At 37.1% G+C, this 57,671-nt stretch carries 56 protein-coding genes, 14 tRNA genes and 3 rRNA genes (2 of these 73 cut by a window edge); 59 read left to right on the top strand and 14 right to left on the bottom strand.

The features are described from left to right. Together ACVWM0_RS03125 and ACVWM0_RS03130 are read right to left on the bottom strand one after the other, a co-directional pair. Positions 1–685, bottom strand: the 5' portion of a protein-coding gene (locus tag ACVWM0_RS03125; RefSeq protein WP_476473189.1) for a type 1 glutamine amidotransferase. It extends 2 nt beyond the left edge of the window; only the first 685 of its 687 coding nucleotides appear in the window; its start codon is at positions 683–685; its stop codon straddles the left edge of the window (only 1 of its three bases is visible, at position 1). A gap of 1 nt (position 686) precedes the next feature. Further along, positions 687–2,030 (bottom strand): MurT ligase domain-containing protein, encoded by a 1,344-nt coding sequence (locus tag ACVWM0_RS03130; RefSeq protein ID WP_476473190.1) that lies wholly within the window; start codon positions 2,028–2,030, stop codon positions 687–689. Positions 2,031–2,305: 275 nt separating this feature from the next. On the opposite strand from ACVWM0_RS03130, the gene ACVWM0_RS03135 reads away from it, so the two are divergent. From ACVWM0_RS03135 to ACVWM0_RS03160, 6 genes are all read left to right on the top strand, one after another. Continuing rightward, positions 2,306–3,868 (top strand): ABC transporter substrate-binding protein, encoded by a 1,563-nt coding sequence (locus ACVWM0_RS03135; RefSeq protein WP_476473191.1) that lies wholly within the window; start codon positions 2,306–2,308, stop codon positions 3,866–3,868. Between the two features lie 85 nt (positions 3,869–3,953). Beyond that, entirely contained in the window at positions 3,954–4,910 is a 957-nt protein-coding gene (locus ACVWM0_RS03140; RefSeq protein WP_476473192.1) for an ABC transporter permease, read from the top strand. Then, on the top strand, positions 4,910–5,740 hold the full coding sequence (locus ACVWM0_RS03145) for an ABC transporter permease (RefSeq protein ID WP_476473193.1): 831 nt from the start codon (positions 4,910–4,912) through the stop codon (positions 5,738–5,740). Before ACVWM0_RS03140 ends, ACVWM0_RS03145 begins: the two co-directional genes overlap by 1 nt. 4 nt (positions 5,741–5,744) lie before the next feature. After that, positions 5,745–6,647: an ABC transporter ATP-binding protein gene (locus tag ACVWM0_RS03150; RefSeq protein ID WP_476473194.1), complete on the top strand. Its 903-nt coding sequence runs from the start codon at positions 5,745–5,747 to the stop codon at positions 6,645–6,647. After that, complete coding sequence (locus tag ACVWM0_RS03155; protein ID WP_476473195.1) at positions 6,640–7,542, top strand: ABC transporter ATP-binding protein; 903 nt, start codon at positions 6,640–6,642, stop codon at positions 7,540–7,542. Before ACVWM0_RS03150 ends, ACVWM0_RS03155 begins: the two co-directional genes overlap by 8 nt. A 4-nt stretch (positions 7,543–7,546) precedes the next feature. Then, a complete protein-coding gene (locus tag ACVWM0_RS03160) occupies positions 7,547–7,939 on the top strand; it encodes an OsmC family protein (RefSeq protein WP_476473196.1) in 393 nt (130 codons plus the stop codon). A gap of 44 nt (positions 7,940–7,983) precedes the next feature. On the opposite strand, the gene ACVWM0_RS03165 is transcribed toward ACVWM0_RS03160, so the two are convergent. Beyond that, a complete protein-coding gene (locus ACVWM0_RS03165) occupies positions 7,984–9,384 on the bottom strand; it encodes a TrkH family potassium uptake protein (RefSeq protein WP_476473197.1) in 1,401 nt (466 codons plus the stop codon). 97 nt (positions 9,385–9,481) lie between these two features. Further along, positions 9,482–9,913: a ribonuclease HI family protein gene (locus tag ACVWM0_RS03170; protein WP_476473198.1), complete on the bottom strand. Its 432-nt coding sequence runs from the start codon at positions 9,911–9,913 to the stop codon at positions 9,482–9,484. Between the two features lie 76 nt (positions 9,914–9,989). Here ACVWM0_RS03170 and ACVWM0_RS03175 point away from each other — a divergent pair, with 76 nt between their 5' ends. Next, positions 9,990–10,424 carry an EbsA family protein gene (locus tag ACVWM0_RS03175; RefSeq protein ID WP_476473199.1) on the top strand — a complete coding sequence of 145 codons (435 nt, stop codon included), beginning with the start codon at positions 9,990–9,992 and terminating at the stop codon, positions 10,422–10,424. A 3-nt stretch (positions 10,425–10,427) separates the two neighbouring features. Here ACVWM0_RS03175 and ACVWM0_RS03180 read toward each other — a convergent pair whose 3' ends face one another. Further along, the gene (locus ACVWM0_RS03180; protein ID WP_476473200.1) at positions 10,428–10,646 is read right to left on the bottom strand and encodes a cold-shock protein; all 219 of its coding nucleotides are present in this window, start codon (positions 10,644–10,646) and stop codon (positions 10,428–10,430) included. 235 nt (positions 10,647–10,881) lie between these two features. Here ACVWM0_RS03180 and lspA point away from each other — a divergent pair, with 235 nt between their 5' ends. The 28 genes from lspA to ACVWM0_RS03320 all read left to right on the top strand — a co-directional run bounded on the left by lspA (position 10,882) and on the right by ACVWM0_RS03320 (position 27,485). Further along, positions 10,882–11,328: a signal peptidase II gene (lspA, locus tag ACVWM0_RS03185; RefSeq protein ID WP_476473201.1), complete on the top strand. Its 447-nt coding sequence runs from the start codon at positions 10,882–10,884 to the stop codon at positions 11,326–11,328. A 98-nt stretch (positions 11,329–11,426) separates the two neighbouring features. Further along, positions 11,427–11,861, top strand: a complete 435-nt coding sequence (locus ACVWM0_RS03190) for a Fur family transcriptional regulator (RefSeq protein WP_476473202.1) — start codon at positions 11,427–11,429, stop codon at positions 11,859–11,861. Positions 11,862–12,316: 455 nt separating this feature from the next. Beyond that, positions 12,317–13,874 (top strand): 16S ribosomal RNA (locus ACVWM0_RS03195). An 81-nt stretch (positions 13,875–13,955) separates the two neighbouring features. After that, positions 13,956–14,028: transfer RNA gene (locus ACVWM0_RS03200), tRNA-Ala, on the top strand. A 197-nt stretch (positions 14,029–14,225) separates the two neighbouring features. Further along, positions 14,226–17,138 (top strand): 23S ribosomal RNA (locus ACVWM0_RS03205). Positions 17,139–17,218: 80 nt separating this feature from the next. After that, a 5S ribosomal RNA gene (gene rrf, locus ACVWM0_RS03210) occupies positions 17,219–17,334 on the top strand. The 16S, 23S and 5S rRNA genes sit together here with 13 tRNA genes alongside, the layout of an rRNA operon. A 14-nt stretch (positions 17,335–17,348) precedes the next feature. Further along, a tRNA-Asn gene (locus ACVWM0_RS03215) sits at positions 17,349–17,422 on the top strand. Positions 17,423–17,452: 30 nt separating this feature from the next. Next, positions 17,453–17,542, top strand: a tRNA-Ser gene (locus tag ACVWM0_RS03220). A gap of 20 nt (positions 17,543–17,562) precedes the next feature. After that, positions 17,563–17,634: transfer RNA gene (locus ACVWM0_RS03225), tRNA-Glu, on the top strand. Positions 17,635–17,656: 22 nt separating this feature from the next. After that, a tRNA-Val gene (locus ACVWM0_RS03230) sits at positions 17,657–17,729 on the top strand. 23 nt (positions 17,730–17,752) lie between these two features. Continuing rightward, positions 17,753–17,825: transfer RNA gene (locus ACVWM0_RS03235), tRNA-Asp, on the top strand. Positions 17,826–17,830: 5 nt separating this feature from the next. After that, a tRNA-Phe gene (locus tag ACVWM0_RS03240) sits at positions 17,831–17,903 on the top strand. 3 nt (positions 17,904–17,906) lie between these two features. Beyond that, a tRNA-Tyr gene (locus tag ACVWM0_RS03245) sits at positions 17,907–17,987 on the top strand. Between the two features lie 9 nt (positions 17,988–17,996). Further along, positions 17,997–18,067 (top strand) — tRNA-Trp (locus ACVWM0_RS03250). Between the two features lie 21 nt (positions 18,068–18,088). Continuing rightward, positions 18,089–18,161: transfer RNA gene (locus ACVWM0_RS03255), tRNA-His, on the top strand. 17 nt (positions 18,162–18,178) lie between these two features. Further along, a tRNA-Gln gene (locus tag ACVWM0_RS03260) sits at positions 18,179–18,250 on the top strand. 8 nt (positions 18,251–18,258) lie between these two features. Further along, positions 18,259–18,329 (top strand) — tRNA-Cys (locus tag ACVWM0_RS03265). A gap of 11 nt (positions 18,330–18,340) precedes the next feature. Continuing rightward, a tRNA-Leu gene (locus ACVWM0_RS03270) sits at positions 18,341–18,424 on the top strand. Positions 18,425–18,649: 225 nt separating this feature from the next. Continuing rightward, the gene (locus ACVWM0_RS03275; protein WP_476473203.1) at positions 18,650–19,384 is read left to right on the top strand and encodes an energy-coupling factor transporter transmembrane component T family protein; all 735 of its coding nucleotides are present in this window, start codon (positions 18,650–18,652) and stop codon (positions 19,382–19,384) included. Then, positions 19,375–21,051, top strand: a complete 1,677-nt coding sequence (locus ACVWM0_RS03280; protein ID WP_476473204.1) for an ABC transporter ATP-binding protein — start codon at positions 19,375–19,377, stop codon at positions 21,049–21,051. Before ACVWM0_RS03275 ends, ACVWM0_RS03280 begins: the two co-directional genes overlap by 10 nt. Further along, complete coding sequence (locus ACVWM0_RS03285) at positions 21,032–21,706, top strand: ECF transporter S component (RefSeq protein ID WP_476473205.1); 675 nt, start codon at positions 21,032–21,034, stop codon at positions 21,704–21,706. Before ACVWM0_RS03280 ends, ACVWM0_RS03285 begins: the two co-directional genes overlap by 20 nt. Before the next feature lie 14 nt (positions 21,707–21,720). Further along, positions 21,721–22,146: a DUF4430 domain-containing protein gene (locus ACVWM0_RS03290; protein ID WP_476473206.1), complete on the top strand. Its 426-nt coding sequence runs from the start codon at positions 21,721–21,723 to the stop codon at positions 22,144–22,146. Between the two features lie 203 nt (positions 22,147–22,349). After that, complete coding sequence (locus tag ACVWM0_RS03295) at positions 22,350–22,505, top strand: teichoic acid D-Ala incorporation-associated protein DltX (protein ID WP_476473207.1); 156 nt, start codon at positions 22,350–22,352, stop codon at positions 22,503–22,505. Positions 22,506–22,517: 12 nt separating this feature from the next. After that, positions 22,518–24,017, top strand: coding sequence for a D-alanine--poly(phosphoribitol) ligase subunit DltA (gene dltA / locus ACVWM0_RS03300; protein WP_476473208.1), 1,500 nt, complete (start codon positions 22,518–22,520; stop codon positions 24,015–24,017). Next, a complete protein-coding gene (gene dltB / locus ACVWM0_RS03305) occupies positions 24,017–25,240 on the top strand; it encodes a D-alanyl-lipoteichoic acid biosynthesis protein DltB (RefSeq protein WP_476473209.1) in 1,224 nt (407 codons plus the stop codon). Before dltA ends, dltB begins: the two co-directional genes overlap by 1 nt. Positions 25,241–25,252: 12 nt before the next feature. Beyond that, positions 25,253–25,486 (top strand): D-alanine--poly(phosphoribitol) ligase subunit DltC, encoded by a 234-nt coding sequence (gene dltC, locus ACVWM0_RS03310; RefSeq protein ID WP_476473210.1) that lies wholly within the window; start codon positions 25,253–25,255, stop codon positions 25,484–25,486. Beyond that, positions 25,486–26,742 carry a D-alanyl-lipoteichoic acid biosynthesis protein DltD gene (gene dltD / locus ACVWM0_RS03315; protein WP_476473211.1) on the top strand — a complete coding sequence of 419 codons (1,257 nt, stop codon included), beginning with the start codon at positions 25,486–25,488 and terminating at the stop codon, positions 26,740–26,742. The genes dltC and dltD overlap by 1 nt, the downstream gene beginning before the upstream one ends. A gap of 125 nt (positions 26,743–26,867) precedes the next feature. Beyond that, on the top strand, positions 26,868–27,485 hold the full coding sequence (locus tag ACVWM0_RS03320; RefSeq protein ID WP_476473212.1) for a lysozyme family protein: 618 nt from the start codon (positions 26,868–26,870) through the stop codon (positions 27,483–27,485). A gap of 37 nt (positions 27,486–27,522) precedes the next feature. On the opposite strand, the gene ACVWM0_RS03325 is transcribed toward ACVWM0_RS03320, so the two are convergent. Further along, the gene (locus tag ACVWM0_RS03325) at positions 27,523–28,404 is read right to left on the bottom strand and encodes a polysaccharide deacetylase family protein (RefSeq protein WP_476473213.1); all 882 of its coding nucleotides are present in this window, start codon (positions 28,402–28,404) and stop codon (positions 27,523–27,525) included. 156 nt (positions 28,405–28,560) lie between these two features. Here ACVWM0_RS03325 and recJ point away from each other — a divergent pair, with 156 nt between their 5' ends. Both recJ and ACVWM0_RS03335 read left to right on the top strand, forming a co-directional pair. Further along, the gene (gene recJ, locus ACVWM0_RS03330) at positions 28,561–30,885 is read left to right on the top strand and encodes a single-stranded-DNA-specific exonuclease RecJ (protein ID WP_476473214.1); all 2,325 of its coding nucleotides are present in this window, start codon (positions 28,561–28,563) and stop codon (positions 30,883–30,885) included. Next, positions 30,882–31,394 (top strand): adenine phosphoribosyltransferase, encoded by a 513-nt coding sequence (locus ACVWM0_RS03335; RefSeq protein WP_476473215.1) that lies wholly within the window; start codon positions 30,882–30,884, stop codon positions 31,392–31,394. The genes recJ and ACVWM0_RS03335 overlap by 4 nt, the downstream gene beginning before the upstream one ends. Before the next feature lie 32 nt (positions 31,395–31,426). Here ACVWM0_RS03335 and ACVWM0_RS03340 read toward each other — a convergent pair whose 3' ends face one another. Further along, the gene (locus ACVWM0_RS03340) at positions 31,427–31,963 is read right to left on the bottom strand and encodes a P-loop NTPase family protein (protein WP_476473216.1); all 537 of its coding nucleotides are present in this window, start codon (positions 31,961–31,963) and stop codon (positions 31,427–31,429) included. A 72-nt stretch (positions 31,964–32,035) separates the two neighbouring features. Then, positions 32,036–32,554, bottom strand: a complete 519-nt coding sequence (locus tag ACVWM0_RS03345; RefSeq protein WP_476473217.1) for a TetR/AcrR family transcriptional regulator — start codon at positions 32,552–32,554, stop codon at positions 32,036–32,038. Positions 32,555–32,727: 173 nt separating this feature from the next. Between ACVWM0_RS03345 and ACVWM0_RS03350 the strand changes: the two genes are divergently transcribed. Next, a tRNA-Thr gene (locus ACVWM0_RS03350) sits at positions 32,728–32,800 on the top strand. A gap of 85 nt (positions 32,801–32,885) precedes the next feature. Here the strand turns inward: ACVWM0_RS03350 and ACVWM0_RS03355 are convergent. Continuing rightward, the gene (locus ACVWM0_RS03355; RefSeq protein WP_476473218.1) at positions 32,886–33,224 is read right to left on the bottom strand and encodes a zinc ribbon domain-containing protein YjdM; all 339 of its coding nucleotides are present in this window, start codon (positions 33,222–33,224) and stop codon (positions 32,886–32,888) included. A 197-nt stretch (positions 33,225–33,421) separates the two neighbouring features. Between ACVWM0_RS03355 and mltG the strand changes: the two genes are divergently transcribed. From mltG to ACVWM0_RS03390, 7 genes are all read left to right on the top strand, one after another. Next, positions 33,422–34,654 (top strand): endolytic transglycosylase MltG, encoded by a 1,233-nt coding sequence (mltG, locus tag ACVWM0_RS03360; RefSeq protein WP_476473219.1) that lies wholly within the window; start codon positions 33,422–33,424, stop codon positions 34,652–34,654. Positions 34,655–34,830: 176 nt separating this feature from the next. Continuing rightward, a complete protein-coding gene (gene greA, locus ACVWM0_RS03365; RefSeq protein WP_476473220.1) occupies positions 34,831–35,301 on the top strand; it encodes a transcription elongation factor GreA in 471 nt (156 codons plus the stop codon). A gap of 142 nt (positions 35,302–35,443) precedes the next feature. Further along, positions 35,444–36,175 carry a cell wall-active antibiotics response protein LiaF gene (liaF, locus tag ACVWM0_RS03370; RefSeq protein ID WP_476473221.1) on the top strand — a complete coding sequence of 244 codons (732 nt, stop codon included), beginning with the start codon at positions 35,444–35,446 and terminating at the stop codon, positions 36,173–36,175. Next, the gene (locus tag ACVWM0_RS03375; protein WP_476473222.1) at positions 36,172–37,248 is read left to right on the top strand and encodes a sensor histidine kinase; all 1,077 of its coding nucleotides are present in this window, start codon (positions 36,172–36,174) and stop codon (positions 37,246–37,248) included. Before liaF ends, ACVWM0_RS03375 begins: the two co-directional genes overlap by 4 nt. Further along, a complete protein-coding gene (locus ACVWM0_RS03380) occupies positions 37,245–37,877 on the top strand; it encodes a response regulator (protein ID WP_476473223.1) in 633 nt (210 codons plus the stop codon). The genes ACVWM0_RS03375 and ACVWM0_RS03380 overlap by 4 nt, the downstream gene beginning before the upstream one ends. A gap of 28 nt (positions 37,878–37,905) precedes the next feature. Next, complete coding sequence (locus ACVWM0_RS03385; RefSeq protein ID WP_476473224.1) at positions 37,906–38,571, top strand: potassium channel family protein; 666 nt, start codon at positions 37,906–37,908, stop codon at positions 38,569–38,571. An 82-nt stretch (positions 38,572–38,653) separates the two neighbouring features. Further along, positions 38,654–38,941, top strand: a complete 288-nt coding sequence (locus ACVWM0_RS03390; RefSeq protein ID WP_476473225.1) for a HesB/YadR/YfhF family protein — start codon at positions 38,654–38,656, stop codon at positions 38,939–38,941. A 20-nt stretch (positions 38,942–38,961) separates the two neighbouring features. Here the strand turns inward: ACVWM0_RS03390 and ACVWM0_RS03395 are convergent, their stop codons facing one another. Next, the gene (locus tag ACVWM0_RS03395; protein WP_476473226.1) at positions 38,962–39,768 is read right to left on the bottom strand and encodes a DUF1189 domain-containing protein; all 807 of its coding nucleotides are present in this window, start codon (positions 39,766–39,768) and stop codon (positions 38,962–38,964) included. Positions 39,769–39,942: 174 nt separating this feature from the next. Here ACVWM0_RS03395 and ACVWM0_RS03400 point away from each other — a divergent pair, with 174 nt between their 5' ends. The 14 genes from ACVWM0_RS03400 to holA all read left to right on the top strand — a co-directional run bounded on the left by ACVWM0_RS03400 (position 39,943) and on the right by holA (position 54,470). Further along, positions 39,943–40,551 carry a superoxide dismutase gene (locus ACVWM0_RS03400; RefSeq protein WP_476473227.1) on the top strand — a complete coding sequence of 203 codons (609 nt, stop codon included), beginning with the start codon at positions 39,943–39,945 and terminating at the stop codon, positions 40,549–40,551. A gap of 145 nt (positions 40,552–40,696) precedes the next feature. Beyond that, positions 40,697–41,005 (top strand): DUF1507 family protein, encoded by a 309-nt coding sequence (locus tag ACVWM0_RS03405; protein WP_476473228.1) that lies wholly within the window; start codon positions 40,697–40,699, stop codon positions 41,003–41,005. Further along, positions 40,989–42,212 carry an FtsW/RodA/SpoVE family cell cycle protein gene (locus ACVWM0_RS03410; protein ID WP_476473229.1) on the top strand — a complete coding sequence of 408 codons (1,224 nt, stop codon included), beginning with the start codon at positions 40,989–40,991 and terminating at the stop codon, positions 42,210–42,212. Before ACVWM0_RS03405 ends, ACVWM0_RS03410 begins: the two co-directional genes overlap by 17 nt. Before the next feature lie 20 nt (positions 42,213–42,232). After that, positions 42,233–45,658 carry a pyruvate carboxylase gene (locus ACVWM0_RS03415; protein WP_476473230.1) on the top strand — a complete coding sequence of 1,142 codons (3,426 nt, stop codon included), beginning with the start codon at positions 42,233–42,235 and terminating at the stop codon, positions 45,656–45,658. 14 nt (positions 45,659–45,672) lie between these two features. Next, the gene (locus ACVWM0_RS03420; protein WP_476473231.1) at positions 45,673–46,827 is read left to right on the top strand and encodes a CAP-associated domain-containing protein; all 1,155 of its coding nucleotides are present in this window, start codon (positions 45,673–45,675) and stop codon (positions 46,825–46,827) included. Then, on the top strand, positions 46,799–47,245 hold the full coding sequence (locus ACVWM0_RS03425; RefSeq protein WP_476473232.1) for a YlbF/YmcA family competence regulator: 447 nt from the start codon (positions 46,799–46,801) through the stop codon (positions 47,243–47,245). The genes ACVWM0_RS03420 and ACVWM0_RS03425 overlap by 29 nt, the downstream gene beginning before the upstream one ends. Before the next feature lie 46 nt (positions 47,246–47,291). Further along, positions 47,292–47,627, top strand: a complete 336-nt coding sequence (locus ACVWM0_RS03430; RefSeq protein ID WP_476473649.1) for a YlbG family protein — start codon at positions 47,292–47,294, stop codon at positions 47,625–47,627. Between the two features lie 122 nt (positions 47,628–47,749). After that, a complete protein-coding gene (gene rsmD / locus ACVWM0_RS03435) occupies positions 47,750–48,322 on the top strand; it encodes a 16S rRNA (guanine(966)-N(2))-methyltransferase RsmD (protein WP_476473233.1) in 573 nt (190 codons plus the stop codon). After that, positions 48,315–48,812: a pantetheine-phosphate adenylyltransferase gene (gene coaD, locus ACVWM0_RS03440; protein ID WP_476473234.1), complete on the top strand. Its 498-nt coding sequence runs from the start codon at positions 48,315–48,317 to the stop codon at positions 48,810–48,812. Before rsmD ends, coaD begins: the two co-directional genes overlap by 8 nt. Then, the gene (locus tag ACVWM0_RS03445; protein WP_476473235.1) at positions 48,813–49,865 is read left to right on the top strand and encodes a SepM family pheromone-processing serine protease; all 1,053 of its coding nucleotides are present in this window, start codon (positions 48,813–48,815) and stop codon (positions 49,863–49,865) included. Positions 49,866–49,915: 50 nt separating this feature from the next. Next, a complete protein-coding gene (locus ACVWM0_RS03450) occupies positions 49,916–50,563 on the top strand; it encodes a helix-hairpin-helix domain-containing protein (RefSeq protein WP_476473236.1) in 648 nt (215 codons plus the stop codon). Positions 50,564–50,625: 62 nt separating this feature from the next. Beyond that, positions 50,626–51,111 carry a ComE operon protein 2 gene (locus tag ACVWM0_RS03455; RefSeq protein ID WP_476473237.1) on the top strand — a complete coding sequence of 162 codons (486 nt, stop codon included), beginning with the start codon at positions 50,626–50,628 and terminating at the stop codon, positions 51,109–51,111. A 184-nt stretch (positions 51,112–51,295) separates the two neighbouring features. Continuing rightward, positions 51,296–53,404 carry a DNA internalization-related competence protein ComEC/Rec2 gene (locus ACVWM0_RS03460; protein WP_476473238.1) on the top strand — a complete coding sequence of 703 codons (2,109 nt, stop codon included), beginning with the start codon at positions 51,296–51,298 and terminating at the stop codon, positions 53,402–53,404. Between the two features lie 43 nt (positions 53,405–53,447). Next, positions 53,448–54,470, top strand: coding sequence for a DNA polymerase III subunit delta (gene holA, locus ACVWM0_RS03465; protein WP_476473239.1), 1,023 nt, complete (start codon positions 53,448–53,450; stop codon positions 54,468–54,470). Between the two features lie 65 nt (positions 54,471–54,535). Here holA and rpsT read toward each other — a convergent pair whose 3' ends face one another. The 4 genes from rpsT to ACVWM0_RS03485 form a co-directional block, all read right to left on the bottom strand. Continuing rightward, a complete protein-coding gene (gene rpsT, locus ACVWM0_RS03470; protein ID WP_476473240.1) occupies positions 54,536–54,790 on the bottom strand; it encodes a 30S ribosomal protein S20 in 255 nt (84 codons plus the stop codon). Between the two features lie 108 nt (positions 54,791–54,898). Beyond that, positions 54,899–55,756, bottom strand: coding sequence for a DegV family protein (locus ACVWM0_RS03475; RefSeq protein ID WP_476473241.1), 858 nt, complete (start codon positions 55,754–55,756; stop codon positions 54,899–54,901). Then, positions 55,749–56,294, bottom strand: coding sequence for a DUF1836 domain-containing protein (locus ACVWM0_RS03480; protein ID WP_476473242.1), 546 nt, complete (start codon positions 56,292–56,294; stop codon positions 55,749–55,751). Before ACVWM0_RS03480 ends, ACVWM0_RS03475 begins: the two co-directional genes overlap by 8 nt. A gap of 166 nt (positions 56,295–56,460) precedes the next feature. Further along, positions 56,461–57,671 carry the 3' portion of a heavy metal translocating P-type ATPase gene (locus ACVWM0_RS03485; RefSeq protein WP_476473243.1) on the bottom strand. The gene runs 664 nt beyond the window's last position, so the window shows 1,211 of its 1,875 coding nt (coding positions 665–1,875); its start codon lies off the right edge, out of view; the stop codon is at positions 56,461–56,463.

Here is a 57,671-nt window from a genome sequence, read left to right on the forward strand (position 1 = left end):
AATCGAGTTCTTCTAATAGGAAGGTTTTATTGTATTTTTTTTCCATAGCCATGTTAATCAAACGAAGGGCGAGTTGTTTGTTTTTAGAAAGTAGTGGTCCGTGTGAATAAGAGCCAATCACATTTTTGTAAATGACACCTTCCGAGCCATCTTGCCCATTGTTTCCATGCCCTTTAACCATTTTACCTAAAGGTTGTTCCCCTTCACCTAAAAAAGTCATGCCATTGTGGTTTTCAAAACCGTAGTACGTTTCATTAAAGGTTTCATTGTAAATTTCAATATCGCCAATGAATCGGTTGTTATCTTGACTGAGAGTATAATGAGGTAAGGCATGGATGCCTTCAATTTTTTCACCCTTAGCGCCAATATAATAGTCACCAAGTAATTGATACCCACCACAGATGGCAAGCATGACACCGTCATTTTCGATGTAGTTCGTTAAGGCCTCTTTTTTATGTTGAATGTCTTTTGACACAATGCCTTGTTCAAAATCTTGCCCGCCACCAAAAAAGACAAAATCATAATTAGCCTCATTAAAAGGTTCATGGATACTGATAATTTCTGTGTTGACATGGATGCCTAATTTTTTAGCGTAGTGATTAATAATTAAGAGGTTACCATTATCCCCATAGGTATTAAGAAGATTGCCGTACAAATGACAGACATTTAATTCATAAGTTGCCATATTAATTCTCCTCCTTAATATATCCTGCTTGAATCAATTCTTTACGTAGTGATAGAACAGCAGTGTAGGTTGCTAGGATATAAACATGTTTAGTTGGTGCTTGTTTGATGCCTTCAATTACTTCTGCCATGGTTTGTTTTTCCACCAGTTTTTCAGGATCAATACCTGCAACTTCTAGACGAAGGGTCATATCTTTATGACGCATGCCACCTGTCATCACAAGGGGAATATCTAGCTCGCCTAAATCTTCCATTTGACTGTCCCAAATCCAACTAACATCAATACCGTCTGCATAATTGTCATTTAGTAAAGCCGCCATAGAGAATTGGAAAGGAGAGAGCTTCATCGTTTCAATGACTTGATTCAAGCCAACAGGGTTTTTAACGAGTACAAGAGTACATTCTTTGTCATCAATATGAATGACTTCTTGACGACCAAAGACTTTTTCGTCATAAGCTAACCCTTTGCGAATGTTGTCTGGTGAAATATTGTAGTGTTCAGCAACGGCTGTCGCTGCTAGAGCGTTGTAGACGTTATACATGCCTCCTACTTCTAATTGATACCTATTGTCATCAATAGTGAACTCAGAAGATGTGTTTGTTACAGCATGAATTTTCGTTAACTCTATGCCTAACTCTGGACGCTTAAAGTCACAGTTAGGGCAGTAGTAGTTACCTAAATTACTGTAAGTGATCATTTTATAGTGTAAAATGTGATGACAATTAGGACAAAGTACCCCATCCGTGTTGTAATGCGCCATTTGTTCATGTTCTTCTTCGTGATTGAATCCGTAATATTTTCTAGGATTGACAGTATCAATGGAATGGAAAATTGGCAAATCGCCATTCATTAGGATCGTTGCCTCAGGTGCTTTTTTAGCCCCGTCAACAATTAATTGATAGGTCGTATAAATTTCACCATATCGGTCCATTTGGTCACGGAAAATATTAGTGAATAAAAACAATTCTGGTTTAATAAATTCAGTGACTTTACTTAAACTGGCTTCATCTATTTCTAACACGGCAAAGTTTTTCTTTCCAGGTTGTTTTTTACCAGATAAGAATGTAGAAACAATCCCTTGAACCATATTAGCACCCGTTGTGTTCGTTAAAACATGACCGACTTCTTGTTCTAATACGTTGACCGTCAGAGCTGTGGTCAAGGTTTTACCGTTCGTTCCAGTCACAACAATCACATGATAGTCCTTTGCTAGAGAATCGAGAATATTTGGATCCAGTGCTAAAGCGAGTTTACCAGGTAAACTACTCCCACCTTTTAAAAATGTTTTTAAGAACCACTGTGTGGAACGTCCCACAAACGTGGCAAAGCTACTGCGTAGCGTCATAATCAATTCCTCCTACATTAACATTAACTTATTCATGATACCATAAATTATTTTGAATGGAGGAAAAAAAGGCTAGAGATAAAGGAAATTTTAGATACTTTTTTTAACGTACGAGATTTATGAACGAATAATGAAGCATTTGTTAAAAATCACTTTCTTATTACAAGTAATTATCTTTGCAATTTATATAGTCATTAGCTATACTAAAGCCCATTAGAAATAAATGGTTAAAAGATCCTTTAAATCAATTAATCATAACGAAAGGGAGAGATTTGATGGATAAGAAATGGTTATTGGGAGCAACAGCTCTCGTAGCAACTGCCGTACTGGTGGGATGTGGATCAAAAGAAGCACCAAAAGCAGCAAAAGAAAAGAAAGATAAGGATACGTTTACGTATGCTATAAGTGGGGATCCGTCTTCGATGAACCCGATTAATGTTGGGGATCGTTGGGGATTAACGGTTACTAACTTGATTTATTCACCCTTAGTTCGTATTGAAGGGGATGGTCAAGAGAAAATGGAATTAGCAGATAGTGTAACGCCTGCTGAGGATGGTAAATCATTGACGGTTAAACTGAAAAGTGATATTCACTGGTCTGATGGGGAACCATTAACAGCAGATGATGTGGTCTTTACCTATCAAGAAAAAGTGAAAAAAGAAAACGGTGGATCAGACGCTTTATGGATTGGTGATAAACCAGTTGAAGTAGAAAAAGTTGATGATGTGACCGTTAAGTTTAATCTTCCATCTGTAAGTGCCGCAGCAATAAATAATATTGCAACGGAAACCTATATTATTCCAGAACATATTTTTAAAAATGAAACTGACTTTTCAGGATCAGAGCTACAAGCAGATCCTGTGGGAACTGGTCCGTATAAATTAACGAATTATAAACGAGGAGAATACCTTCAGTTTGAAGCCAATGAGGATTATTTTGGTGGCCAAGTGAAAGTACCTAAAGTAACATTACGTATTATAAGTAACGCAGACACAACCAAAGTAGCCTTACAAAAAGGGGAAGTAGATGCTTCGTTCTTGTTACCTAATAACATTAAAGACATTGAGGCCTCTGATTTAGACACGTATATCTATAGCGAAAACCGTGTAGGATATATGGGAGTCAATAATAACTCAGAGAAATTGAAAGACGTTAAAGTTAGACAAGCTATTTTTTATGCGTTGAACAAAGATGAATTGAATACAGCAGGGTACCTATCTACTGATTACTACGATAATGTGTACAGTATATTGCCTCCACAAAATCCTTTTGCTACAGAGGATGTGGAAAAATACGAAACAGATGTAGAAAAATCAAAGGCATTATTACAAGAGGCTGGAGTGAAAGAGTTGAAACTTAACCTAGCCTTCACCTCAGATGATCCCGTGCAAACAATTCAAGCTACTTTAATTCAGCAACAACTCCAAAAAGCAGGCATTACATTAGAATTAGCTGGTGGAGATGGCGCTGCGATGTTTGCGGAAATGGGAAAACCTGATACGACAAAATATGATTTGTTTATGGGTGGGTACATTATGGGTAATGACCCAGATTTATACTCTTCTCTATTCAAATCAGATGGCTCTGCCAATTATTTTAAATACCATAGTGATGCAGCAGATGCTCTGTTTGATGAAGGGGCTGTGGCGTTAGATCCAGCCAAACGTAAAGAAATTTATGCCGATTTACAGAAACAAATTGCAGCAGATGCTACCTTTTATCCGATTGTAGATAGTAAAAAAGTATTAGCTGTTAATAAAGCAGTTCAGGGAATTGAAGAGGCTAAATTGGTGCCAATTTATACATTTGAAGACGCATCGAAAATCTCGATTAAATAAAAGACTTATAGCTTTGCTATCTTATGATAAATCGACTAAGATAGCAGAGTTTTTTTACACGTTATGATAAAAAGGATGTGAGCTTATGGCAAAATATGTGTTAAAACGAATCTTACAAGTGATACCACTATTGGTGGTAGTCTCTTTTATTGTGTTTTCATTAATCAATTTATCGCCTTATGATGTGATAGATTCTATTACAACACCGAATATGTCCAGTGAGACAGTAGAGATGTTGAGAGCAAAACATGGGTTGGATAAACCCTTTTTAGTTCAGTATGTTTTATGGCTGAAGCAAATTGTCAGTGGCGATTTTGGTTATTCTCTTGCGACACAACAGAACATTGGGGCAGAACTAATGACGCGAATCCCAAATACAATCAAGTTAATTTTACCGGCTTATGTGACAGCACTCGTATTATCCATTGTTTTAGGATTGGTTGCTGGGGCAAATAAAGGAACATGGATTGATCGAGTGATTGATGGTATTTGCTCGATTGGTATCTCAATGCCGACCTTTTGGTTTGCTATGTTATTAATCTATTTATTTGGTTATAAATTAGATTTGTTACCGATTATTGGTATGCATACTGTTGGAAAAGAGGATTCTTTCCTTGATTTCTTACAACACTTTATCATGCCTTATATTGTGCTAGTTGTTGGTTTCTTCCCGGATCTGACAAGGTATGTTCGTTCGTCAACCTTATCTCAATTATCTGAAGATTATGTTATGGTACAACAATCCTTTGGGGCAACTAAGAGAGAGATTTTCTTCAAACATGTCAGTAAAAATGTGTTATTGCCTATTGTGACACAAATAGGTTTGGCTTTACCTATGCTTGTGACAGGCGCGATTATCACAGAAAGTATTTTTGGTTGGCCAGGGATTGGTCCGTATTTAATGGCAGCAACAAAAGCACTGGATTATCCAGTCATTATGGCCATCATGTTATTATCAGCTACCCTTGTTATTGTGGGGAATTTAATATCAGATGTCTTGTATTCAGTGGTAGATCCACGTATTAGTCAGGGGGATAACTAATGGATAACACATCGAAATGGCGAAAAGTATTGCAACAAAAACCGAGTTATTACCTTCCAATTATTTTTTTAACGCTCCTGCTTTTACTTGCAGTCTTTGCGTTTCTCATTCCTATTGACCCTAATGCAACGGACGTATCCTCAATGTCTCAAGCACCAAGTGGAAAACATCTTTTTGGAACAGATGAAATTGGCCGAGATTACTTTATCCGTGTGATTTATGGTGGGCGTATTTCTTTACTAGTAGGTGTGTTAGCCATGCTTGCCTCAACCTTTATTGGTACATTAGTGGGACTTATTGCAGGATATTATGGCGGCGTGGTGGATAGTATTTTAATGCGTTTTGTGGATATTTTATCATCGATCCCTTGGTTAGTCCTTGTCATTGTATTAAGCGTCTTGCTAAAACCAGGACTAGTCACCATTATTTTTGTGATTGGTGTTTTTTCGTGGATGAACATTGCTCGATTAATTAGAGCAGAAACGCTATCTGTCAAACAAAGAGAATACGTCATATATGCTCAATTTATTGGAGTTAAAGATCATGTGATTATCCGAAAACATATCTTACCTGCTGTGTTATCAACGTTAATAGTGGCAGCAACAGGTAGTATTTCGGGAGCAATCATGACGGAATCAGCGTTAAGTTTTTTAGGAATAGGCATTCAACCTCCAGTCGCTTCGTGGGGAAGTTTACTTCAAAATGCCCAAGGTAGTCTACAACAAGCGCCTCATATGGCACTTATACCAGGGATTTGTATTATATTAACCGTGTATTCATTTAACAGTTTAGGTAATTATCTAAGAGAAGTCGTTTTACTGGAGGGATAGGAAAATGAAGGAAGAGCTAATCCATTTAAAAAATATGTCAGTTGCTATTGATACAAAAGGGGAAAAAACAAAGCACTTGATTCGAGGCATTGATTTGAGTGTGCCGCGAGGAGAGATTGTGGGAGTTGTTGGAGAATCAGGGAGTGGTAAGAGTATTACTATGAAGGCTCTAATGAATCTATTACCAGAGAATGCTACTGTGTCTTACGATACTTTTTTATTTGATGGACAAGAGCATCCGTTAGGTGGTAATGGCCCAACGATCTCAGCTGCGATGATTTTCCAAGATCCAATGACCTCTCTTAATCCATTGCGTACCATTGGTTATCATTTAATTGAAGTGGTGAGAAGAAAACAAGGGGTGTCTAAAAAGGAAGCAGAAACGTTAGCGATAAAAGAGTTAATAAAAGTGGGGATTCATTTACCTGAAAAAAGAATGACACAATACCCACATGAATTATCAGGAGGGATGCGTCAACGGATTATGATCGCCATGGCTCTTTTGGCAAAGGCAGATTTATTAATAGCTGATGAGCCCACGACAGCGCTGGATGTGACTATCCAAGCCCAAATACTCCAACTAATCAAACAACTACAACAAGAAGAGCATTTGACGGTCATTTTGGTGACCCATGATTTCGGTATTGTAGCAGGAATGTGTGACAGCATCAAGGTCATGTATAACGGGAAAATCGTAGAAGAAGGCTTAATAGATGAGGTGTTTTATCAACCCCAACATCGTTACACTCAGGAATTATTAAAAGCCATTCCAAATGGGACGAGTAATGAGCGGTTATATTCTTTGGATGAAACCCGTCGTGTGACACTTTCTGATGAGGCGAAAGAGATGAGAAAAGTATCTGATACTCATTTTGTGTTAGTGGAAGGAGATAGTAAGAATGATTGAGACAAAAGAACCCTTAATTGAGTTAAAAAATATTAAACGTTATTTTCCAGTCACCAATACATTTGGGCAAGTTGTGACAGAGGTGAAAGCCATAGATTCTATTTCTTTAACAATAGAAGAAGGAGAGACGCTAGGTCTAGTAGGGGAGTCTGGTAGTGGTAAAACAACTTTAGGTCGAAGTATTTTACAATTAGAGCGCATTGATTCAGGTGAGATTTATTATAGGGGACGTTCTTTGTCAGCGTTATCTGAATCAGATAAAAAAAAGGTCTTAAAAAACATGCAGATTATTTTTCAAGACCCGTATTCTTCTCTTAATCCAAGAGTCACTGCCTTAAATCAAGTATTAGAACCGTTGTTGTTACATTATAGTAAAGAAGAGTCCTTGCTAAAAGCTAAGGCTATTTTAAAACAAGTGGGATTAGATGACGCCTCTTTTAATAAGTACCCAAGAGAATTTAGTGGGGGTCAACGGCAAAGAATAGGGATTGCTAGAGCAGTAGTCGTTAATCCAGAGTTTATTTTATGCGATGAGCCTATTTCTGCCCTTGATGTGTCAATTCAGGCACAAATTATTAATTTGTTGATGGACTTACAAAAAGAATTTGGTCTAACGTATCTGTTTATCTCACATGATTTATCCATGGTTCGTTATATTTCAGATCGTATTGCAGTGATGTATTTAGGGAAATTAGTCGAACTAGGACCAACAGAGGCTATCTTTAATCATCCGCAACATGCTTACACTAAAAAATTACTTCAAGCTATTCCAATAGCGGATCCTATCAAAGCAAGACAAGCCTTTCAGGAGCCAATCTTAAGTGAAAACATTCAATTAAGTGATACAATAGAGTGGGTGGAGGTTACACCTGGTCATTATTATGCAAAGGAGTAGTGTCATGAGTGAAGAGAAACTATTGTTAGTTCAAGGGGAAAAAGGAATGGAATTACCAAGAGATGGTGAAAACTGGGTCATATTAAAAGATTTAGGTTATTCACCTGTTCAAAGTTTAGTGGCTGCTGTTGGTTCTTGTGGCGCCTATGTTTACCAATCTATTTTAGAAAAATCTCGTATTCCTTATCGGTTTGAAAAAGTAGAAATCGATTACGTCAGAGATGAAGAAAAAGAAACGGAACCGGTTAAAGAAATTACTTTAGTTTTTTTTGTAGAAGTAGAAGAAAGTAAACAAGGACGGGCAGAACGAGGGTTAGCTATGGTAAGTAAGTATTGTCCTGTGATGCAAAGTATCGATCCAAACATAGTAGTGACGGAAAAAGTTGTCTTTATTTAAAAGAATCAAAAAAAAGCGTGGACCATAAAGGTTCACGCTTTTTATTAGCCAATAATAATTTTTTCTGTTGGATAGAGGTAACCATGATCTTGTCGTTCTTTTGGTACAAAAATCATTAAAGTATAAAGCATACCGATACGACCAATAAACATGAGTAGGGCAATAACGAGTTTACCAATAAATGTCAGGTCTGGGGTTATCCCTAATGATAAGCCGGTTGTCCCAAAGGCAGAGGCAACTTCGACGATAATGGCAATCATGCTTTGATTTTCTGTAATCGTTAGAATAAGCACGGCGATAAAACACATCGCTATAGAAAGATTAAAGACCACAACCGCTTTTTTGATGTCTTTTTCATCAATCCGTCGGTTAAAAATCGTCACGTTTTCCTCACTTTTAACAAAAGACAACATATACAGTCCAAGAATCGCGATGGTTGTTGTTCGGACACCACCGCCCACAGAACTTGGGCTACAACCGATAAACATTAACATAGAGAAGATAAGTAATGTTGGGACTTGGAATAAAGCCAAATCATTTAGTTGAAGACCGGCATTACGTGTGGTGGTTGAATAAAACATAGACGTCATTAGTTTTTGAGTGAAAGACATATCAGCAAATAGATGATTGCGCTCAAGTAAAAAGATAATGACAGTTCCAAAGACAAAAAGAAGCAAATAAATACTAATCGCTAGTTTACTAAATAAAGAAAAACGAAAAGGCAGTGATTTTGGTTCTCGTTTATAGAAAAGCCATTCTTTTATTTCCATAATCACTGGAAAGCCAATACCTCCCACCATGATAAGGAAAATAAGAATACTTAAAAATAAATAATCATTGGCATAGGGTGCCGCAGAGTAACCTGTCACATCAAATCCAGAGTTCGTCACAGCAGAGATTGCTTGATAGAACCCTTGGAAAATGGAATCCCCAATCGTTGGATGATGCCCTGTAAAATAAAAACGAATAGAAAAAACAATCCCAAAAATAAGTTGTAAGGCTAATAAGGTAAAGACTGTGCTCTTAATCAGGCGTACGGTTCCGCTTAAGCGGGGTTGATTCATGTCCGTCATAATTAATTGCCGTCGTTTTAATGAAATCCGTCGTCTGGATAATATGAAGAAAAAGGTAGAGAACATCATAATACCTAGTCCCCCAATTTGAAACATGATCTCAAGAAGGATAATCCCTCGCTGATTATAAACAGAACTGATATCAAACGTGCTAAGTCCTGTAACGCTCACTGTACTGACGGACATGAAAAATGTATCAAAAACAGATACCTCTGCGTCCGGCTGCTGAAAGAATGGCAGACTAAGTAGAATAAAAGCAACCAGTGTCATAATGACATAATAAGTAAAAATAATTTGAATACTAGAAAAATGTTTGTTGATAAAATGATTACTGATACGTTTAATACGAAAGAGAGACCATCTTTTCTTCATCAATGCTACGCTCCTTTATTGAGTGCCATATATCAAAACAGTATAGCAAGTTTTTTTGAAACAAACTAGGGTAAAATGAAAGCTTGTTTTATAACGCTTAATAGAGTCCCTTTTCCCCTTTGTTTGTTGACTCTTGAAGTTTGTTAAATAAAACCGTTCTAGCGATATTATCAGCACCTTTATTTTTTTGATCAGGTAGCCATTCGATAAAAACAGGTGGTAGTTGTTCGAGATACCCTAGAGCTGTCACTAGGTATTCTTTAAAAATCTCCTTTTTGACAAAGGCTTTTTCCATAGCATCCACCACAAGTCGACTATCTGAATAGATAATTATCAGGTGTTCTTTTGAATAATGATCGACACAGTACTTTAAAGCGAAACATAAAGTTTCAAATTCTGCGGAGTGATTATCTTTAGCTGCTAAAGGGATAGGGATGGGTGTTTGCTTGGAATCATTAATAATAACCATCCCGCCACCACTTTTTTCATAGATAGGATGTGTTGCTGCATCAATATAAATTTTAATCATAATGCCCTCCATTTTTGATGTATAATAAGAATGAGTATGGTAAGATAGTTAAGAAAAATAGTAAGTGGAGGTAAGTATGGGGACAAATAAAATACATGTTTTTAGATACCAACCTGAACTTTCTGACACGGTTATTTACTGGTCTTTAACACTCGTTCTCTTTTTTCTAAGTATGATCGGGTTATTAGAACGACAAGGTAGAATTAATATATTTAGCATTTTTACGTTCCTTTTATTTTTATTTTTTTCTTACATAGGAACAAGAAGAAAAATGATTCTAACACAGGAGCAATTAAATGTTTATGCTATATTAAAAAAGAATCAATATCAAATAGAATTAGAACAAATAGAAACAGTGTTAGTTGGTAGTCACGGTGTCACAATAAAAACAAAAGAAACTGATTTTGCTTATTTAATGTTTAAAAAATCAAAAAGCAAACTAGTTGAACAACTAGACAAAGAAAGTCAGTTTAAAGGGACTATTTTAAGCGTAGAAAAAAGTGTTGACTAAATGTTAGTCAACACTTTTTGTTTCAATTACTTTTACATGAGAGGCTTGAGCACCTCTTGAACCTTCTTTAATTTCAAATGTCACTTGTTGTCCTTCAAACAATGTTTTAAAACCTTCTTGATCAATTGCTGTAAAATGAACAAAGACTTCTTCATCTTCTCCATATATTATAAAACCGTACCCCTTTTTGACGTCAAACCATTTTACAATACCGTTAGTCATTTTACATTCCTCCAATGGTTTTTTGCTATGCTCCCCTCTATTATACGTTCTAAAAAATATAAGGTCAAACATATATCAAACATTAAGTAAAGAGACTACTCAAAAAGGAACTTAGTTAAAACATATTAGAAGATGAAATTATGGTTCTCTTACGAATCGGAAAGTGATATAGTAAAACAGTTAAGGTTAGTAAAGACAATAACTCCTATTTTTAAATAAGAAAGGAAAGCTCGAGATGATATATTATATAGTATTAATTGCTCTTTCTGTTGGATTAGATCAATGGGTGAAGTGGTGGATAGAAGGAAACGTACCGCTTTATGATGTTTTAGGAAGTAATGGAGTAATGACATTAACGCACATAAGAAATAGTGGCGCTGCCTGGAGTATATTAGAAGGAAAGATGTGGTTTTTCTATATTATTACAGTGATTGCTTTAGGTATTTTTAGTTTCCTACTATATAAGAACCGTTTTAACAGTAAGTGGTTAACGATTGGCCTAAGTTTGATTATCGGAGGGACCTTAGGGAATTTTATTGATCGAGTGAAACAAGGCTTTGTTGTTGATATGTTTCAATTTGAATTTATTAACTTTCCGATTTTTAACATAGCAGATATCTTTTTATGTGTGGGAGTAGGTTGTCTCTTTGTTTATATCTTGTTCTTCGAAGATAAAAAGTAAACAAAGAAGAGTCTTTTTAAAATAAGAATGGTTCCTTGCTAATTATGATGTTAATGTAGTAGAATACAAGTATAAATAAAACGCAAGGAAGATGTCTTATGACTAATCACGTTGTAGAAGAGGCTGTACAAAAACTAAAAGATTCAAATATAAGAATCACGCCTCAAAGATATGCTATTTTAGAGTATTTGATAGAAGCGGACAGTCATCCAACCGCAGATGAAATATACAAACACTTGGAACATCGTTTTCCTAATATGAGTGTTGCTACTGTTTATAATAACTTACGACTATTTACAGAAATTGGTTTTGTCATAGAAATGGCTTATGGGGACGCTTCAAGCCGCTTTGATTTTGCTTCAAGCAAACATTATCATGCTTTATGTGATGAATGCGGGAAAGTAGTTGATATTCATTATCCTGGATTAGAGGATGTAGAAGCAGCGACTGAACAGTTAACTGGCTTTAAAATAAGAGATCATAGGCTTGAACTGTATGGCATATGTCCGGAATGTCAAAGTAAACAAAAGTAGCAATTAGAAATAATTGCTACTTTTTTATTTTTTTTCAAAAAAGTACTTGCATTTTTATTCAAGAGTTGATATATTAATACATGTCGTTGAAAACAAACGGCAAATTAAATAACGAAAAATATTTTCAAAAAAGTTCTTGACTTGTTATTGAAACTTTGATATTATAACTAAGTCAGCAAGAAGTCAGTTAAAATTAAATAACAAAACTCCTTGAAAACAACTTTTAAAAAATAAAAAATATTTTTAAAAAAGTTCTTGACAACATCTAAACGAAATGTTAAGATAAATGAGTTGCTAAAACAACTTGATTTAGACCTTTGAAAACTGAACAAAGTAAGACGAACCAAATGTGTAGGTGTTTTTACGAAAGTAAAAATAACCAGAATTATTATAGTGAAGAAATATCGCTAGCAAGTTTTAAAATGAGCTAAACATCTTCGGATGTTATCATAACTTTTATTGAGAGTTTGATCCTGGCTCAGGACGAACGCTGGCGGCGTGCCTAATACATGCAAGTCGAACGCAACTATTTTCACCGGAGCTTGCTCCACCGAAAATAGTTGAGTGGCGGACGGGTGAGTAACACGTGGGCAACCTGCCCATCAGAGGGGGATAACACTTGGAAACAGGTGCTAATACCGCATAATTCGTTTTCTCGCATGAGAAGATGATAAAAGACGCTTCGGTGTCACTGATGGATGGGCCCGCGCTGCATTAGTTAGTTGGTGGGGTAATGGCCTACCAAGACCGTGATGCATAGCCGACCTGAGAGGGTGATCGGCCACACTGGGACTGAGACACGGCCCAGACTCCTACGGGAGGCAGCAGTAGGGAATCTTCGGCAATGGACGAAAGTCTGACCGAGCAACGCCGCGTGAGTGAAGAAGGTTTTCGGATCGTAAAACTCTGTTGTTAGAGAAGAACAAGTGGGAGAGTAACTGTTCCCACCTTGACGGTATCTAACCAGAAAGCCACGGCTAACTACGTGCCAGCAGCCGCGGTAATACGTAGGTGGCAAGCGTTGTCCGGATTTATTGGGCGTAAAGCGAGCGCAGGCGGTCTTTTAAGTCTGATGTGAAAGCCCTCGGCTCAACCGAGGAAGGTCATTGGAAACTGGGAGACTTGAGTGCAGAAGAGGAGAGTGGAATTCCATGTGTAGCGGTGAAATGCGTAGATATATGGAGGAACACCAGTGGCGAAGGCGACTCTCTGGTCTGTAACTGACGCTGAGGCTCGAAAGCGTGGGGAGCAAACAGGATTAGATACCCTGGTAGTCCACGCCGTAAACGATGAGTGCTAAGTGTTGGAGGGTTTCCGCCCTTCAGTGCTGCAGTTAACGCATTAAGCACTCCGCCTGGGGAGTACGACCGCAAGGTTGAAACTCAAAGGAATTGACGGGGGCCCGCACAAGCGGTGGAGCATGTGGTTTAATTCGAAGCAACGCGAAGAACCTTACCAGGTCTTGACATCCTTTGACCACTCTAGAGATAGAGCTTTCCCTTCGGGGACAAAGTGACAGGTGGTGCATGGTTGTCGTCAGCTCGTGTCGTGAGATGTTGGGTTAAGTCCCGCAACGAGCGCAACCCTTATTGTTAGTTGCCATCATTTAGTTGGGCACTCTAGCGAGACTGCCGGTGATAAACCGGAGGAAGGTGGGGATGACGTCAAATCATCATGCCCCTTATGACCTGGGCTACACACGTGCTACAATGGACAGTACAATGAGTTGCGAGACCGCGAGGTTTAGCTAATCTCTTAAAGCTGTTCTCAGTTCGGATTGTAGGCTGCAACTCGCCTACATGAAGCCGGAATCGCTAGTAATCGTGGATCAGCATGCCACGGTGAATACGTTCCCGGGCCTTGTACACACCGCCCGTCACACCACGAGAGTTTGTAACACCCAAAGTCGGTGAGGTAACCTTCGGGAGCCAGCCGCCTAAGGTGGGATAGATGATTGGGGTGAAGTCGTAACAAGGTAGCCGTATCGGAAGGTGCGGCTGGATCACCTCCTTTCTAAGGAATATTACGGAAACACATTGGCCGTTACTTACTTTGTTCAGTTTTGAGAGGTCTACTCTCATTATTATTCATCCCGGGGCCTTAGCTCAGCTGGGAGAGCGCCTGCCTTGCACGCAGGAGGTCAGCGGTTCGATCCCGCTAGGCTCCATTGATGATTTTTTTGTGTCATCAATTTGATTTGTTCATTGAAAACTGGATAGTTGAAGTTAGACATCAACATAAACCGAGAACACCGCGTTGAACAGTTGTTTTTTAAAAACTACTGTGAAATGTGTCGATAGATTAGATATCGCTATCTAACTATTGATAAAAATTAGTAATACAATCTAACCGTAGGTTAGAAAAGGTTAAGTGAATAAGGGCGCACGGTGGATGCCTTGGCACTAGAAGCCGATGAAGGACGGGACTAACACCGATATGCTTTGGGGAGCTGTAAGTAAGCTATGATCCAGAGATTTCCGAATGGGGGAACCCAGCATCTTTAATAGGATGTTACTTTCAAGTGAATACATAGCTTGTTAGAGGTAGACGCAGAGAACTGAAACATCTAAGTACCTGCAGGAAGAGAAAGAAAAATCGATTTCCTTAGTAGCGGCGAGCGAAACGGAAACAGCCCAAACCAACAAGCTTGCTTGTTGGGGTTGTAGGACTCAGCTGTGGTAGCTGTTGTGAATAGTCGAATCGACCTGGAAAGGTCAGCCGAAGAGGGTAAAAGCCCTGTAGACGAAATTGACAACACACCTATGAGTATCCTGAGTACGGCGGAACACGAGAAATTCCGTCGGAATCCGGGAGGACCATCTCCCAAGGCTAAATACTCTCTAGTGACCGATAGTGAACCAGTACCGTGAGGGAAAGGTGAAAAGCACCCCGGAAGGGGAGTGAAATAGAACCTGAAACCGTGTGCCTACAAGAAGTCAAAGCCCGTTAATGGGTGATGGCGTGCCTTTTGCAGAATGAACCGGCGAGTTACGATTGCATGCGAGGTTAAGCTGAAGAAGCGGAGCCGTAGCGAAAGCGAGTCTGAATAGGGCGAATTAGTATGTAGTCGTAGACCCGAAACCATGTGACCTACCCATGTCCAGGTTGAAGGTGTGGTAAAACACACTGGAGGACCGAACCCACGTACGTTGAAAAGTGCGGGGATGAGGTGTGGGTAGCGGAGAAATTCCAAACGAACTTGGAGATAGCTGGTTCTCTCCGAAATAGCTTTAGGGCTAGCCTCGGAATTAAGAATGATGGAGGTAGAGCACTGTTTGGACTAGGGGCCCATCTAGGGTTACCGAATTCAGATAAACTCCGAATGCCATTCATTTATATCCGGGAGTCAGACAGTGAGTGATAAGATCCATTGTCGAAAGGGAAACAGCCCAGACCACCAGCTAAGGTCCCAAAATATATGTTAAGTGGAAAAGGATGTGAGGGTGCACAAACAACTAGGATGTTGGCTCAGAAGCAGCCACCATTTAAAGAGTGCGTAATAGCTCACTAGTCGAGTGCCCTTGCGCCGAAAATGTACCGGGGCTAAACATATTACCGAAGCTGTGGATAGAACCATTAGGTTCTATGGTAGGAGAGCGTTCTAAGGGCGTTGAAGCCAGATCGTGAGGACTGGTGGAGCGCTTAGAAGTGAGAATGCCGGTATGAGTAGCGAAAGACAGGTGAGAATCCTGTCCACCGAATGACTAAGGTTTCCTGGGGAAGGCTCGTCCTCCCAGGGTTAGTCGGGACCTAAGCTGAGGCCGACAGGCGTAGGCGATGGACAACAGGTTGAGATTCCTGTACCCGTTTGATTTGTTTGAACAATGGAGGGACGCAGGAGGTTAAAGGATCGCACTGTTGGATATGTGCGTTCAAGCAACAAGTCTTAGTAAGAGTCAAATGCTTTTACTTTTAAGGACAAGTTGTGATGAGTAGGGAAATATAGTACCGAAGTCCTGATATCACACTGCCAAGAAAATCTTCTAGTTAGAATTAAACGGCCCGTACCGCAAACCGACACAGGTAGTCGAGGAGAGAATCCTAAGGTGAGCGAGAGAACTCTCGTTAAGGAACTCGGCAAAATGACCCCGTAACTTCGGGAGAAGGGGTGCTAAACGCAAGTTTAGCCGCAGTGAATAGGCCCAAGCGACTGTTTATCAAAAACACAGGTCTCTGCAAAATCGAAAGATGACGTATAGGGGCTGACGCCTGCCCGGTGCTGGAAGGTTAAGAGGATGGGTTAGCAATAGCGAAGCTCAGAATTGAAGCCCCAGTAAACGGCGGCCGTAACTATAACGGTCCTAAGGTAGCGAAATTCCTTGTCGGGTAAGTTCCGACCCGCACGAAAGGCGTAACGATTTGGGCACTGTCTCAACGAGAGACTCGGTGAAATTTTAGTACCTGTGAAGATGCAGGTTACCCGCGACAGGACGGAAAGACCCCATGGAGCTTTACTGTAGTTTGATATTGAATGTTTGTGACACATGTACAGGATAGGTAGGAGCCGTAGAGCTCGGAACGCTAGTTTCGAAGGAGGCAATGGTGGGATACTACCCTTGTGTTATGACCATTCTAACCCGCGCCACTTATCGTGGCGGGAGACAGTGTCAGATGGACAGTTTGACTGGGGCGGTCGCCTCCTAAAGAGTAACGGAGGCGCCCAAAGGTTCCCTCAGAATGGTTGGAAATCATTCGTAGAGTGCAAAGGCAGAAGGGAGCTTGACTGCGAGAGCTACAACTCGAGCAGGGACGAAAGTCGGGCTTAGTGATCCGGTGGTTCCGCATGGAAGGGCCATCGCTCAACGGATAAAAGCTACCCTGGGGATAACAGGCTTATCTCCCCCAAGAGTTCACATCGACGGGGAGGTTTGGCACCTCGATGTCGGCTCGTCGCATCCTGGGGCTGTAGTCGGTCCCAAGGGTTGGGCTGTTCGCCCATTAAAGCGGCACGCGAGCTGGGTTCAGAACGTCGTGAGACAGTTCGGTCCCTATCCGTCGCGGGCGTTGGAAATTTGAGAGGAGCTGTCCTTAGTACGAGAGGACCGGGATGGACACACCTCTGGTGTACCAGTTGTTCTGCCAAGGGCATTGCTGGGTAGCTATGTGTGGAAGGGATAAACGCTGAAAGCATCTAAGCGTGAAGCCCCCCTCAAGATGAGATTTCCCATTTCTTTAAGAAAGTAAGACCCCTGAGAGATGATCAGGTAGATAGGCTAGAAGTGGAAGTGCAGTGATGTACGGAGCGGACTAGTACTAATCGGTCGAGGACTTAACCAAGATTTAAGCGGTGGACAATTATGTTGAAAGATAACTTCAAATCCAGTTTTGAGTGAATAATCACTCAGTTATAAAATAAGTGTGGTGTCGATGGCAAGAAGGACACACCTGTAACCATGTCGAACACAGAAGTTAAGCTTCTTAGCGCCGAGGGTAGTGAAGGGTTTCCCTTTGTGAGAGTAGGACGACGCCATGCATATTTTATAATTATCCGGCATAGCTCAGTTGGTAGTAGCGCATGACTGTTAATCATGATGTCGTAGGTTCGAGTCCTACTGCCGGAGTTCTTTTTAAGGAAATAAGGTAATGAATCTGGAGAGTTGTCCGAGCTGGCCTAAGGAGCATGATTGGAAATCATGTAGGCGGTAAAAACTGTCTCAAGGGTTCGAATCCCTTACTCTCCGTTAAAAAGAAGTAACGAAATGGCCCGTTGGTCAAGCGGTTAAGACACCGCCCTTTCACGGCGGTATCACGGGTTCGATTCCCGTACGGGTCATAATTTAATATTTATTATTTTTGGAGGTTTAGCTCAGCTGGGAGAGCACCTGCCTTACAAGCAGGGGGTCGGCGGTTCGATCCCGTCAACCTCCATTAATATCCTATTATATTACAAAGGTTCCGTGGTGTAGGGGTTAACATGCCTGCCTGTCACGCAGGAGATCGCGGGTTCAAATCCCGTCGGGACCGTAATAGGCGCAGTAGCTCAGTTGGTAGAGCAACGGATTGAAGCTCCGTGTGTCGGCAGTTCGATTCTGTCTTGCGCCATTTGGAGGGGTAGCGAAGTGGCTAAACGCGGCGGACTGTAAATCCGCTCCTTCGGGTTCGGCAGTTCGAATCTGCCCCCCTCCATTAACCTTAAGGGGTATAGTTTAGTGGTAGAACTACGGTCTCCAAAACCGTCAGCGTGGGTTCGAGTCCTACTACCCCTGTGTTTCAAAAATATTAATATGGCGGTTGTGGCGAAGTGGTTAACGCACCGGATTGTGGCTCCGGCATTCGTGGGTTCGATTCCCATCAGTCGCCTTTTTTTCTTTTTTTATTGGGCTATAGCCAAGCGGTAAGGCAACGGACTTTGACTCCGTCACTCGTTGGTTCGAATCCAGCTAGCCCAGTTTATTTTGGCGGTATAGCCAAGTGGTAAGGCAGAGGTCTGCAACACCTCTATCATCGGTTCAAATCCGGTTACCGCCTCTAAATTATTTGCCGGTGTGGCGGAATTGGCAGACGCGCTGGACTCAAAATCCTGTGACCGCAAGGTCGTGCCGGTTCGACCCCGGCCATCGGTATACTAACACTAACGTATTTATTACGTTAGTGTTTTTTTGTAAATAAATAGAATAAATGCTTCGTGGCTTATGATACGAAAGTGAGGTGGCTATTTAAAGTTGATAGTAAGGAATAAGCATCATTCTCTTCTGTACTTTCTATATTTTCTTATAATGTTTGTAATGATTATGCTATCTATCAGTCTTTGGACGAGGGGATTACTTTTTTTAATAGGAGTAGTAACTTTGTATGTATTAGTCCCATTTAGAAAATGGCTGGAGTATCTACATAGTTACAGTTTAATAGTTATTATTTCAGGGATTAGTAATCTATTGTTTATTCATTATGGAAGAACGATTCTTTTCGAATGGGGACATTATCGTTTTACATTGGAATCGTTTATTTATGGTATTTCATTCGGTATAATGTTGGCAAGTATGGTAATGTGGTTAGTTATTAGTAGTTTGTTTTTAAAAAGCCAGCAGATTTTATCTTTGTTTAAAGGGATTTCTAACAAGTTAGGGTTAGTATTATCTATGTTAGTTCAGACTATTACTATGTACCAGCAACAGAAAAAGAATATTTCAGAAAGTTATTATACATTAGGGTTAACCTCAAAAAATAAACTGAGTGGGATCAAAAAAGAAGGACTTATACTAGTTACTTTATTTGGCTGGGCTTTAGAGCAATCCATGGTACGATCAGATTCTATGTTAGCTAGAGGTTACGGAGGTTCTAAACGTACCTCTTATTTACTTGAAAAATGGTCTAAAAAGGATTCCTTCTTTCTTATTGTTATTATCATATTAACTTTACTGATTGGTTATTTTAAATCCTTAGGCACGTTTAAAATGATTTATTATCCAAGAGTTAAAGGAGATATACTAACTACTTCTCATTTACTAGGATATATGTTGTTAATTTTATATTCGTTGTTGCCTTTGATAGTAATGATATGGGAGGAGTACAAATGGCGATAATTCAGTGTGAATCATTTAGTTTTACATATAATGATGGAAAAGAAAAAAGTTTAGACAGCATCGACTTAGAAGTGAATGCGGGTGAGATTATATTAATTCAAGGAGAAACAGGAAGTGGAAAGTCTACGTTACTGAAATCCTTCAAGAAAGAATTACTTCCTTTTGGGTCTAAAGAAGGAACTATGATTGTAGATGATTGCCCTGTTGAAGACATGACTCTCAATCAATCTGCTAAAAAAGTCGGTTTTGTTTTTCAAGACCCCTTAAATCAAGTAGTTTGTGATACAGTAGAAGCTGAATTGGCTTTTGGTATGGAAAACATAGGTAAGAGTAAAACAGAAATAAGTGAACGGATCGCTGAGTTAAGTGTCTATTTTGGGATGAGTCATTGGATGACAAGAGAGCTTAGCTGTTTATCTACGGGTGAGTTACAATTGGTTAATTTAGCGAGTATTATTGCTATGGCGCCAGATATTCTTTTACTAGATGAACCTTTGGCTCAACTTGATCCTGTATCAAAAGAACGGTTTTTAAACATCTTATTTAAATTGAATGATGATTTTAATTTAACGATACTCATTGTAGAACATGAGCTTGATTTATTATACGCTCACTGTGATCAAGTGATTGTATTGAAGGAGGGCCAGATAATTGAACAAGGTACACCTAGGAAAGTGGCTGAAGATTGTTGGCAATCTGAAAGAATAAATTATTTACCTATACCGGCTCATATCTTTCATTTACTAGAGGGAAAAGGGGTTGTCCCTATTAATATTAAAGAAGGAATACGCTTTATTAGTAAAGTAGAGGGCTTAGATAAGGTGAGTCATATTGACAAAAAACAAGAGGTTAAAGGAGAGGCACTTAAGATTAGGAATCTGACATTTAGGTATGATAGACAAAGTACTTATATTTTAGAAGAGGTTGATTTGATCTTAAAAGAAGGAGACATACTTTGTCTATTCGGTGCCAACGGTTCAGGAAAAACCACGTTATTGAAAGTAATCATTGGTATTCTAAAAAATAAACAAGGGAAAATTTGGTGGAATCAAGTTAGGATGACTTCAAAGACATTAGAGACCTGCCTAGGAGAAACGATAGGTTATTTACCACAGAATCCGAGTGGGTTACTTTTTTCAGGGACAGTCGCTGAAAATCTTGTAGAAGTTATGACGTATCATAAGGTGCATTTAATCGAACAAAGAATGAGAATGAAGGAATTATTAAGTGAATTGGACTTGAAATATTTAGAACACAGAAAAATAGATACCTTAAGTTATGGTGAAAAGCAGCTTGTAGCATTATCTAAGGTTTTTATATTAAGGCCTCAATTAGTTCTATTAGATGAACCTACTAAGGGGTTAGATAGAAAAAAGAAAGAAACGGTGGAACGTTTTTTAAGAAAAAAAGGAAGTCAAGGAATCACTATGATTATAACTTCCCATGACCCGGACTTTGCTTCTGAGGTTGGGAGCTTATGTACTTTGTTATTCCAACAAAAACTAACCCCATTGCAAACACCCACTCATTTTTTCTCTAAGCATCATTTTTTTACAACAACGGTCAAAAAAGTGGTTCATCAGCGTTTAAAGGATGTTGTAACAATGAGTGATTTAAAAAGGTATTGTATTGGAGAAGGAGACGCTCATGAAGGAAAGAATGACTAAGGTAGCCCTCCTTTTGTTAGGCTTAATATTACTCGTTTGGTTGTATCAAATGGGTTATTATCAGTTAGCTTCTATTTGGATGATATCATTAAGTTTAGGGTTAGGATTAATATCATTCAATCAGTATCAGCACAGTGTCAGAGAACTTATGATTATTGTTGTGATGACAAGTATCGCTGTTGTAGGACGTGTTTCCTTTTTTTTCATACCCTCTGTTAGTCCTATGATACCTATAGTGATGATTACCGGGATTTATTTTGGTAGAAAAGAAGGTTATATTGTTGGAATGTTAGCAGCATTTATGTCGAATTTCTTTTTTACTCAAGGACCTTGGACGCCATTTCAAATGTTTACGACCTCACTTATTGGTTACATTTCTGGGGCTCCATTATGGAAAGAGACCTTAAAAAAGAGCAACATAGGGACAATCATCTTGGCTGTGGTGTCTGGAATTATGTACTCACTATTAATGGATATTTGGACGGTTCTTTCTATTGATGGTTATTTTAATTTAAAAAGATACTTCATAGTACTTGTCCCAGCTATTCCATATATGGTAACCTATAGCATGTCGAACGTTATTTTTATGCTGGTATTAAAAGCTCCATTTGGCGAAAAAATAAAAGAGTTACAACATAAATATAAATTACATTAAAAGGAGAACAACAAATGAAAAAAATGAAATTGAGCCTATTATTGGCATTAAGTATGAGCGTCATGGTTGGTTGTGGTAATAACGATAAGGTTGAAACAGCAACGAGTACAGGGGTTATTATTGAATCTGTCAAAGAGGAAAAAAGTGTAACCTTAGAGATTAAAGAAGATAATAAAGAGATAAAAGAGATAGATGTTCCAGTTAAAGAAGGCGAATTGCTTGGAGATATTATGGCTGATCATTTAGATATCGAAGAAGACAATGGTATGATTACTTCCATTGAAGGACATGAACAAGATGCTAAGGCTCAAAAATATTGGTTATACGAAGTGAATGGAGAGTTTGCCACAGTTGGAGCCAACGACTATAAGGTACAACCAGGGGATGTTATCACTTGGAATTTAGCAGCCTTAGAATTAGAAACATCATCTAGTAAATAACTTAATAAAGTGTGAAATCAGGGTTTATTATACGAAATACTGATCTTATTGCGTATAGTAAAGCCCTGTATCATTGCGAAAAATGAGATAGGACTAAAGTAAATACAACTTTAGACCTATCTTTTTTTACGGCAAATGCTTGATGGAAGTTACTGAAAAAAAGAGTAAAATTTAAATGAAATCAAGACAAGGGAGAGAGTGACATGGAACTTAAAAAAGTTGAAGTGAACGAATCAGTTAAATATTGGGTATCCTTTACAGCAAAAACACTTTTATATACAGGTATTTTATTTGTACTTATTTATTTATATCAATACAGTCATGTAGGTGGAGGTTCCTTTATCTACAATCAATTTTAGGAGGAGCTAATCATGAACCACAATAAAATCATTGAAAGAATCCAAGATATAGCAAACACAGAACCAGAACGTATTGCCTATGACAATGGTCATGAGACGTTGACCTATCTAGAATTAGATCGCTATTCAGATGCAATTGCCTCACATTTAAAAGGAATTTATCCTAACAAATCAGGAATTGTTGTGTACGGTGGTCAAGAAAAAGAAATGATTATTAGCTTTTTGAGCTGTACTAAAGCTGGCCATTACTATATTCCAGTAGACAATCATACACCAAAAGAGAGAGTGCAAATGATTGTAGAAGAGTCTCAAGCAGCAGGTGTTATAAGCATTGCTGAATGGCCTTTTTCTTCTAAGGAAATGATTGATTTAGAGCAGCTACATGGGATTATGACAGAAGAACAGCCTAAATTCCCTGATTGCTATGTATCAGGTGAGGATGTTTATTATACAATTTTTACATCTGGTACTACCGGAAAGCCAAAGGGCGTTCAAATTACTTATAACAACCTCATTAGTTTTACAGATTGGATGCTATCAGATTTCGAATTAAAAGAAGGCCAACGATTCTTGAGTCAAGCTCCTTTTTCTTTTGATTTGTCCGTCATGGACTTATACCCAGGATTATTAAGTAAAGGAACGCTTGTACCAATGGAAAAAGATACGGTAGATAATTTTTCATTGCTTTTTAAAGCATTACCTGAGATGAAATTAAATGTGTGGGTTTCAACCCCATCTTTAGTAGAAATTTGCTTACTTAATCCCGAATTTAGTAGTGATTATCTACCGACACTAGAAAATTTCCAATTTTGTGGGGAAGAATTACCAAGACTTGTAGCCATGAAATTATTGGAACGTTTTCCAGAGGCTGCTATTTACAATACTTATGGTCCAACTGAAGCAACGGTTGCTGTGACCAATGTCAAAATCACACAGGACATTTTAGATACGTATGACCGTCTACCTTTAGGTAAGGTAAAATCTGATACAACGCTTGTGATCGACAAAGGTGAGGATCCAGATGAGTCTATGGGTGAAATTATCATTGTGGGCCCGGGTGTGTCAATTGGTTACTATAATAATCCAGAAAAAACACAAGAAGCCTTTACAACAATTGATGGCAAACCTGCTTACAAAACAGGTGATGCTGGTCTTGTAAAAGAGGGTTATCTGTTTTATAAAGGTCGTTTAGATTTTCAGATTAAATGGCATGGTTACCGAATTGAATTAGGCGACATCGATCATCATTTGAGCATGATACCTGGAGTTAGAAATGCGTGTGTTGTTCCTAAATACAATAAATTTCATAAGGTTCAACAATTAATTGCTTATGTTGTTTGGGAACAGGAAGAGATAGCGGCACAAGATCTAAGTAAGCAATTGAAGTCGGAATTAACGAAAAGTGTGATGGATTATATGGTGCCACAACGCTTTAAGTTTGTTGAGACACTTCCTTTATCAGCTAATGGAAAAGTGGATAGAAAAGCGTTAATAAGTGAGGTTAATGCCTAATGGAATTATTAGCCCAGTGGGTGCCCTTTTTAACCCCTTATGAAAAACCATATTACTTTGTATTACTAGGTATCTTGTTTATTCCGTCCATCTTAGTTTCTTTAAAAGGAAAAAGATTAACCTGGTATCAAAATTTATTAACTGTGTTATTTTTATGGTTGAGCTTTGCGGGACCTAACATTAAGCAAGGCCTATCATTAGTTATTTATGTTTTGTGGCAATCCGCGTTAACAGAACTGTATTTTAGATACCGTCAAAAAGAAAATGCTAGTGGGTGGTTTTACTTATCTGTGTTTTTAAGTTTACTCCCTATGATTATTTTCAAAGTGGCTCCTTTTATGACGGAGCATACAACCTTTGGCTTTTTAGGGTATTCTTATTTAACCTTTAAATCAGTTCAAGTGATCATGGAGATTAGGGATGGTATGATAAAGGATTATCGATTTAGCCATTATATTCAATTCTTACTCTTTTTCCCAACCATTTCTTCAGGTCCTCTAGACAGATACCGTCGTTTTATGAAAGATTTTACGAATCCACCTGAAAAAGAGAAATACTTAGGTATGCTTGGTAAAGGTATTCATTTTATCTTTTTAGGCTTTTTGTATAAATTCATTATTGGTTATGTTTTAGGCAGCCAGTTATTGCCACTTGTTAAAGGGTTTGCTTTATCAGAGAATGGTGTTCTGTTAGGAACCCTTGGTTATATGTACGTTTACAGTATGTATCTATTCTTTGATTTTGCTGGGTACAGTTTGTTCGCTGTTGGAACAAGTTATCTATTAGGTTATGAAACACCAGTAAACTTTAACAAGCCCTTCTCTAGTCCAAACATCAAAGAATTTTGGAATAGATGGCACATGTCCCTATCTTTTTGGTTTAGAGATTATGTTTACATGAGACTGATGTTTACTTTGATGAAGAAAAAAGTTTTCAAGAGTCGCATTGTCGCATCTAATGTTGGGTACTTTGCTTTATTCCTAATTATGGGTGTGTGGCATGGTTTAACCTGGTACTATATTGTTTATGGGCTTTACCACGCGATTCTAATATGTGTCAATGACGCTTGGTTACGCTATAAGAAAAAACACAAAAATCAATTACCTAGCAACAAATGGACTTACGGTTTCTCAGTATTCTTAACCTTTAATGCCGTATGTTTCAGCTTTTTAATCTTTTCAGGCTTTTTAGATGAATTATTCAAATACTTATTCTTAATTTAGGAGATGTCAAATATGGAAATCAAACAAACAATTTTAGAAATTTTAGAAGACTTAACAGGGGTAGATGTATCAGAACAAATGGACTTAGATTTGTATGAAGAAGGCTTATTAGATTCAATGGCTACCGTTCAAATGTTAGTAGAAATAGACGGACAGCTAGGTATTACTGTTCCAGTTTCAGAATATGAGAGAAGTGCCTGGGGAACCCCACAACAAATTATTGATCAAGTAACAGCTATAAAATAATGTCAAAGAAACAACTATTTACTGCTATTGGACCATTTTTAACGGCGTTACTGATTATTGCAGTGGTTATTTACTCCCCATTTAACTGGTTCTCAAAACCAACGGCCGAAGAAATTGAAAAATCAGCCTCATCTATGTCGGTAAATGTGTTAAAAGGAAACGTCATGAAAAATGAAGCTGTTGCTTCAGGAGACTATCTTCCTTTCTTTGGTTCATCAGAATTAAGTCGTTTTGATGCGTACCATCCATCGGTGTTAGCCAAAAAGTATGACCGTGATTACACACCTTTTCTTTTAGGTGCACCAGGAACGCAATCATTGACTCATTTTCAAATGATGAATTCAATGGGAGAAAATCTAAGAGGAAAAAAAGCAGTCTTTATTATTTCTCCTCAATGGTTTGTTAAAGACGGGGTATCAGATCCGATGTTTTCAAACTTTTATTCTCCATTACAGATGAATCAATATTTAATGAATTTAGACAAACCAGATGAGTATGACCAATATTTAGGTAAGCGATTATTGCATTTTAGTAGTATCAAAAAAGACACAGAAATGAAAGCAACATTAAAAGGACTAAAACAAGGTGAAGCACCTACCAAACTGGAACGTAAAAAGGAAGCTTACACTTATCATATGTTGTCTAAACAAGATTACTTATTTAGCCGTTTTAAATTGAAAACGTATAGTGATAAGATTGAGAAGAAAACCAAATATCTTCCAGATGAGTATTCAGTAGAAGAATTGGATAAAAGAGCTTATGCTAGAGGGGTAAAGGCGACAGATAATAATGAATTCCAAATTATTAATCGTTTTTATACAAGTAGAATTGCTCCGATTAAAGGCAATTTAAAGAATTCTCAGGCAGATTTTAATTTTCTAGATTCACCTGAGTACCGCGATTTTCAGTTGGTGCTCAACACGATCAATAAATACGATATGGATGTGTTGTTTGTTATTCCACCGGTGAATGCTTTATGGTCATCGTACACAGGACTATCTACAGATATGTTAGATGCTTTTAGTAAAAAGATAACGTATCAGTTACAATCACAAGGGTTTAACCATATTGCTGATTATACACAGCGCCGAGCAGAACCATACTTTATGGAAGATACTATTCATATTGGCTGGAGAGGTTGGGTTGCCATGGATCAAGATTTACAAGCCTTTTTATCAGAAAAAAATAAACCACATTATCAAATGAAGCCAGAAGAATTCCTTGATAAAGCGTGGGAAAATAAAGAGATGAAGTAGAACTTATATTAAGTTCTGCTTTTTTTGTTGAAAAAAGAATGAAACTATGGTGAATAAGATTGCTTCTACAAATAACTTATGTAAGAATAAGAGTATCTTGAATAGGGAGTGAAAGATCACCAATCATGAAAAAATTACGACGTACCGTTTTATCTGTGGTACTGATCTTATTACTTTTATGTTCAGTCATTATGGGTATTAGTCTAGTTAAAATACAAAAAAATGTAAAACAAGTCATGCAGTGGGAATCTTTAGTGAAAGAAACGACGGCTAAGTACGGCATGGAGGATCATTCAGACCTAGTACTAAGCATCATTTATACAGAGAGTCGAGGGGCTCATGTGGACCTCATGCAGAGCAGTGAAAGTCGTTATGGTATAAGCAACCAAATCACAACCAGCGAAGAAAGCATTGATTCAGGTGTAGAGCATTTATCTCAAGTAATGAAAGAAGCGAGTGAACAAGGCTGTGATAAATGGACAGCGGTTCAGGCGTATAATTACGGGGCTAACTACATTGATTATGTTAAAGGTCATGGTGGTAAACATACATTAGCATTATCAGAAGCGTATTCGAAGGATTATTTAGCCCCCATGCTTGGAAATACAGATAAAGACACTTATTTTTATAAAGCACCTAGAGCCATCTTTTATAATGGCGGTAAGCTTTATAAAAATGGAGGAAACTTGTTTTATGCCGATCACGTTAAATGGCATTTGAAATTGATACAATGGTTTAAATAAAAAAGTGAGGATCCTTTAAGGACCTCACTTTTTTTTATTAGTAGTAACTAGATAGGTAGTAGCCAAAAGCCTCTTTATCCATACCAGGTTCCACACGGACGCGTTTTAAGGCATATAACCCATCTGAAGCACTGGCTAAACCAGGTTCTGTTGTTAAAGCCATCTGATAGCCTGTTTCCTCTGCAATGCGTTCCACTCTTTCATCGTATCGTCCTGCGGGGTAGCAAAGGACAGAGATGGTCTTATCTAGTTCCGATTCCAACCATTCTTTAGATTCTTTCAGTTCACTTGTTATTTGTTCATCTGACAGAGTGTTTAAATCAAGATGAGAAACGGTATGACTTTCGATGGATACCTCAGAACTTCTGTCCATTTCTTTCATATTGTCCAAACTAAAATAAGAATCAGATCCAAGTTTGGAAGTAATGTAATTGATGGTAGCATGAGATATTAGTTCTTTTAATATGGGAAATCCTTCCGTGTAATTATTTAAATACCCATCGTCAAGAGTGACCCAAACGATTTTCTCAGCAGGTTTTTTGTTTTCTGTTAAAACTAAGTAAGCTTCTTCAGGGGTTAACATGTAGTAGTCCTCTTCTTTTAACCAGGCCAAATGTTCTTTGAATTCATGTGGTGGTACTTTTAATGTATTGCCTTCACTTTCTGTCAGACTATGATACATCAGAATAGGGAACTTGATCTCGTCTTCAGAGGTCAACCAATGGGAGGTATCAATGTCTTGTGCTTCAATTGACAGGTCTGTACTAGTATTGGTTGTTTGAGTTTCTTGTACGTGTTCTGAGACAAGGGAGATGTCTGTTGTTGGTGTGTTTGGACTTTTTTGTAAGAAATAATATCCTAAAGCAATTGCTTCAACGAATAGGACAATAAATAAAGCCCATAGCCATTTATTTTTCATTGTTTCACTCCTTAATAATAGTCAAATGATACCAAATTTTTATGACTTTCACAATGCTAAGATGGGTCATAAATTGTCCGAGATTTTAAAATATGATATAGTGATTGGGTATGGAAAAGACAGAAGAAACATAAAATAAAGGCTAGGAGTGTTAATTTGAAACAATCACAATATGAGTGGCAGGTCACTCCAGAGGCGACAGAAGCAGCGGTGCTTCTTTCTTTTTTAGAAGAATTACATCTAGATAGTCATCTAGCTCCATTACTTTGGGAGAGACAAGTGAGAACCAAAGAGGAGTTACACGCTTTTTTTAGCCCATCATTGTCCTCTTTACATGACCCTTACTTGCTATATGATATGGAAAAAACAATTCAACGGATTCAATCTGCTGTAGAAAATAATGAAACCATCCTAATATATGGGGATTATGATGCGGATGGGATTACGAGTACTACGGTAATGAAAGAAGCCATTGAATTGATTGGTGGTAATGTTTCTTATTATCTTCCTAATCGTTTTGAAGATGGCTATGGGCCTAATATTGATAAATATCGTTATTTTATTGAAGAAGAACAGGTTCAATTGATTGTGACTGTGGATAACGGTGTGAGTGGACATGAGGCCATTGCTTATGCTAAAGAAAAAGGCATTGATGTTATTGTAACAGATCACCATGAGATGCCAGATACGTTACCAGAAGCTTTCAGTATTATCCATCCACGTCATCCTATGGGGAATTATCCTTTTGGTGATTTAGCCGGTGTGGGGGTAGCGTTTAAGGTAGCAACGGCTTTATTAGGAGATATTCCTGTAGAAAGTCTAGATTTAGTTGCGATTGGGACGATTGCTGATTTGGTATCGTTGACGAATGAAAATAGAACGCTCGTTAAAATGGGCTTAGATATTATGAAGCAGACGGAACGAGTGGGTCTATTAGCGCTAGCATCAGTCTCAAAAGCCGATTTAACCAAAGCAAGTTCTGAATTGATTGGCTTCACCTTGGCTCCTCGTTTGAATGCCATTGGCCGGTTAGGTGACGCAAGCCCTGGTGTGGAATTATTGTCTACTTTTGATGAAGAAGAAGCAGATACGTTAGCTATATTCATCCAACAACAAAACACAGAACGACAAAAAATCGTTAAAGAGATTACGAATGAAGCTTTGGAGATGGTGAGGGAATTAGAGACTCATCCTATTCAAATTTTGATAAAAGAGGGCTGGCATGAAGGCGTATTAGGAATTGTTGCAAGTCGTATTGTTAAAGAAACGAATAAACCAACCCTTGTTCTGACGTCTCAAAAAGATACAGGTATGGTCAAAGGATCAGGCCGTAGCATTAAATCCGTTGATTTATTCCAATTACTAAGTACAGTTAAAGAAGAATTGACGTCATTTGGTGGTCATCACATGGCAGCAGGACTGTCTTTTGAAGAGAGTAAGTTAGCACCTATTCAATCTTTATTAGATCAGGAACTTGTGAATAGAGGACTAACAGAAGAACAAAAAGAAGTGATTGCTATTGATGGTGTGTTGGAAATAGCAGATATTAACGTTCCTTTTATAGAAACTTTAGGGAAATTAGATCCTTTTGGAACAGATAACCCAGTCCCTCATTTTGTTATCCAAAATGTTACTGCAAAAAACATGAAACGGATAGGTGCTGATAATACGCATCTTAAAGGACAATTAGCAACAAAGGATAGTTCTTTGGATTGTATTGCTTTTGGACAAGGGGCACAGATTAGTGAGTTTGAGAGCGCTAAGGAGTTTAGTGTGATGGGCCAGTTGTCTGTGAACGAATGGAATGGGAACAAAAAACCTCAATTGATGTTAGAAGATTATCAAATTAGTGACCTCCAATGTTTTGATTTTAGAGGAAAACACATGGATGATATGTTAGAAGTAGCTCAACACTCTGCTTTTGTTGTTTTTAATGAGAATAATCTAAAACAAGCATTACCAGAGACGTCGTCTGTTTTTCATGTGAAACAATTAATCGAAGAAGGTTATGCTAAAATTAATGAGTATCAAGATATTGTGATTGTAGACTATCCAAATACGGAAGAAGAAGGGTATAATGTCTTTAAAGAGCTATCAAGCTCTAGGTATTACTTTATGGGACAAGCCAAAGAAGAATTGTATTTAACTGGTATGCCAGGAAGAGATGACTTTGGTAAGCTATTTAAACTGATTGCTAAGCAAACTCAAATTGATATTCGATACAAGTTAACGGATATTTCACAATTTTTAAAAATTAAAAAAAATACGTTAATTTTTATGATAAAAGTGTTTTTTGAGTTAGGATTTGTTACAATAGAGGATGGCTTAATGAGTAAAGTTGAGAGTCCCATAACAACACCATTAACCAAGAGTCATGAGTACCAATTGTATTTAAAAAGAATAGAAATGGAAAAATTGTTTGTCTATAGTGATATAAGACAAGTCGAACAATGGGTTTTACAACAGGAGGAAAGCAGATGAATTTAAAAGATTATATTGCAAGCATTCCAGATTATCCAGCTGAAGGTGTCGTATTTAGAGACATTTCACCTTTAATGGGTGACGGAGCAGCCTATCAAGAAGCAACACGCCAAATTGTTGAATACGCTAAAGAACGTGGTGCTGAAATGGTCGTTGGACCAGAAGCACGCGGTTTTATTATCGGATGTCCTGTGGCATACGAACTAGGTATTGGTTTTGCCCCAGCCCGTAAAAAAGGCAAACTACCAAGAGAAACGATTGAAGTTGATTATGCGCTAGAGTACGGAACAGCGAGTTTAACTTTACATAAAGATGCCATCCAACCAGGGCAAAAAGTCATTATTTGTGATGATTTATTAGCAACAGGAGGTACGATTGCTGCAACGATTGAATTAGTTGAGCAATTAGGCGGAGAAGTCGTAGGATGTGCCTTTTTAGTTGAACTAATGGACCTTAAAGGTCGTAACAAAATTGAAGGTTATGACATCAGAGCATTGATGGAATTTTAATTAAAAAAGAAGATAACGGCAGTCTAGCCTAGTTATCTTCTTTTTTTTCTCTTTTTCTTTTTTATAGCAGTTGGATGACTTGCCTCTAAGTAATCATGTAATCGATATTCGTCTGAAGGTTCTTCTAATATCATGACTTTAGCAGATTGAGAGTATAAATTGGTTTTGATGTCTGGTAATCTCAGTTTAAAACGATGGTTCCATTTAAATAGTTTAAACATTCTTTTAAGTGCTTTTTGACGTTGTGCGAGAGTCCGACCTTTTTCAAAAAACTGTCGAATGGCTCGTTTGCACACACGATACTGACAAATATAAATAGGGTAATCAAGAATCACGACAAGGTCTGCTTCTCTAAAACTTTGTTTTGTCCATTGACTTACTTGGACCCCTTCAACAATCCAATGATCCAATTCCTTCAGTCGGTGATTTAACTCATGAAACCGTTGCTCTTTGTTTTTTATTTTGAGATAATCATCCAAAGAAATACCTTGAATTTGGTAAATTTCTTGTAATTTAATGGCAAGGGATGTTTTACCGCTGCCAGCGTACCCGATAATTCTAATTTTCATGACAGTCAGTCTCCAATTTAGTCTCTATTTGTTAAGCGTACAATAAACAAGAAGATATTACAAGGTGAGATACTATTGCCTACTGGAAAAGGCATTAAGTACGGTTTGAGTTAATATTTTAGGTGCTTGGTTTTTACCTAGATTACCAAGAGCCACTTCTCGCCAAATGGAATAAATTAAATCATAAATAGCAGAAACCATCCAATCAAAGGGAAGCTCTGTTCCAAATAAGTGAATATCAATTAATCGTTGCACCAGTTCGGAGAGATGGACAAGGGCAGAGTTAGAATCTTGGTTAATTCCTGGAATATCTTCGTCAAAAAATAGCACTTCTAAGAAGAAAATATTACTACCTAAAGGAATCAATCTGGAAAAAAAATCTTCTAAATCTTCTTGAGTCGTTATGTCATGGATTGGAAATTGAATTAATTGTTCGTCCAGTTCGTTAATAGTCTTAGTTGCAATATCAATCATGAGTTGGTGTCTGGTCTTGAAGTAGCGATGCAAAGTGGCAATACCAATGTTGGCATGTTGTGCGATATCGTTCAAGGTGGCGGTTGGTTTCATCGCTAATAGCTCTGTTGCAGCCACGAGAATATCGTCTTTCTTAGACTGTTTGTGGTTAATAATTGTTATTTCCTCCTAAAAAACAGTGATAGCCAATTATATCACTAGAGATGTATTCTATCAATTGAAGAGTCATTTGTTAGACTCAGTTGACAAAAGACATTAAACACGGTATCCTATTATTTGTAATTCTATCAGCCGCCTTAGCTCAGTAGGTAGAGCGTTTGCATGGTAAGCAAAAGGTCAGCAGTTCGATCCTGCTAGGTGGCTTAAAAAGTATGTAATCTTTTTAGATTAGATACTTTTTTTGTATTAAAAAAAGACTTAACCCAGTGGTTAAATCTTTTAAAGTTGGTTATAGTTTTTTGACAAATTCAGATTTTAATTTCATAGGACCAAAACCATCGATTTTACAATCAATATCATGATCTCCTTCTACAAGACGGATCCCTTTCACTTTGGTACCTTGTTTAATCGGGTTACTTGCACCTTTGACTTTAAGATCTTTAATGACTGTGACACTATCACCATCTTGTAATAGGTTACCGTTAGAATCTTTTACAACTAGCCCAGTTTCTTCAGCCGTTTCTTCTGAACCTGTCCATTCATGGGCACACTCAGGACAAACGAACATATTGCGGTCCTCGTAAGTATATTCTGAGGCACATTGAGGGCAATTAGGTAATGATGACATATAATTAATCTCCTTTAAAAATAGTTGATACACTTAGTTTACCTTAAAGATTATAAAATAGGAAGCTAATTTAAAGAGGAGAACACAGAAAAGTCATAAAGACCGGTTAAGATTAAGTAATAGGTGTTTTGATTTTTTTAATAATCATGTATAATGATAAGAGCTTATGGAAAAAATAGATAAAGGAGGACCTTTTTTTGACTGAACGAAACAATGACATTCCTCGTGAAGATGAAGGGTTTGAGTCCGATACATTGGAACATAACCAGGACGATACGACAGAGAAGACAATGGAAGAGCCTGTGAAGCCAACAGGAAGTCGGAGTAAAAAATATGACACTCGTAAAAAAGAAAATAACATGGTCCGAAAAATAGTATTGATTATTACGTCAGCTTTAGTGGTGACATTAGTGATTGCAGGTATTTCGTTTTATAACTTTTTTAAATCAAGCCTAAAACCATTAGATCCCAAAAATACTGATTTAGTTCAAGTGGAAATTCCAATAGGAAGTAATAGTAAGAACATCGGGCAAATTTTAGAAAAAGACAAAGTAATCAAAAGTGGCTTAGTGTTTTCATATTATGTGAAAATGAATAATATCACTGATTTCCAAGCCGGTTTTTATCAAATGGCCCCAAGTATGACTTTGGATGAGATTACAAAGAATCTTCAAGAAGGTGGAACGGATGAACCAGAAGCCTTAGCAGATGCTAAAATAACCATACCAGAGGGTTACACAGTCGAACAAATTGCTGATCTTATGGAAAAGAACACAGATTTGAAGAAAAAAGATTTTATGGATGTTATGGAAGATGACGCTTTCTTCAATGAAATGGTTGAAAAATATCCAGACCTACTAACAAGCGCTAAAGAAGCAAAAGAGGTGCGTTACCGTTTAGAAGGTTATTTATATCCTGCAACGTATAATTATTATAAAGATGTGCCATTAACTAACATAGTAGAGCAAATGATTGCCAAAACAAACCAAGTGATGACACCTTTGTATGAACCATTAAAAGAGAAAAAATTAACGGTACAAGAAGCGTTAACATTGGCATCTTTAGTTGAAAAAGAAGGCGTAAGCCAAAGTGATCGTCAACAGATTGCACAAGTCTTTTTCAATCGTATAGCAATAGATATGCCTCTACAATCAGACATTGCTGTCCTTTATGCAATGAACGAACACAAAGTCATGTTATCAGAAGCAGACACATTAATCGATTCTCCTTACAATTTATATGTGCACCCAGGCACAGGACCTGGCCCATTTAATAATCCAGGAGAAGAATCTGTAATGGCCGTGTTAAACCCACAAGCGAATGACAATATTTATTTCTTAGCAGATGTGGATACTGGAAAAGTCTATTATGCAAAAGACTACGAGGAACATCTAAGATTGAAAGAAAAATACATAGATGATAAACAATAAATAAATATATGTTTTAAATCTATGATAAAAATATCAGAAAGATAGTTTACTTTTTAAGAGTAACATGTTAATCTTTGAGATATGTTAAAGTATGAGGCTTTTCCAGTACTAACTGGGAAAGCTATCATTTTTTTAAACAAGACTATTAAAGAGTTTTAAGGAGAAGTGAATTCAAGATGGAAAAAGTTTATCCAATGACTTTAGAAGGTAAAGAAAAGCTTGAAGCTGAATTAGAAGAATTAAAAACTGTCAAACGTAAAGAAATTGTTGAACGTATAAAAATAGCGAGAAGCTTTGGCGATTTGTCAGAGAACTCTGAGTATGAATCAGCTAAAGATGAGCAAGCTTTCGTTGAGGGACGTATTACAACTTTAGAAACAATGATTCGTTTTGCAGAAATTATTGATAGCAATAACTCAGCAAAAGATGAAGTGTCTATCGGTAAAACAGTAACCTTTGCTGAATTACCAGATGGTGAAGATGAAGAATATACTATCGTAGGGAGTGCAGAAGCAGACCCATTTTCAGGTAAAATTTCAAATGATTCACCAATTGCTAAAGCGTTACTAGGAAAAAAATTAAATGATGTAGTAACGATTACTACACCAGGTGGTAACATGGAAGTAAAAATTCAAAAAATTTCTTAAAGTTATGCTCATCGCATAGCTTTTTCTTTTCATCTAGGTCTAAAGACCTAGTTAAGATTCCATCTTATGTGGTTTTATTTTTAAAGGCGACATAAGTTATACTAAAGGTAAATAATCCCTAAAAAAGTAAGGAGCGAATAATATGCAAAGCTCATGGCGATTTTTTATTGTAGTAGAAGCGTTACTATTCATATGGGCGATTTATCAATTAATTGATAACGTTCCTATTTTGATGTTTTTGGTTTTTTCCATTATTAATTTAATTTATGTGATGAAAAAGAAACGAAAAAGTTCATTTAACCAATTTCAGAAGATTGCTAGTTTAGTTGTACTCACTTTATGTTTATTAAGTAGTCCAGCTGTCTGGTTAATGTTAGTGATTGGTGTTCTGTTTATTGGTCTAAAAGGGGTGGAAGTATCAGGCATCAGTTTGTTTGAAAGTGCACCTTGGCGTAAAAAACAAATGGTCATGGTAAAAACCACGTCAAGTGAGCCTAAAGCGGGGCGAAGATTTAAACGTCAGTGGATTGGTAGCCAAAGATTTGGCAGTAATACATACGAATGGAATGATATTAACATGGCCATTATTTCAGGAGATACTATTATTGATTTAGGAAACACCTTATTACCTAAAGATGATAATGTGGTCATTATTCGTAAAGGGTTTGGTCGAACACGATTACTTGTTCCTACAGGGATAGGTGTTATGTTAGAACATTCTACCATGGTGGGTCAGGTATCATTTGAAAATGAAAGCTATCAGTTAAAAAATGAATCCATCAAATTATATAGTCAGGATTACGATGATGCTACGAGACGACTTAAAGTAATCACAAACACTTTATTTGGTGATGTTGAGGTGATTCAAATATGATGTCAAAGATGGGACGACCTCTCTTATTTTTATACACCTTTATTTTGACCTTTATGGTTCTAATCCTCACCTTATATAGTTATTTTTATGCTAAAAATCAAAAGCGTTGGATGTCAGAATTACTTACAACGCGAATGTTTCATATTCCCATCATCATTTACGTTGTGATTATCGCTTTAACAGTGAGTGGGATAGCGATTGGCATTATGTATGTTATTAATAAACGAACTTACGGGCACTTGGAAGAGCAGCTTCACTTAGTTGCTTCTGGTAGTTATGATCATCCCGATTTAAAACCGCGGATGGAAGACCCTAATAGTTTGATGACAATCCCAGAAATTGAATTAGACGTCTACAAAATTAACGAAAAAATGATACAATTGTCAAAGGAAGTACAGGAACTTAATAGCTACCCGCAATTGGTAGAAGGAGAATCCAAAGAAGAATTAATCAAACAAGAGCGTCAAAGAATTGCCCGAGAATTGCATGACTCTGTTAGTCAGCAATTGTTTGCTGCAACGATGATGTTATCAACGTTAAATGAGACACTTGTTGAGATGGACATACCTGAACTTATTGAAAGACAAGTTACGGTTATATCGGATATAATAAATACATCTCAATCAGAAATGAGAGCATTGTTACTTCATTTGAGACCCATTAACTTAGAAGAAAAGAGTTTGAAACAAGGCATCGAAATGTTGTTGAATGAATTACAAACGAAAATCAATATCGATTTGGTTTGGGAAGTTGAAGACATTACAGTGGCAAGTTCTATTGAAGACCATTTGTTTAGGATTGTTCAAGAACTATTATCAAATACACTAAGACATGCCAAAGCTAATACTTTAGAAGTGTATTTAAAGCGTATTGACCAATCAGTCTTACTTAGAGTTGTAGACGATGGTAAGGGGTTTGATATGAGCCAAGAAAAAGTAGGAAGTTATGGTCTAAATAATATTCGTGAACGTGCTGCTGGTATGGGTGGAACGTGTCGTATTATTAGCTTTAAAGGACAAGGAACAAGTATCGAAATTAAAGTACCTGTGCTAGGGGAGTGTAGTGAATCATGATTAAAGTATTATTAATTGATGACCATGAAATGGTTAGGTTAGGTGTATCGTCATACCTGTCGATACAACCAGATATTGAAGTGGTTGGAGAAGCTGAAGACGGTCTAGAAGGTTATGAAAAAGCCTTGGCGCTTCGACCGGATGTGATTCTGATGGATTTAGTAATGGATGTTATGGATGGGATAGAGTCTACTAAAAAAATATTATTAGAATGGCCAGAAGCAAGAATTGTTATTGTTACTAGTTTTATTGACGATGAAAAAGTGTATCCTGCCATCGAAGCAGGGGCAGCGGGTTATTTATTAAAAACATCTTCTGCTAAAGACATTGCCAATGCCGTTCGATCGGCTCATCAGGGCAACAAGGTATTAGAACCTGAAGTGACGAACAAGATGATGGAGAGGTTATCTAAACCTAAAGAACATATTCTACATGAAGACTTAACAAACCGAGAAAAAGAGATCTTATTACTGATTTCTGAAGGAAAAAGCAATCAAGAAATAGCAGACGAATTATTCATCACATTAAAAACCGTGAAAACCCATGTGTCTAACATCTTATCTAAATTAGATGTGGAAGATCGAACACAAGCTGCAATTTATGCATTCAAACATGGTATTGTTAAATAGATTATAAGGATAGGGAGACTAAGTTAAAATGAGAAAGTCATTTGCAGTAATTGGTTTAGGACGTTTTGGTGGAAGTGTTTGCCGAACGTTAATTGAATCAGATCAGGAAGTATTAGCGATAGATAGTTGCGAAGATCGTGTCAACGAGTACATGAACATAGCTACTCACGCTGTTGTAGCGAACGCCCAAGATGAGGCAACGTTACGTTCTTTAGGGTTACGCAATTTTGATCATGTCATTGTGGCTATTGGAGAGGACATTCAAGCGAGTATATTAGTAACGTTAATGGCTCGTGAGATGGGCGTTCCAAGAATTACTGCAAAAGCTCAAAATGAATACCATGCTCGCGTGTTAGATAAGGTAGGAGCAGATATGGTAGTCCATCCTGAAAGAGACATGGGAATTCGTTTAGGTCATAAGTTAACGTCTAATAATATGTTAGACTTTATTGAATTATCGGAAGATTATTCATTGGCTGAAGTCATGGTAACCAATAAAAAATTCTACAATAAAACCATTGAAGAAGTCAATTTCCGTCAAAATTATAATTTAACAATTGTTGCGATTCGCAGAGGAAAAAAAGAATTAATCATTTCCCCACCTGCAGGACAATTGATTATTGAAGGCGATATTTTGCTTGTGGTTGGAGATAATCAAGATGTGGATTATTTAGATGATAAGATGAATGTTTAAAGCAATGAGCAAATTTCTCATTGCTTTTTTTATTAGTATGTTACAATAACCATGATTTGCGAATAAGGGTGGAGGAAAAAAGATGGAATTAACTGTGACAGAGAAAGCTCAAGCATGGTTTGAGAATGAATTAGAATTATCAAAAGGGGATAGTTTACGTATTTTCGGTAAATACGGTGGTGCTACTAACGTACATGTTGGTATGTCAACAGGAATTGAAATAACTGGACCTAACAAACCAATGATTGAAAAAGAATTAAATGGCATAACTTATTTCATCGAACAGACAGATGAATGGTTTTTCGGTAACTATCATTTGAATGTAGACATAGATGATAAATTAAAAGAACCAACATATACTTATCAATAAAAAATGAGTAAGCCTAAGGCTTACTCATTTTTTTTAGGTCGTTTTGGTTTTGGAAAAACATTAAGGTACACAATCAATGTTAGAGCAATATTAATTGAACTAACAGGGAAAGTAGGGAAAATAAATTGTAAAATAGTAGTAAAGATAGTTGGTAAGACTGCTGCAAAGACCATAATCTTAAACACATCTTTCAAACGTAGACCAACCATTCTAAATTTACTAAAAATATTAGCAAAAAAGGATAAGAGAAGGAGATCAATCAAAAGGTTAAGAAAGAGCATAATCATTGAACTGATAACCACGATTAGAAAAACAACCACATTGTTTTTACCTTCGAAAATATCTACCATAACAGTGTTGTTTAAGTGTTGTAATTGGGGTGTGCTGTAAGGTAATACAAAGGTATTATTATCAAATACATCTGTTGTACTATTAAATGTTGGAAGTGACAGGATTAATTCATCTGACATTAATGCCACAATCATGGCATTACCAACAGAATCACTTTCAACATCTTGTTTGTTTCGTTTCCCATCTGGATCAAAGGTGAAAATCATAGAATCCGTTTGGAAGATAAAACCTGTGTCTTTTTCTTTTGTGACAAGGTGCCCTTCTTGAATTGAGAATTCTGGTAATTTTTGAATAATTTGGTCCCCGTCATTTTTGATAGAGTTTACAATATTCATTGCTTGGTAAACAACGGGCAAACTCAGAATAAAAGAGAGAAACAACATTAGTAAGAATATCTTACCACCCTTTTTCTGACGGGCCTCTAGTAAGCTTGAAGGCGTCTTAATGGACGCTTTGATTATTTTATATGTATTCATAGGCACTCCTTTAAAATATAGCATTTCAGTTTATTCTAGCGTTTTTTTGAACATAAAACAAGCAAAGCCTGTTTTAAATGAGAGACTAAGTTCAATTCTTTGTCTTTATCCCTAGATAATGATATATTTAAATCGTTCATAATATGATAAATATATTAGGAGGCTTTTTTAATTATGACATACAAATTACCAGAATTACCTTATGCTTATGATGCATTGGAACCACATATCGATGAATTGACAATGAAATTACATCATGACAAACATCACAACACATATGTAACGAACCTAAATGCAGCGATTGAAAAACATCCTGAATTAGGCGAAAAAACGATTGAAGAATTAGTAACTGATTTAGCAAGTGTACCAGAAGATATTCGTACAGCAGTACGTAATAACGGTGGTGGCCATGCAAACCATAGCTTTTTCTGGGAAATCATGGGACCAAATGCTGGCGGAGAGCCAACAGGAGCGATTAAAGGAGCTATTGAGAGTGCATTTGGTAGTTATGATGCGTTTAAAGAAGCTTTTACAGCAGCAGCGACAGGACGTTTTGGTTCAGGTTGGGCTTGGTTAGTAGTTACTGATGGAAAATTAGAAATCATGTCAACACCAAACCAAGATTCACCATTAACAGAAGGTAAAACACCTGTATTAGGTTTAGATGTATGGGAACATGCATACTACAAAAAATATAGCAACGTGAGACCTGATTACATTAAAGCATTCTTTAATGTTATTAATTGGGATGAAGTTAACAAACGTTACGACGCAGCTAAATAATAAATCTTTTAGAAGAGGCCTAGAGGTCTCTTCTTTTTTTGAATATAAAAAGAAATTGAGCATATTAGAAGAAAAGATATAAGAAGGTAGTCAAAAAGTCAAACATATTATGCTATAATGAGAAAGAAAATAGGGGGGCTTAAAAGTGACAGAAATATCTAAAAACAATGCCATCGAGATATTAGAACGTGAGGCATTTAAAATAAAACAATTAATAACGAATCAACAAAATTATGAATGCATTACACAATGTCGAGCCTTTGAAGAAGTCGTTGATACGCATATGTTTGGTTTTTCAAAACAAGTAGAATATGCCCAACGTATTGGTATTATTGACCGAGATGTGGCACAACAAATGGTCATTGAATTAGAGCAAGAATTAAACGATGTGTATGCTACTATATATTCTGAAAAAAATGAGATGGAATCAGAACAATATGAAAAGAAAAATTAAGAAACGATTTTATTTAGATTATAGTATTCTGGTCCCTTATTTAATTTTATCGATTTTAGGGATTGTTATGGTATATAGTGCAAGCTCTGCTAAATTAGCATCTGCTGGAATGAATCCTGCCAAAGATGCGATAAGGCAAGCTGCTTTTTTTATAGTGGGACTTCTTTGCGTGGCATTTATTTATAAAATGAAAACATCTGTTTTTCAGAATAAACGCTTTATTACCGTGTCTACCCTAGGGATTAGTGGCATGCTTGTGTTAACTAAATTCTCTAATCTGGGAGTATCTGGAGGAGGAGCGGACGGTTGGTTGCGACTTGGTCCAATTAGCTTACAACCTATTGAGTTTTTAAAAATTATTATTGTCTGGTATTTGGCATATAATTTATCGAAAAAACAGCACATGATACAACAAGATGTCAAAACGGCGACTCTTAAACCGTTTATTATTGTTAGTATCTTAGTCATACTTGTGCTCATTCAACCAGATAATGGTGGGGCTGCTATTCTAGTTATGATGGCTAGTATTATGTTTTTTGCAAGTGGGATTAATTACATGTATACAATGCTTGCTATTGGTGGTGGAGCTGTTGCAGCGTTTCTTGCGATTGAGATGATTGTACTTAGTAAAGGAGTGATCTTTCCAGGAAGATTCCAATACGTGTACCATCGCTTTAGAACCTTTTCTAACCCCTTCATTGATCCGTTAGGGGATGGACATCAAATGATTAATTCATATTATGCCATTAAAAATGGGGGCTGGTTTGGTCGAGGGATTGGCAACAGTATCCAGAAAAAAGGCTTTTTATCCGCTGCACAAACCGATTTTATGTTTTCGATTGTTGTGGAGGAATTAGGTCTGATATTATCCCTTATTATATTAGGAATCTTGCTTTATCTTATTGTTAAAATTTTTGTATTAGGAATTAATTCAAGAAGCACATTTAATTCTTTAATGTGTATTGGTATTGGTGGTATGTTACTGATTCAAACCTTTATTAATTTAGGTGGAGTGCTGGGAATTATTCCTTTAACAGGTGTCACGTTCCCATTTCTTAGCCAAGGTGGCTCTAGTTTAATTACGTTATCCATTGGAATTGGTATGGTATTGAATATAAGTGCAGATGAAAAGCACAAAAAAATGGAACGAGCTAAGAAGCAGTACTACATGCAATTAGAATCAAAGCAGTTAATAGAAAGTAGATAGATACTTAGGAGGAAAAAACGATGAAAAAAGTGTTAGTAGCAAACAGAGGCGAAATCGCCATAAGAGTGTTTCGAGCGTGTACAGAATTAGAGATAGCAACAGTGGCGATTTATGCTATGGAAGATGAAAAATCTGTTCATCGTTTTAAAGCAGATGAGGCCTACTTAGTTGGAAAAGGAAAAAAACCAATTGATGCGTATTTAGATATTGAAGATATCATTCGTATCGCTAAAGAGTGTGGCGCAGATGCGATTCATCCAGGATATGGGTTTTTATCAGAGAATTTAGAATTTGCAAGACGTTGTGAAGAAGAAGGACTTAACTTTGTCGGCCCTACTTTGCATCATTTAGATATTTTTGGTGATAAAATCAAAGCAAAAGAAGCGGCATTATCAGCAGGTGTTCCCTCTATTCCCGGAACAGATGGCCCGATAGCAGATGTTTCTGAAGCGTTGGATTTTGCTAGAGATTACGGTTATCCTATCATGATTAAAGCTGCTCTTGGTGGCGGTGGTCGTGGGATGCGTGTTGCTCGTGACGAACAAGAAGCACGTGAAGGATATGAACGTGCTAAAAGTGAAGCAAAAGCTGCGTTTGGTAGTGATGAAGTATATGTCGAAAAATACATTGGTAATCCTAAGCACATTGAAGTGCAAATTTTAGGAGATAAACACGGTAATGTGTTGCATCTATTTGAAAGAGACTGTTCTGTTCAACGTCGTCATCAAAAAGTAGTAGAAGTAGCACCCTCTGTTTCTATGAGTGATGAGCAACGGGAAGAAATTTGTCAAGCAGCTGTGCAATTGATGGAAAACGTGCAGTACGTCAATGCTGGGACTGTTGAATTTTTAGTAGAAGGAGACAAGTTTTACTTTATTGAGGTGAACCCTCGTGTTCAAGTTGAACACACGATTACTGAGATGATTACAGATGTGGATATCGTGATGGCTCAATTACAAATTGCTATGGGGTTAGATCTACATAAAGAAATTGGTTTACCAACTCAAGATAAAATGAAAATTCATGGTTACGCTATTCAATGCCGTATTACAACAGAAGACCCATTAAATGGCTTTTTACCGGATGTTGGAAAAATTGACACGTATCGTTCACCAGGTGGCTTTGGTATCCGTTTAGATGTAGGTAATGCTTTTTCAGGAGCGGTGGTAACCCCATTTTTTGACTCTCTGTTAGTAAAAGTGTGTACCCATGGGATAACCTTTGATTTAGCGATTCAAAAGATGCGTCGTGCTTTAAAAGAATTTAGAATTCGAGGGGTTAAAACGAATATCCCATTCCTATCAAACGTTATCAATCATCCAACCTTTAAATCAGGAGAAGCGATTACAACGTTTATCGATAATACCCCTGAATTATTTGCATTCCCACGTCTAAGAGACCGTGGAAATAAGACAATGAAATACATTGCTGAAGTCACAGTAAATGGGTTTCCTGGGGTTCAAAAAGAAGAGAAACCTTACATTGAACCAGCAAGAACGCCTAAAATTATTCAACCTAAAAAAGAAATTATCACAGCTAAAAACATACTAGATACCCAAGGTGCTGATGCTGTAGTAGATTGGATTAAAAACCAAGACCAAGTACTGATGACTGATACAACGTTTAGAGATGCTCATCAGAGTTTATTAGCGACTCGAGTACGGACTAATGATCTAGAGCGTATTGCTCGTTTAACAGAACAAGGGGTTCCAGAATTGTTCTCAAGTGAAATGTGGGGAGGGGCGACGTTTGATGTGGCCTACCGCTTCTTAAATGAAGACCCATGGGAACGCCTAAGAAAACTAAGACAATTAATGCCAAACACTTTATTCCAAATGCTCTTTAGAGGGTCTAATGCTGTTGGGTATCAAAATTACCCAGATAATGTGCTAAAAGAGTTCATTGAAATGTCTGCATCAGAAGGCATTGATGTTTTCCGTATTTTTGATAGTTTAAACTGGTTACCTCAAATGGAAAAAAGCATTCAGTTTGTTCGCGACAGTGGCAAAATTGCTGAAGCAGCGATTTGTTACACAGGGGATGTTCTTGATCCTAACCGGACGAAATACAACATGGCCTATTATAAAAACATGGCGAAAGAGCTAGAAAACATGGGTGCTCACATCATTGCCATCAAAGATATGGCAGGTTTATTGCAACCCCAAGCCGCGTATCACCTAATTACAGAACTTAAAAGTACTGTAGATGTACCGATACATTTACACACCCATGATACGGCAGGAAATGGGATTATTACGTATTCTGCGGCAACTAAAGCCGGGGTTGATATTGTGGATGTCGCAACTAGCGCTATGAGTAGTGCCACAAGTCAACCAAGCATGAGTAGCTTGTATTATGCGTTAGAAAATGGCCCACGCACACCAAAAGTGAACATTGATAATGTGCAACAAATCAATCATTATTGGGAAGATGTGAGAGCTTACTATGGTCCATTTGAAAATGGTATCAGTGCACCTCAAACGGAAGTATATTCTCACGAAATGCCAGGAGGTCAGTACTCTAACTTGCAACAACAAGCAAAAGCGGTAGGGTTAGGAGATAAGTGGGAAGACATTAAAGAGATGTATTCAAATGTTAACTATTTATTTGGGGATATTGTTAAAGTGACCCCTTCATCTAAAGTGGTTGGAGATATGGCTCTATTCATGGTACAAAATGAGCTAACATCCGATGATATCTATGCTAGAGGTCGTGAATTAAGTTATCCTGAATCAGTGGTTAGTTTCTTCCAAGGTGACTTAGGACAACCAACAGGAGGCTTCCCGAAAGAATTAAAAGAGATTATTTTAAATGGAAAACCGTCCATTGAAGTGAGACCAGGTAGCTTAGCTAAACCCGTGGATTTTGAAAAGATTACAGCTGAACTAACAGAACTTGCTGGGTATGAGCCAAGTGAAAAAGATGTGTTAAGTTATATTATGTACCCACAAGTCTTTTTGGATTATGTGAAATCTTTTGATAGTTTTGGTAACATAGAGTTATTAGATACACCGACCTTTTTCCAAGGAATGCGCGTAGGTGAGACGATTGAAGTGAAAATAGAGCAAGGGAAAACATTAATTATTACGTTAGACGAAATAGGCGAGCCTAATATTGATGGTCAACGTGTCTTGTTCTTTAATCTAAATGGTCAACGCCGAGAAATTGTTGTAAAAGATCAAACGATCCAAGTTCAAAGCACAGCGAAAGAACTTGCTGAACCAACAAATAAAGGACACATTGGGGCGACTATGCCTGGAGCTGTATTAGAGGTACTGGTACAAGTAGGCCAAGAAGTCCAAAAAGGGGATTCTTTAATCATCACAGAAGCCATGAAGATGGAAACAACGATTAAAGCGAACCAAAATGGGATAGTTAAACGTATCTTAGTAGCCAACGGTGAAAGCATTGATTCTGGAGAATTATTGCTTGAATTGACGATATAAGGAGGAGAGAAGCCATGAAGCGATTCATTGAAACGCTGATTTGTCTGATGATTGTCAGCACGGTGATTTATATGAAGCCTGTCGTGGCTTCTCACCAAGCATCAAAAACACAGAATAACGTAACGACGAATGTAGCAACGCCTGTGCCACAAGCTGTGCCTTATCATGAGTTGAATGCCACTGCATTGGCTAAATTTATTGGTGTCACAGAAAAAGAATGGTTAAAAACGTTCCCTAATCCAACAAAAGAGCTAATAAACAGTGAGACATCAAAAACCTTCGTATATGGGGACAACTTAGATGATTTTTTTCAAGCCAGTGTGAGTGATGGTGCTATATCAAGTGTTTTTGTACTAGGTAAACAGCAAAATGTTGAACCTTTTCAACTTAATATGGAGCTAACAGACTTGGCCGAAGTGACAACGATATTTTCGAATTTTAAGTTTAGCTACGGTGAAGAACGTTTTGAAGCAGAATTGACAGAAGAAGACATGAATTACCGTCCATTAGTAGCTTTCAATAATGATTCTTTTGCGATGTTACATGTGAGTCAAAAGACAGGGCGACTTATTGGGATTAGGTATTTAGACAAAAAAACATTATTAGAATTAATGCCTTATCAAATGGTAACTCCTAATCCTTATAAACAGGCATTTTTTGAGAACCAAGATTCAGAAGAATTAGAACAACTGAATAAGAACAACCGTGAACAGTTTATCCAAATTTTAAATTTGTTACGACAAGAAGAGAATAAATCTGTTCTTGAAATGGATGGACAGCTTCAGCAAGGAACCAAAGAAGCCTTTGATATCTTAAATAAGAAGCCAGAAGAAGTATTTAATACAGAGGAGAGAGTATTGGAATGGGAAGAGTTTACGACTGATCCTTATCTGAATCCGTTCACTCTTAACGTAGAAGAATTAAATCAACTTCAACGGTTGTCTGATTTAAAGTATAAAGAAGTACACGGCATGTTTTATGCTCCGATTCAAGATGCTCCCTTATTAGTCACGGAATGGTATGGTAATAGATTGTACCATGATCAGTTAATGCATAAGAAAGACAAGGGATTGGGTGTGACGTTTCAAGGCAACCGTGTTTTAGTTTATTTGAATCACGAAGGAACCAAAACGACAACGAATGAAAGTAGTGATAAAGATGATTTATGATGATGCTTTGTTTGAATTAGAAGATCAATTATTAGAAGTATCAAAACAAATTAGTCAGAGTGCCTTATTAGAAGACTACGTCACCTCTTATATTGGTTTAGATGAGGATCAGGATGTGTTAAAATTAATTAAGACCTTTGAAGAACAGCGTGATCAATTTGAACGAATTGAGGCATATGGAAACTATGCCCCTGATTTTAAGGAGAAGAGACGTAATTTAAGAAAAGCTAAGAGGGCACTGGACACGAATGATCGTGTGGCAGATTTTAAAATGAACGAAACCTCTTTGCAAAATTTACTAGACTATGTTTCTTTGGATATTGCTAAAAGTATTTCGGAAGATATAAAAGTAGACGCTGGTAACCCATTTTTTGAATTTGCTAGTCGAGGTTGTGGAGGAAGTTGTCATGTTAAATAATGATGTATCAGAAGAAGTAGAAGAGATAAAAGAAGAGGTATTAGATATATTTGAAGAAACCACAGAATTAGCAATAGAAGCACGCCGAGGATTGGTTGTTTGGGTATATAGTCTAAAACAAGTTAGAAACTTAAGACGCTATGGCTACATTCATTATGTTTCTAAGAAGATGAAATACGTTGTTTTATATGTTAACGAAGACAACGTGGCATCAACGATTGAAAAAATCGAAAAGCAATTTTTTGTTCGGACGGTTGAAGCTTCTTACCGTCCAGATATTAACATGAATTTCGATAATCGATTAGGGAATAAAGAAGTATCCGATGAACCTTTAGATTTTGAAGAACAAAAGACAGAAATCAGACTAGCTAACTTGGATTAGTCAAGGATGATTAGAGAGGAATACCGTTCACATTTAAAAAAATGGACGGTATTTTTTTCTATTATGTGGTTCGTTTATAGAAATATTGATATAATAGATAAAAACTGACAGGTGGTAAAAAAATGCGCGTGATAGCAGGGGATTTTAAAGGACGAAAACTAACGTCATTACAAGGAGATAACACTCGTCCCACAAGTGATAAGATTAAAGGGTCTGTGTTCAATATGATTGGTCCTTATTTTTATGATGGGGAAGTTGTGTTGGATTTATATAGTGGGAGTGGTAATTTAGGAATTGAAGCGGTATCTAGAGGAGCTGAAAAAGCCTATTGTTTTGACCATCACTTTAAAGCCATACAAGTGATTCAGGAGAATGTTTCCCTAACCAAACAAGGGAAGTCTTTTGAAGTCAAGAAGATGGACGCTGAGAAGGCGTTACATTATTTAGCTGATAAACAGGTGAAATTAGATCTTGTTTTTCTTGATCCACCGTATGCTAAGCAGTTATTAGCAGATCAATTAGCCTTATTACAAACACTAGATTTATTGAATGACAGAGCTGTTGTGGTGTGTGAGATGGATAAACAAGTCGACCTGCCTAGTGAGGTAGCAGGCTTAGTTTGTCGAAAAGAACAAAAATACGGTGCCACAAAAGTGATGATTTATGATTATATAGAAGGTGAAGAGAATGAATAATAAAAGAGTGGCTTTATTTCCTGGAAGTTTTGATCCCTTTACTAATGGGCATTTGGATACAGTAGAGCGAGCGAGTCGCTTGTTCGATGAAGTGGTTATTGGTATTTTTACTAATACGACCAAAAAACCAATGTTTTCATCAGAAGAGAAGTTAAGATTGACCGAAGAAGCTGTGAAGCATCTTGATAATGTGAGTGTCATGATTAAATCAGCAGACTTAACCATTAATATTGCGAAAGAAATGCAAGCTGATTTTTTGATACGTGGCGTGCGAAACAGTCAAGATTTTGAATACGAAAAGAGCATTGCAGTGATGAATAAAAAAATGGATAAAACCATTGAGACGATTTTTTTACTATCGGATGAAAAATACAGTGCCATTAGTTCTAGTATGATTAAAGAGATTGCTAGTTTTGATGGAGATGTTTCATCCTTCGTTCCTGCCTGTGTGAATCAGGCCTTATTACAAAAAAAGGAACACAAAAGTTAGATGAATACATACAAACAAAAAATAACAAAAAAGAATATTATTTACATATTATTAGTGATAGTTATACTGATTAATGTGGTACCTGTTCCGTATTATGTTGAGATGCCAGGATCTGCTGAAAGTTTGAGAGAGCATGTGTCTGTGGATCATAAACGAGACAAATTTGAGGGTGATTTTATGCTAACCACTGTGGCGGTTAGACAGGCTACTCTCCCTCGGTTAGTGAGTGGGTATATTAATCCAACCAATGATTTAATCAGTCGAAAAGAGATGATGGGAACCAATAGTCATGAAGAATACGAAGAGATGCAAAAATATAACATGAAAAGTTCTCAAAATTTTGCTATCAAAGTAGCCAGTGACTTGGCAGATAAACCTTATGAAATGGATTATAAAGGCGTTTATGTTATGTCCATTGAGGAAGATTCTGATTTTTATCATCGTTTACATGTGGGGGATACTATCAAGGAAGTAGATGATGCACCTTTTGATTCTTCTCAGGAATTGATTGATTATATTCAAGAAAAAGAGATTGGGGAGCCACTTTCTTTAGTTATTGAGCGAGATGGCAAAGATAAACCTGTTTCTGGTAAAATCAAACGCATCAAGCAAACAAAGAAAAAAGGGATTGGAATTAGTTTAGTCGATCATACAGAGGTCAGTACGCCTTCAGATATTTATTTTAATACTGAGGACATTGGAGGCCCGTCTGCGGGTCTAATGTTTACACTAGAGCTCTATAGCTTATTAACGGGTAAAGACTTAAGACAAGGTCAATTCATCGCAGGAACAGGAACCATTGCTCCTGACGGCACGGTAGGTAGGATTGGTGGTATTGATAAAAAAGTAATCGCGGCTGACAGAGAAGGAGCAACCCTCTTTTTTGCACCGGATGATACAATCGACCCAGAAATAAAAAAAGAACATCCAACAGTTATGTCAAATTACGAAGAAGCCAAAGCCTCTGTTGAAGCGAATCATTTAGATATAAAAGTGGTACCAGTGAAAACGGCACAAGATGCCATTGATTATTTATTAAATAAAAAAACTTAAGCACAAAGCTTAAGTTTTTTTGTATCTTCTTATAGAAAGGGGATACACAAATGAAGCAGCTGAAAGAGAATAAACAGTTTATACTTATATTATCTAGCTTAATGGGTGTCGTTGTACTTCTCTTAGGAACGACGATTTTTTTATGGAGTAAACAGGGAATAGCTGTCAAAGAAGACACAAAGAATCGTGAAGAAGAAAGTTGGCTAAAAAGTGAGTCTAGTGAAAAAATAGACGAAGCGGATGAGTTGGGTGGTGATTTATATATTGATATTAAGGGAGCTGTAAATCATCCTGGGGTGTATAAAGGAGACAATGGGACGAGAGTGCAAGATGTGGTAATGATGGCAGGAGGGTACTTACCAGAAGCTGATGTGGATCAAGTCAATCAGGCAGCAAGGTGTGACGACCAAATGGTGATTTATATACCTCGTAAAGGGGAAAAACTAGAAGAAATAAATGAGTCTTACTCTGTTGGGCAAAAGGAATCAGGGGAATCTGGAAAAGGAACCATTAATATTAATACCGCCACGAAAGAGGAATTAACCCAACTTAATGGTATAGGAGAAAAAAAGGCAGAAGCGATAATCCAACACAGAGAAGAACAAGGCTCCTTCCAAAAAACAGAGGAGTTAAAGCAGGTGTCGGGGATTGGGGATAAAACATATGATGCCTTATCTGATAGTATCAGTGTAAAATAAACAAGACAAAGGGCTTGAAATGTCTTACAATGAATAGAGAAAACATAAGGGAGGACAAAGCAATGACGGATGAAAGAATACCTTGGGATCAGTATTTCATGGGGCAAAGCGTCTTATTATCTCTTAGAAGTACGTGTACTAGATTAGCCGTTGGTGCTACTATTGTGAGAGATAAGCGGATTATTGCAGGCGGTTATAATGGCTCTGTAAGTGGGGACGTTCATTGCATTGATGATGGTTGCTATTTAGTCGATGGTCATTGTGTTAGAACGATTCATGCTGAAATGAATGCTATTTTACAATGTGCTAAATTTGGTGTAGAAACATCAGATGCTGAAATCTATGTCACTCATTTTCCTTGTTTACAATGTACTAAAATGATACTACAAGCAGGAATTAAAACCATCCATTATATGCAGGATTACCGTAATGATGCCTATGCTATCAAATTAATTGAGCAGGCAGGAGCGACAGTGAACCAAGTTACTTTATCAGAACGCTATTTTTCAAATCTCCCATTTGGTGAGAACCATGTCTTCAAAGATTAAGGAGGTAGAAGGAAGATACATCTACCCTTGTCTGTTGTTTGAATTAATACGAATACTGCTATTTAAGCCTAGTTTATGGGCTTTTTTATTTTGCTTTTTTATCTTATGGCGGCTTTTTTTATGCCAGTCAAAAGCATTGTGGCTAGGATGTGTTGGTGTAGCCATATTAGCTATAGTAATGGGGATGATGGACAATCGGCAAGGTTTTTTATTTAATGAGGCAACAGAAGCCTATCAATTAGTAATGAAAGTAGACACACTCACTATTAATGGCGATTTATTAAGAAGTGAGGTAATAGATAAGGAGAGCGGTAGTTCTATTCTAGTCTCATATAAGTTAAAAAACGAAGAGGAAAAAGAATGGTTTCTAGGGTTAACAGATACTGTAGAATTAGAAGTGCTAGCCCATTTTCTTCCTGTTGATGCAGCAAGAAATCTCAATACCTTTGACTATGACGAGTATTTACAAAAGATCGGAAAAAAAGGGACGCTAGTTATTGAAGAGATACAGAACATACAGATGGTCAGGCCATCTATAATGACAAGTCGACACATTTTTAGAGAATGGCGTAGAGGGTTACAATGCTACATATACAATCGCTTTGAGCCCTTAACAGCATCTTACATGTCCTCCTTATTATTAGGTGAAAAAAACACAGGAATATCGGATAGCTGGAAAAAATTAGGACTGATGCATCTCTATAGTTTATCTGGTATGCATATCATTTTTTTCTTAAGCTTATACGAAGGTATCCTAAGAATGCTTAGAGTCACAAAAGAAACCATCTATTGGTTAAAACTCCCTTATATTGTAGTGGTATTACTAATGACAGGTATGGGAATTGGGATGCTTAGAGCAAGTATTACAGAGGGAATCAAGTGTATCGCAGGTATCCGTAAAAAAGAAATATCTAGCCTAGATCAGTGGTCCCTCACTTTATTCTTTCATTGTTTCTTAAGTCCTTATGTCTTGTTAACAGTGGGTGGTCAGCTTTCTTATTACTTGACGTTTATTATTGTTTTTTTAGCTCCCTTAATGACAAGGATAGAAAAACAGTGGGTGAGGGGGTTTTTATTTAGTTTAATATTATCAGTATGTTCTCTTCCTTTAATCTGGTTTTATTTTTATGAGTGGAATTGGCTCGTATTTTTTATTAATAACATGGTAGGCTTTGTGCTCTTATGGTGTATTATGCCAATGTTACTGCTGGTTTTAGTGTTATCCTTTTTTATGTCTTCACGTTTTAGTTGGTGTTATTTTTTATTATCTGTCTATCAAGGATTTGGAGAAAAGCTCAGTGGGCTAAGGTTTAGTCAGCAAATTGTTGGGAAACCAGCTCCGCTATTAGTCTTGTTATTAATGGTAAGTCACCTCTACCTGATAGCCAAAGTTGAAAAAAAGGAGAGTCGATTAGTGCAGGTAACTTTGTTTATCTTATTTTTCACTTTTCTTAGTTCTTTTCAAGCCTATTTTAATCCAAGAGGAATGGTGGCTTTTGTTGATGTTGGTCAAGGAGATGCTTTTTTCATACAGCAACCCTTTAATCGAGGAAGTGTCTTAGTAGATGTTGGTGGTTCCTTGGATTATGATACGAGGGAAGAATGGCGAGAACGACAAAGACAACCTGAAGTGATGTATCATTTAGTCCCGTTTTTAAAAAGTCGAGGCATAAGTCATATAGATGATATTTATATCACTCATGCCCATGAAGATCATTTTGGTAATTTGTTGGAACTGAATCAAGAAATAGGGATTAAACAGGTGTATTTTGGCGAAGGAACAGGCCAACAAGCTAATTTTTCTCATCAATTAAGCCAGATGCCAACCACAACAAAGCATGTTTTAATCGGACCAAAAGAGTGGGAAAAGCAAGGTCTTAAGTATCAATTATTATTACCAACCAGTTTAGGAGACGGACAAAATAATGATTCTTTGGTGATGAGAGTAGGAATAAATAATGATACTTTTTTATTGGTTGGTGATTTAGAAAAAGAGGGAGAGAATGACTTGTTGGCAAATTATCCAGCGACGTTATTACAATCAGATGTTCTTAAGGTTGGGCATCATGGTAGTCCCACATCAAGTCAATCAGAGTTTTTACAAGCTGTGGCTCCAACACAAAGTGTTATTTCATGTGGTAGGAATAATCGCTATCATCATCCTAGCGATAAAACACTAGAGTCGTTACGAGACGTGGATAGTTCGATTTATCGAACGGATGAACAAGGAATGATTTATGGTTGGTGGTCCCCATTGACTAAAAAAAGTATTAGATTTCATACTATGAGATGATAAATTTGATACAATGGTTATGACAGATTAAAGGGGATTGATTATGTTAATACAAGAAGCGTTAACTCAAATAAAAAAAGCAAACAGTGCACCTATTTATTTAGTAATGGGGCAAGAGCAGTATTTAATGGAGCAATTTGTAGAAGGGTTAATGACATTAACCTTTACGAGTGATGAAGAGAAACAAATGAATAGTATTACTTATGATATGGACGTTCAGCCCGTGGATTATGTTTTAGATGAGGCGGATACCATTCCATTTTTTGGTGATAATAAACTTATTTTTATTAAGAATCCTTATTTTTTAACCAGTGAAAAGCCTAAGAATGAGATGGACCATGATATTAAAAGGTTAATGACTTATTTAGAAGAACCTAATCCTTCCACTATTCTAGTATTCTTAGCACGTTACGAGAAGTTAGATGAGCGTAAAAAAATAGTCAAACTATTAAAAAAACACAGTACTTTAGTCGATGTTAGTTTTATGGATGAAAGGAAATTGCGTCACTATGTTACAGAATACCTTGCGACAGAAAAAGTGACGATAGATATTAAGGCATTTGAACGTCTTCTTTATTTAACCGATTTAAATCTATCTCGTATTATGCAAGAATTAGACAAGCTGATGTTGTATGATCTTGAACGTCGCCATATAACCTATGAAGCGGTGGATCAATTAATACCTAAATCCTTGGAGCATAATATTTTTGATATGATTGATTACGTATTGAAGGATAAGAAGGAAGAGGCTCTGGCTTTGTACCATGAGTTGTTGATTCAAGGTGAGGATACTATTAAAATAAATGCTATCTTAGTTAATCAATTCAGATTGCTTTTACAGATTAAGCTACTTCAGAGTATTCATTATCAACAAAGTAATATAGTGGACGTGTTGAAGGTTCATCCTTACCGAGTAAAATTGGGGATGCAAAATGTGAAGCAACACTCATTGACGTTTTTAGGTGATGCGTTAGACGAGTTAGTAGAAAATGATGTTAAGATTAAAACAGGAGCAATGGAGAAGGAATTATTGTTTGAGTTATTTTTACTAAAGCAACGGTTCTAATGAAAAAAAGTAAATAAATAAACGTGATGATTTAGTTATCGAAATAACTAATCATCACGTTTTTATTATTTTACTAATTTTTTAGCTAGACGAGATTTCTCACGGTTTGCTTTGTTAGTATGAATAAGCCCTTTAGCAGAAACCATGTCGATTTCTCTAGTAGCAGCAACTAATAATTCTTGAGCGTTATCAGCGTTAGCTTCGATAGCTTGTTCATATTTTTTAATTGCAGTACGCATTTTGCTTAATTTAGCAGAGTTTGCTTCGTTAGCGATTTCGCTTGTGCGAACGCGTTTGATTGCAGATTCGATGTTTGGCATTATGTTCACCTCCGACATAGAGTTTATATTTGAAATCATCAAATATAATTCAACATTCTCATTATACAGAATGGTTATGTAGTTTGCAATAATTAATCTACATATTTGCTAATTAATTGGTAAAACCCCGACGCCAATAATCCCAGGACCTGTGTGGACACCTAAAACAGGGCTCACTTCGTCTAAATAAATGGTTTCAATAAAAGGAAAGTCTTCTTTCAATTCTGAAATAAGTTCTAAAGCATCATCAATACAGGTACCGTACGCCACGCCTAAGTAAACGGTTTGACTTGAACCAATGGTGTCTCGAATCGCGTCCTTCATTTTTTTTATGCTTCGTTTACGGCCACGGGCTTTATTAATCGTGTGATAAATGCCGTCTTCATTGCAGGAAATCAAAGGATGTAAGTTTAATGCGTTACCTAAAATAGAGGTAACTAAACCAATTCGGCCTCCTTTTTTTAGGTATTCTAAAGTAGGTATACTAAAGAAGACACGACCATAGGGTTGGATATCCTTTAGTTTTGTCACAATTGTATCAAAATCTAGACCACTATCAATTAAATCTTTTGCGTAAGCTCCCTGAACACCACCACCTATACCAATGCTCTTTGTATCAACAATCGCACTAGGTAGTTGGTCTTGCCAATCTTCTAGCATAAGACGTAGTGCATTGTGTGTGCCACTTAGGCCACTTGAGATAGTAATACAAATTAAATCAGTATAGCCATCTTCGATAATTTTTTCGATGGTTTTTTCGATAAAAGGAATAGAAGGAAGAGATGTTTTAGGTATTTCTTCATCCAATCGATCGTAGACTTCTTTAGCAGAAATATCGATTTTATCTAAATAAATTTCAGATTGGTACATAATATTCAGCGGTACAACATAAACACCGCCTTTTTCAATGACAGGTGTTGGCACATCCATGCCAGAATCTACAAGTAGGGCAATTTTTTTAGTCATGAGAGGTCTCCTTAGTTTGTTGTAATAAATCATTCAATTCTTTTTCAGCAATTATTTTTGCAATAAGAGTCGTACAGGCCATTTGAATGGGAGCGAAATCTCCCTTGATGTGTTCAATCGAAACTTCTTTTTTATCGCTGTTGATAAAAAAATCAATGGTTTGCTCAATGTGATTACAAAAGAAATTATAGGCATCTTTTGATGTTGTGATATTGGTTTGGTATTCAATTCCTTGTTTAATTGATGGAATATCAAACCCTTTTTTTAAGATGGTAATCGCTAGAAGTCGAGCTAAGTGTTGCTTGTTGTATTTTTTTTTAGTTGGTTTTGGGACTAATTGTAGTTTGACGTAATTATTTACCATAGAAGGGGTTAAGCCTTTTTTATTATCCTCACTTAGATAAAGATCAATGGTATAGTGATCAATTAGTTGAATTAATTGATCCATGTAAATATCCATATCAGGAAGTTCATGCCAACGAGGGAGACGAACTTCTAATAAGTTGATCTTCCAATGAGACTGTGTCTGTTCAGTCATAGTAACCTCCTAATTTATATCTAGTTTTTAAAACTATATCATGTTGTATTGGAAACTACAATACAAATAGTTTAAAATTAAATATTAATTATATTTATTTGAACGATTAATAGTAAAATAAAAAAACAATCACTTTTTAGTGATTGTTTTTAGTAGAAATGTTTATTTACTTTTCAATAGGTAATGGTCTAAGTAATCGTAATCCATTCAAGATGACTAAAATAGTACTTCCTTCATGTCCAATAACCCCCATTGGTAAACTAATAATTTGGAAGAAGTTAGAAATGATAAGAATAAGAATAACTGAGAGTGAAAAGATAATGTTTTGAGTGACAATGCGTTTCAATTTGACTGCTAATTGATGACTCATGGCCAGTTTTTCAAGATTATCTTGCATTAAAACAATATCAGCTACTTCTATGGCAATATCAGTCCCTTGTCCCATAGCAACGCCAATAGTAGCGTTAGCAAGAGCGGGAGCATCATTGATACCATCGCCAATCATAGCATTCACACCTATTTCTTCTTTTTGTTTCAGAATAAACGTTGTTTTGTCTTCAGGAAGACAATCAGCAACAACTGCATCGACATGGACTTCCTTAGCAACGGCTTGAGCGGTTCTGATGTGATCACCTGTAAGCATGGTTGTTGTGATGCCTTGTTTTTTGAAATAATCTACCGCTGTAATAGCATCAGGTTTTGGTACATCAAGTAAGCCAAAGAAAGCTACGACAGTATCATTTTTTGCCAAGTAAATGACGGTTTTCCCTTCTTCTTGAAGTTGTAATGTTTTATCCTTAACGAGTTCAGATGCCTGTTCTAAGGATATGAAATCTTCATTCCCAACTTTCCACATAATGGCATCAGCTTCACCAATCATTCCAGATCCTGTCACATCTTTGACAGTGAGAGGTGTTTTGGTTGATGGATAGGTCGCACCATATTTTTTTATAATCGCTGAAGCCAAGGGGTGAGTAGAAGTGGTTTCAATAGCGACTAAAGCGGATAAGGCTTCTTCCTTGTTATCAGTTAAAATAAAGTCATCCGTGACAACAGGCACTCCTTTGGTTAAAGTTCCTGTTTTATCAAAAGTAATGGCTTTTAAATCTGCTAAAGATTCTAGGTAAACCCCACCTTTGAAGAGAACCCCGTTTTTAGCACCATGTGAAATGGCTGCTAGAGTAGCAGGTGTTGCTGAAGCCACTAGGGCACAAGGAGAAGCGACAACAAGCAGTACCATACCACGGTAAAAACTCTCACTCCATGTCCAACCTAAAAAGAGGTAAGGAATAAAAATAGCCAAAGGAACGATGATTAAAATCATTTTGACATAAGTATTTTCAAAGCGATCTAGGAAGCTAGCCGTTTTAGATGGGG

This window comes from Vagococcus sp. 211 (assembly GCF_056322705.1).

Coding starts and splice junctions, on each gene's coding strand:
- ACVWM0_RS03130 (WP_476473190.1), bottom strand. CDS start 2,030: ATGACGCTACGCAGTAGCTTTGCCACGTTTGTGGGACGTTCCACACAG.
- ACVWM0_RS03135 (WP_476473191.1), top strand. CDS start 2,306: ATGGATAAGAAATGGTTATTGGGAGCAACAGCTCTCGTAGCAACTGCC.
- ACVWM0_RS03140 (WP_476473192.1), top strand. CDS start 3,954: ATGGCAAAATATGTGTTAAAACGAATCTTACAAGTGATACCACTATTG.
- ACVWM0_RS03145 (WP_476473193.1), top strand. CDS start 4,910: ATGGATAACACATCGAAATGGCGAAAAGTATTGCAACAAAAACCGAGT.
- ACVWM0_RS03150 (WP_476473194.1), top strand. CDS start 5,745: ATGAAGGAAGAGCTAATCCATTTAAAAAATATGTCAGTTGCTATTGAT.
- ACVWM0_RS03155 (WP_476473195.1), top strand. CDS start 6,640: ATGATTGAGACAAAAGAACCCTTAATTGAGTTAAAAAATATTAAACGT.
- ACVWM0_RS03160 (WP_476473196.1), top strand. CDS start 7,547: ATGAGTGAAGAGAAACTATTGTTAGTTCAAGGGGAAAAAGGAATGGAA.
- ACVWM0_RS03165 (WP_476473197.1), bottom strand. CDS start 9,384: ATGAAGAAAAGATGGTCTCTCTTTCGTATTAAACGTATCAGTAATCAT.
- ACVWM0_RS03170 (WP_476473198.1), bottom strand. CDS start 9,913: ATGATTAAAATTTATATTGATGCAGCAACACATCCTATCTATGAAAAA.
- ACVWM0_RS03175 (WP_476473199.1), top strand. CDS start 9,990: ATGGGGACAAATAAAATACATGTTTTTAGATACCAACCTGAACTTTCT.
- ACVWM0_RS03180 (WP_476473200.1), bottom strand. CDS start 10,646: ATGACTAACGGTATTGTAAAATGGTTTGACGTCAAAAAGGGGTACGGT.
- lspA (WP_476473201.1), top strand. CDS start 10,882: ATGATATATTATATAGTATTAATTGCTCTTTCTGTTGGATTAGATCAA.
- ACVWM0_RS03190 (WP_476473202.1), top strand. CDS start 11,427: ATGACTAATCACGTTGTAGAAGAGGCTGTACAAAAACTAAAAGATTCA.
- ACVWM0_RS03280 (WP_476473204.1), top strand. CDS start 19,375: ATGGCGATAATTCAGTGTGAATCATTTAGTTTTACATATAATGATGGA.
- ACVWM0_RS03285 (WP_476473205.1), top strand. CDS start 21,032: ATGAAGGAAAGAATGACTAAGGTAGCCCTCCTTTTGTTAGGCTTAATA.
- ACVWM0_RS03290 (WP_476473206.1), top strand. CDS start 21,721: ATGAAAAAAATGAAATTGAGCCTATTATTGGCATTAAGTATGAGCGTC.
- ACVWM0_RS03295 (WP_476473207.1), top strand. CDS start 22,350: ATGGAACTTAAAAAAGTTGAAGTGAACGAATCAGTTAAATATTGGGTA.
- dltA (WP_476473208.1), top strand. CDS start 22,518: ATGAACCACAATAAAATCATTGAAAGAATCCAAGATATAGCAAACACA.
- dltB (WP_476473209.1), top strand. CDS start 24,017: ATGGAATTATTAGCCCAGTGGGTGCCCTTTTTAACCCCTTATGAAAAA.
- dltC (WP_476473210.1), top strand. CDS start 25,253: ATGGAAATCAAACAAACAATTTTAGAAATTTTAGAAGACTTAACAGGG.
- dltD (WP_476473211.1), top strand. CDS start 25,486: ATGTCAAAGAAACAACTATTTACTGCTATTGGACCATTTTTAACGGCG.
- ACVWM0_RS03320 (WP_476473212.1), top strand. CDS start 26,868: ATGAAAAAATTACGACGTACCGTTTTATCTGTGGTACTGATCTTATTA.
- ACVWM0_RS03325 (WP_476473213.1), bottom strand. CDS start 28,404: ATGAAAAATAAATGGCTATGGGCTTTATTTATTGTCCTATTCGTTGAA.
- ACVWM0_RS03335 (WP_476473215.1), top strand. CDS start 30,882: ATGAATTTAAAAGATTATATTGCAAGCATTCCAGATTATCCAGCTGAA.
- ACVWM0_RS03340 (WP_476473216.1), bottom strand. CDS start 31,963: ATGAAAATTAGAATTATCGGGTACGCTGGCAGCGGTAAAACATCCCTT.
- ACVWM0_RS03355 (WP_476473218.1), bottom strand. CDS start 33,224: ATGTCATCATTACCTAATTGCCCTCAATGTGCCTCAGAATATACTTAC.
- greA (WP_476473220.1), top strand. CDS start 34,831: ATGGAAAAAGTTTATCCAATGACTTTAGAAGGTAAAGAAAAGCTTGAA.
- liaF (WP_476473221.1), top strand. CDS start 35,444: ATGCAAAGCTCATGGCGATTTTTTATTGTAGTAGAAGCGTTACTATTC.
- ACVWM0_RS03375 (WP_476473222.1), top strand. CDS start 36,172: ATGATGTCAAAGATGGGACGACCTCTCTTATTTTTATACACCTTTATT.
- ACVWM0_RS03380 (WP_476473223.1), top strand. CDS start 37,245: ATGATTAAAGTATTATTAATTGATGACCATGAAATGGTTAGGTTAGGT.
- ACVWM0_RS03385 (WP_476473224.1), top strand. CDS start 37,906: ATGAGAAAGTCATTTGCAGTAATTGGTTTAGGACGTTTTGGTGGAAGT.
- ACVWM0_RS03390 (WP_476473225.1), top strand. CDS start 38,654: ATGGAATTAACTGTGACAGAGAAAGCTCAAGCATGGTTTGAGAATGAA.
- ACVWM0_RS03395 (WP_476473226.1), bottom strand. CDS start 39,768: ATGAATACATATAAAATAATCAAAGCGTCCATTAAGACGCCTTCAAGC.
- ACVWM0_RS03400 (WP_476473227.1), top strand. CDS start 39,943: ATGACATACAAATTACCAGAATTACCTTATGCTTATGATGCATTGGAA.
- ACVWM0_RS03410 (WP_476473229.1), top strand. CDS start 40,989: ATGAAAAGAAAAATTAAGAAACGATTTTATTTAGATTATAGTATTCTG.
- ACVWM0_RS03415 (WP_476473230.1), top strand. CDS start 42,233: ATGAAAAAAGTGTTAGTAGCAAACAGAGGCGAAATCGCCATAAGAGTG.
- ACVWM0_RS03420 (WP_476473231.1), top strand. CDS start 45,673: ATGAAGCGATTCATTGAAACGCTGATTTGTCTGATGATTGTCAGCACG.
- ACVWM0_RS03425 (WP_476473232.1), top strand. CDS start 46,799: ATGAAAGTAGTGATAAAGATGATTTATGATGATGCTTTGTTTGAATTA.
- rsmD (WP_476473233.1), top strand. CDS start 47,750: ATGCGCGTGATAGCAGGGGATTTTAAAGGACGAAAACTAACGTCATTA.
- coaD (WP_476473234.1), top strand. CDS start 48,315: ATGAATAATAAAAGAGTGGCTTTATTTCCTGGAAGTTTTGATCCCTTT.
- ACVWM0_RS03445 (WP_476473235.1), top strand. CDS start 48,813: ATGAATACATACAAACAAAAAATAACAAAAAAGAATATTATTTACATA.
- ACVWM0_RS03450 (WP_476473236.1), top strand. CDS start 49,916: ATGAAGCAGCTGAAAGAGAATAAACAGTTTATACTTATATTATCTAGC.
- ACVWM0_RS03455 (WP_476473237.1), top strand. CDS start 50,626: ATGACGGATGAAAGAATACCTTGGGATCAGTATTTCATGGGGCAAAGC.
- ACVWM0_RS03460 (WP_476473238.1), top strand. CDS start 51,296: ATGATGGACAATCGGCAAGGTTTTTTATTTAATGAGGCAACAGAAGCC.
- holA (WP_476473239.1), top strand. CDS start 53,448: ATGTTAATACAAGAAGCGTTAACTCAAATAAAAAAAGCAAACAGTGCA.
- rpsT (WP_476473240.1), bottom strand. CDS start 54,790: ATGCCAAACATCGAATCTGCAATCAAACGCGTTCGCACAAGCGAAATC.
- ACVWM0_RS03475 (WP_476473241.1), bottom strand. CDS start 55,756: ATGACTAAAAAAATTGCCCTACTTGTAGATTCTGGCATGGATGTGCCA.
- ACVWM0_RS03480 (WP_476473242.1), bottom strand. CDS start 56,294: ATGACTGAACAGACACAGTCTCATTGGAAGATCAACTTATTAGAAGTT.